Source organism: Bradyrhizobium sp. 134 (assembly GCF_023074155.1).
Classification (GTDB): Bacteria; Pseudomonadota; Alphaproteobacteria; order Rhizobiales; family Xanthobacteraceae; genus Bradyrhizobium.
The window spans coordinates 114,439-168,219 of sequence record NZ_JADPKX010000053.1; the positions used below are offsets into that span (position 1 = coordinate 114,439).

At 64.0% G+C, this 53,781-nt stretch carries 62 protein-coding genes, 3 tRNA genes and 1 pseudogene (2 of these 66 cut by a window edge); 27 read left to right on the top strand and 39 right to left on the bottom strand.

Annotated elements, in window-relative coordinates; translation table 11 throughout:
• Both IVA75_RS21275 and IVA75_RS21280 read right to left on the bottom strand, forming a co-directional pair.
• Positions 1-1,146, bottom strand: partial view of an ABC transporter permease subunit gene (locus IVA75_RS21275; RefSeq protein WP_247286121.1) — the 5' portion only. Its footprint begins 60 nt before the window's first position; only the first 1,146 of its 1,206 coding nucleotides appear in the window; the start codon lies at positions 1,144-1,146; its stop codon lies off the left edge, out of view.
• Positions 1,147-1,171: 25 nt separating this feature from the next.
• Entirely contained in the window at positions 1,172-2,188 is a 1,017-nt protein-coding gene (locus tag IVA75_RS21280) for an amino acid ABC transporter substrate-binding protein (RefSeq protein WP_027569961.1), read from the bottom strand.
• A 395-nt stretch (positions 2,189-2,583) separates the two neighbouring features.
• Between IVA75_RS21280 and metC the strand changes: the two genes are divergently transcribed.
• Together metC and IVA75_RS21290 are read left to right on the top strand one after the other, a co-directional pair.
• On the top strand, positions 2,584-3,768 hold the full coding sequence (gene metC / locus IVA75_RS21285) for a cystathionine beta-lyase (protein ID WP_247286124.1): 1,185 nt from the start codon (positions 2,584-2,586) through the stop codon (positions 3,766-3,768).
• Between the two features lie 155 nt (positions 3,769-3,923).
• On the top strand, positions 3,924-5,615 hold the full coding sequence (locus IVA75_RS21290) for a Na/Pi cotransporter family protein (RefSeq protein WP_027569959.1): 1,692 nt from the start codon (positions 3,924-3,926) through the stop codon (positions 5,613-5,615).
• A gap of 10 nt (positions 5,616-5,625) precedes the next feature.
• On the opposite strand, the gene IVA75_RS21295 is transcribed toward IVA75_RS21290, so the two are convergent.
• From IVA75_RS21295 to IVA75_RS21320, 6 genes are all read right to left on the bottom strand, one after another.
• The gene (locus tag IVA75_RS21295) at positions 5,626-5,964 is read right to left on the bottom strand and encodes a lipid-A-disaccharide synthase N-terminal domain-containing protein (protein ID WP_027517911.1); all 339 of its coding nucleotides are present in this window, start codon (positions 5,962-5,964) and stop codon (positions 5,626-5,628) included.
• Positions 5,961-6,707: a glycosyltransferase family 2 protein gene (locus tag IVA75_RS21300; RefSeq protein ID WP_027569958.1), complete on the bottom strand. Its 747-nt coding sequence runs from the start codon at positions 6,705-6,707 to the stop codon at positions 5,961-5,963. The genes IVA75_RS21295 and IVA75_RS21300 overlap by 4 nt, the downstream gene beginning before the upstream one ends.
• A gap of 63 nt (positions 6,708-6,770) precedes the next feature.
• A complete protein-coding gene (locus IVA75_RS21305) occupies positions 6,771-7,616 on the bottom strand; it encodes a phosphatase PAP2 family protein (protein ID WP_027569957.1) in 846 nt (281 codons plus the stop codon).
• 1 nt (position 7,617) lies between these two features.
• Positions 7,618-9,360, bottom strand: a complete 1,743-nt coding sequence (locus IVA75_RS21310; RefSeq protein ID WP_247286126.1) for a glycosyltransferase family 39 protein — start codon at positions 9,358-9,360, stop codon at positions 7,618-7,620.
• Positions 9,361-9,410: 50 nt separating this feature from the next.
• Positions 9,411-11,537 (bottom strand): penicillin-binding protein 1C, encoded by a 2,127-nt coding sequence (gene pbpC, locus IVA75_RS21315; RefSeq protein ID WP_247286127.1) that lies wholly within the window; start codon positions 11,535-11,537, stop codon positions 9,411-9,413.
• Between the two features lie 11 nt (positions 11,538-11,548).
• Positions 11,549-16,753 (bottom strand): alpha-2-macroglobulin, encoded by a 5,205-nt coding sequence (locus IVA75_RS21320; RefSeq protein WP_247286128.1) that lies wholly within the window; start codon positions 16,751-16,753, stop codon positions 11,549-11,551.
• Positions 16,754-17,155: 402 nt separating this feature from the next.
• On the opposite strand from IVA75_RS21320, the gene IVA75_RS21325 reads away from it, so the two are divergent.
• Positions 17,156-17,232 (top strand) — tRNA-Arg (locus IVA75_RS21325).
• A 464-nt stretch (positions 17,233-17,696) separates the two neighbouring features.
• Here IVA75_RS21325 and IVA75_RS21330 read toward each other — a convergent pair.
• Positions 17,697-18,062: a hypothetical protein gene (locus tag IVA75_RS21330; RefSeq protein WP_007610194.1), complete on the bottom strand. Its 366-nt coding sequence runs from the start codon at positions 18,060-18,062 to the stop codon at positions 17,697-17,699.
• A 15-nt stretch (positions 18,063-18,077) separates the two neighbouring features.
• Complete coding sequence (locus IVA75_RS21335; protein WP_247286129.1) at positions 18,078-19,361, bottom strand: hypothetical protein; 1,284 nt, start codon at positions 19,359-19,361, stop codon at positions 18,078-18,080.
• Between the two features lie 139 nt (positions 19,362-19,500).
• Between IVA75_RS21335 and IVA75_RS21340 the strand changes: the two genes are divergently transcribed.
• Positions 19,501-19,728, top strand: coding sequence for a DUF2171 domain-containing protein (locus IVA75_RS21340; protein WP_027569949.1), 228 nt, complete (start codon positions 19,501-19,503; stop codon positions 19,726-19,728).
• Positions 19,729-19,853: 125 nt separating this feature from the next.
• On the opposite strand, the gene IVA75_RS21345 is transcribed toward IVA75_RS21340, so the two are convergent.
• Together IVA75_RS21345 and IVA75_RS21350 are read right to left on the bottom strand one after the other, a co-directional pair.
• Complete coding sequence (locus tag IVA75_RS21345; protein WP_027569948.1) at positions 19,854-20,072, bottom strand: hypothetical protein; 219 nt, start codon at positions 20,070-20,072, stop codon at positions 19,854-19,856.
• 233 nt (positions 20,073-20,305) lie between these two features.
• Positions 20,306-20,455 carry a hypothetical protein gene (locus IVA75_RS21350; RefSeq protein ID WP_197031201.1) on the bottom strand — a complete coding sequence of 50 codons (150 nt, stop codon included), beginning with the start codon at positions 20,453-20,455 and terminating at the stop codon, positions 20,306-20,308.
• A gap of 246 nt (positions 20,456-20,701) precedes the next feature.
• Here IVA75_RS21350 and IVA75_RS21355 point away from each other — a divergent pair, with 246 nt between their 5' ends.
• Positions 20,702-20,863 carry a hypothetical protein gene (locus tag IVA75_RS21355; protein WP_027569947.1) on the top strand — a complete coding sequence of 54 codons (162 nt, stop codon included), beginning with the start codon at positions 20,702-20,704 and terminating at the stop codon, positions 20,861-20,863.
• Positions 20,864-20,969: 106 nt separating this feature from the next.
• Here IVA75_RS21355 and IVA75_RS21360 read toward each other — a convergent pair whose 3' ends face one another.
• The 3 genes from IVA75_RS21360 to IVA75_RS21370 form a co-directional block, all read right to left on the bottom strand.
• Entirely contained in the window at positions 20,970-21,767 is a 798-nt protein-coding gene (locus tag IVA75_RS21360) for a hypothetical protein (RefSeq protein WP_247286130.1), read from the bottom strand.
• Positions 21,768-21,951: 184 nt separating this feature from the next.
• Positions 21,952-22,200, bottom strand: a complete 249-nt coding sequence (locus tag IVA75_RS21365; protein ID WP_247286131.1) for a hypothetical protein — start codon at positions 22,198-22,200, stop codon at positions 21,952-21,954.
• A gap of 76 nt (positions 22,201-22,276) precedes the next feature.
• The gene (locus tag IVA75_RS21370) at positions 22,277-22,513 is read right to left on the bottom strand and encodes a hypothetical protein (protein ID WP_247286132.1); all 237 of its coding nucleotides are present in this window, start codon (positions 22,511-22,513) and stop codon (positions 22,277-22,279) included.
• 269 nt (positions 22,514-22,782) lie between these two features.
• Here IVA75_RS21370 and IVA75_RS21375 point away from each other — a divergent pair, with 269 nt between their 5' ends.
• Entirely contained in the window at positions 22,783-23,130 is a 348-nt protein-coding gene (locus IVA75_RS21375; protein ID WP_007591299.1) for a DUF6481 family protein, read from the top strand.
• Between the two features lie 137 nt (positions 23,131-23,267).
• Here IVA75_RS21375 and IVA75_RS21380 read toward each other — a convergent pair whose 3' ends face one another.
• Positions 23,268-23,510 (bottom strand): pentapeptide MXKDX repeat protein, encoded by a 243-nt coding sequence (locus IVA75_RS21380; RefSeq protein ID WP_007610178.1) that lies wholly within the window; start codon positions 23,508-23,510, stop codon positions 23,268-23,270.
• A gap of 329 nt (positions 23,511-23,839) precedes the next feature.
• On the opposite strand from IVA75_RS21380, the gene dctP reads away from it, so the two are divergent.
• The 3 genes from dctP to IVA75_RS21395 are packed head-to-tail and all read left to right on the top strand — an operon-like array spanning position 23,840 to position 26,768.
• Complete coding sequence (dctP, locus tag IVA75_RS21385; RefSeq protein ID WP_247286133.1) at positions 23,840-24,862, top strand: TRAP transporter substrate-binding protein DctP; 1,023 nt, start codon at positions 23,840-23,842, stop codon at positions 24,860-24,862.
• Positions 24,859-25,413 carry a TRAP transporter small permease gene (locus IVA75_RS21390; protein WP_027517812.1) on the top strand — a complete coding sequence of 185 codons (555 nt, stop codon included), beginning with the start codon at positions 24,859-24,861 and terminating at the stop codon, positions 25,411-25,413. Before dctP ends, IVA75_RS21390 begins: the two co-directional genes overlap by 4 nt.
• Positions 25,410-26,768, top strand: coding sequence for a TRAP transporter large permease (locus IVA75_RS21395; RefSeq protein ID WP_247286135.1), 1,359 nt, complete (start codon positions 25,410-25,412; stop codon positions 26,766-26,768). The genes IVA75_RS21390 and IVA75_RS21395 overlap by 4 nt, the downstream gene beginning before the upstream one ends.
• Before the next feature lie 47 nt (positions 26,769-26,815).
• Here IVA75_RS21395 and IVA75_RS21400 read toward each other — a convergent pair whose 3' ends face one another.
• From IVA75_RS21400 to IVA75_RS21415, 4 genes are read right to left on the bottom strand one after another with little or no spacing between them, the layout of a single operon-like run.
• The gene (locus IVA75_RS21400) at positions 26,816-27,727 is read right to left on the bottom strand and encodes a hydroxymethylglutaryl-CoA lyase (RefSeq protein WP_247286137.1); all 912 of its coding nucleotides are present in this window, start codon (positions 27,725-27,727) and stop codon (positions 26,816-26,818) included.
• 1 nt (position 27,728) lies between these two features.
• Positions 27,729-29,732, bottom strand: a complete 2,004-nt coding sequence (locus tag IVA75_RS21405; RefSeq protein WP_247286139.1) for an acetyl/propionyl/methylcrotonyl-CoA carboxylase subunit alpha — start codon at positions 29,730-29,732, stop codon at positions 27,729-27,731.
• Between the two features lie 4 nt (positions 29,733-29,736).
• Positions 29,737-31,341 (bottom strand): carboxyl transferase domain-containing protein, encoded by a 1,605-nt coding sequence (locus IVA75_RS21410; RefSeq protein ID WP_247286140.1) that lies wholly within the window; start codon positions 31,339-31,341, stop codon positions 29,737-29,739.
• A 24-nt stretch (positions 31,342-31,365) separates the two neighbouring features.
• Positions 31,366-32,538, bottom strand: a complete 1,173-nt coding sequence (locus tag IVA75_RS21415) for an isovaleryl-CoA dehydrogenase (protein ID WP_027569937.1) — start codon at positions 32,536-32,538, stop codon at positions 31,366-31,368.
• A 112-nt stretch (positions 32,539-32,650) separates the two neighbouring features.
• On the opposite strand from IVA75_RS21415, the gene IVA75_RS21420 reads away from it, so the two are divergent.
• Positions 32,651-33,679, top strand: coding sequence for an AraC family transcriptional regulator (locus IVA75_RS21420; RefSeq protein ID WP_027569936.1), 1,029 nt, complete (start codon positions 32,651-32,653; stop codon positions 33,677-33,679).
• 85 nt (positions 33,680-33,764) lie between these two features.
• Here the strand turns inward: IVA75_RS21420 and IVA75_RS21425 are convergent, their stop codons facing one another.
• The 3 genes from IVA75_RS21425 to IVA75_RS21435 all read right to left on the bottom strand — a co-directional run bounded on the left by IVA75_RS21425 (position 33,765) and on the right by IVA75_RS21435 (position 35,389).
• Positions 33,765-34,064 carry a DUF3551 domain-containing protein gene (locus tag IVA75_RS21425; protein WP_027569935.1) on the bottom strand — a complete coding sequence of 100 codons (300 nt, stop codon included), beginning with the start codon at positions 34,062-34,064 and terminating at the stop codon, positions 33,765-33,767.
• Positions 34,065-34,336: 272 nt separating this feature from the next.
• A complete protein-coding gene (locus tag IVA75_RS21430) occupies positions 34,337-34,822 on the bottom strand; it encodes an Lrp/AsnC family transcriptional regulator (protein WP_247286141.1) in 486 nt (161 codons plus the stop codon).
• A 261-nt stretch (positions 34,823-35,083) separates the two neighbouring features.
• Positions 35,084-35,389 (bottom strand): ETC complex I subunit, encoded by a 306-nt coding sequence (locus IVA75_RS21435; protein ID WP_007591346.1) that lies wholly within the window; start codon positions 35,387-35,389, stop codon positions 35,084-35,086.
• Between the two features lie 259 nt (positions 35,390-35,648).
• Between IVA75_RS21435 and IVA75_RS21440 the strand changes: the two genes are divergently transcribed.
• Positions 35,649-36,818: an OpgC domain-containing protein gene (locus IVA75_RS21440; RefSeq protein WP_027569934.1), complete on the top strand. Its 1,170-nt coding sequence runs from the start codon at positions 35,649-35,651 to the stop codon at positions 36,816-36,818.
• A 41-nt stretch (positions 36,819-36,859) separates the two neighbouring features.
• Here IVA75_RS21440 and IVA75_RS21445 read toward each other — a convergent pair whose 3' ends face one another.
• From IVA75_RS21445 to IVA75_RS21465, 5 genes and pseudogenes are all read right to left on the bottom strand, one after another.
• The gene (locus IVA75_RS21445; protein WP_027569933.1) at positions 36,860-37,054 is read right to left on the bottom strand and encodes a hypothetical protein; all 195 of its coding nucleotides are present in this window, start codon (positions 37,052-37,054) and stop codon (positions 36,860-36,862) included.
• An 832-nt stretch (positions 37,055-37,886) separates the two neighbouring features.
• Positions 37,887-37,963, bottom strand: a tRNA-Pro gene (locus tag IVA75_RS21450).
• A gap of 127 nt (positions 37,964-38,090) precedes the next feature.
• A complete protein-coding gene (locus IVA75_RS21455; RefSeq protein WP_027517796.1) occupies positions 38,091-38,576 on the bottom strand; it encodes a DUF192 domain-containing protein in 486 nt (161 codons plus the stop codon).
• A gap of 111 nt (positions 38,577-38,687) precedes the next feature.
• The gene (locus IVA75_RS21460; RefSeq protein WP_018457757.1) at positions 38,688-39,320 is read right to left on the bottom strand and encodes a cold-shock protein; all 633 of its coding nucleotides are present in this window, start codon (positions 39,318-39,320) and stop codon (positions 38,688-38,690) included.
• Positions 39,321-39,518: 198 nt separating this feature from the next.
• Positions 39,519-40,281, bottom strand: a pseudogene (locus tag IVA75_RS21465) (NAD-dependent protein deacetylase).
• A 294-nt stretch (positions 40,282-40,575) separates the two neighbouring features.
• Here IVA75_RS21465 and IVA75_RS21470 point away from each other — a divergent pair.
• Positions 40,576-40,740, top strand: a complete 165-nt coding sequence (locus IVA75_RS21470) for a hypothetical protein (protein ID WP_007610153.1) — start codon at positions 40,576-40,578, stop codon at positions 40,738-40,740.
• Positions 40,741-40,807: 67 nt separating this feature from the next.
• Here IVA75_RS21470 and IVA75_RS21475 read toward each other — a convergent pair whose 3' ends face one another.
• Positions 40,808-41,107, bottom strand: a complete 300-nt coding sequence (locus IVA75_RS21475; RefSeq protein WP_247286751.1) for a hypothetical protein — start codon at positions 41,105-41,107, stop codon at positions 40,808-40,810.
• A 281-nt stretch (positions 41,108-41,388) separates the two neighbouring features.
• Between IVA75_RS21475 and IVA75_RS21480 the strand changes: the two genes are divergently transcribed.
• Positions 41,389-41,619 carry a hypothetical protein gene (locus IVA75_RS21480; protein WP_247286142.1) on the top strand — a complete coding sequence of 77 codons (231 nt, stop codon included), beginning with the start codon at positions 41,389-41,391 and terminating at the stop codon, positions 41,617-41,619.
• Between the two features lie 77 nt (positions 41,620-41,696).
• The gene (locus IVA75_RS40190) at positions 41,697-41,822 is read left to right on the top strand and encodes a hypothetical protein (protein ID WP_106943514.1); all 126 of its coding nucleotides are present in this window, start codon (positions 41,697-41,699) and stop codon (positions 41,820-41,822) included.
• Here IVA75_RS40190 and IVA75_RS21485 read toward each other — a convergent pair.
• Together IVA75_RS21485 and IVA75_RS21490 are read right to left on the bottom strand one after the other, a co-directional pair.
• The gene (locus IVA75_RS21485; protein WP_247286143.1) at positions 41,819-42,016 is read right to left on the bottom strand and encodes a hypothetical protein; all 198 of its coding nucleotides are present in this window, start codon (positions 42,014-42,016) and stop codon (positions 41,819-41,821) included. The genes IVA75_RS40190 and IVA75_RS21485 overlap by 4 nt on opposite strands.
• A gap of 762 nt (positions 42,017-42,778) precedes the next feature.
• On the bottom strand, positions 42,779-42,931 hold the full coding sequence (locus IVA75_RS21490; RefSeq protein WP_197031199.1) for a hypothetical protein: 153 nt from the start codon (positions 42,929-42,931) through the stop codon (positions 42,779-42,781).
• A gap of 300 nt (positions 42,932-43,231) precedes the next feature.
• Between IVA75_RS21490 and IVA75_RS21495 the strand changes: the two genes are divergently transcribed.
• Entirely contained in the window at positions 43,232-43,459 is a 228-nt protein-coding gene (locus IVA75_RS21495; RefSeq protein ID WP_247286144.1) for a hypothetical protein, read from the top strand.
• A 242-nt stretch (positions 43,460-43,701) separates the two neighbouring features.
• On the opposite strand, the gene IVA75_RS21500 is transcribed toward IVA75_RS21495, so the two are convergent.
• Positions 43,702-43,878 (bottom strand): DUF2934 domain-containing protein, encoded by a 177-nt coding sequence (locus tag IVA75_RS21500; protein ID WP_084462276.1) that lies wholly within the window; start codon positions 43,876-43,878, stop codon positions 43,702-43,704.
• A 160-nt stretch (positions 43,879-44,038) separates the two neighbouring features.
• Entirely contained in the window at positions 44,039-44,335 is a 297-nt protein-coding gene (locus tag IVA75_RS21505) for an HU family DNA-binding protein (RefSeq protein ID WP_007591377.1), read from the bottom strand.
• Positions 44,336-44,746: 411 nt separating this feature from the next.
• On the opposite strand from IVA75_RS21505, the gene IVA75_RS21510 reads away from it, so the two are divergent.
• From IVA75_RS21510 to IVA75_RS21540, 7 genes are all read left to right on the top strand, one after another.
• The gene (locus IVA75_RS21510; protein ID WP_007591378.1) at positions 44,747-44,932 is read left to right on the top strand and encodes a hypothetical protein; all 186 of its coding nucleotides are present in this window, start codon (positions 44,747-44,749) and stop codon (positions 44,930-44,932) included.
• Positions 44,933-45,179: 247 nt separating this feature from the next.
• Complete coding sequence (locus IVA75_RS21515) at positions 45,180-45,482, top strand: hypothetical protein (protein WP_247286145.1); 303 nt, start codon at positions 45,180-45,182, stop codon at positions 45,480-45,482.
• A gap of 126 nt (positions 45,483-45,608) precedes the next feature.
• Complete coding sequence (locus IVA75_RS21520; protein ID WP_027569928.1) at positions 45,609-45,881, top strand: hypothetical protein; 273 nt, start codon at positions 45,609-45,611, stop codon at positions 45,879-45,881.
• A gap of 338 nt (positions 45,882-46,219) precedes the next feature.
• Positions 46,220-46,396: a hypothetical protein gene (locus tag IVA75_RS21525; protein ID WP_007610124.1), complete on the top strand. Its 177-nt coding sequence runs from the start codon at positions 46,220-46,222 to the stop codon at positions 46,394-46,396.
• Between the two features lie 203 nt (positions 46,397-46,599).
• Positions 46,600-47,109, top strand: a complete 510-nt coding sequence (locus IVA75_RS21530; protein ID WP_027569927.1) for a hypothetical protein — start codon at positions 46,600-46,602, stop codon at positions 47,107-47,109.
• A 170-nt stretch (positions 47,110-47,279) separates the two neighbouring features.
• Positions 47,280-48,290, top strand: coding sequence for an acyltransferase (locus IVA75_RS21535; RefSeq protein ID WP_247286146.1), 1,011 nt, complete (start codon positions 47,280-47,282; stop codon positions 48,288-48,290).
• Positions 48,291-48,418: 128 nt separating this feature from the next.
• Positions 48,419-48,622 (top strand): DUF3072 domain-containing protein, encoded by a 204-nt coding sequence (locus IVA75_RS21540; protein WP_051462968.1) that lies wholly within the window; start codon positions 48,419-48,421, stop codon positions 48,620-48,622.
• A gap of 139 nt (positions 48,623-48,761) precedes the next feature.
• On the opposite strand, the gene IVA75_RS21545 is transcribed toward IVA75_RS21540, so the two are convergent.
• The 3 genes from IVA75_RS21545 to IVA75_RS21555 form a co-directional block, all read right to left on the bottom strand.
• Positions 48,762-48,992: a hypothetical protein gene (locus tag IVA75_RS21545; RefSeq protein ID WP_027569924.1), complete on the bottom strand. Its 231-nt coding sequence runs from the start codon at positions 48,990-48,992 to the stop codon at positions 48,762-48,764.
• A gap of 337 nt (positions 48,993-49,329) precedes the next feature.
• Positions 49,330-49,599 carry a hypothetical protein gene (locus IVA75_RS21550; protein WP_247286148.1) on the bottom strand — a complete coding sequence of 90 codons (270 nt, stop codon included), beginning with the start codon at positions 49,597-49,599 and terminating at the stop codon, positions 49,330-49,332.
• A 5-nt stretch (positions 49,600-49,604) separates the two neighbouring features.
• Positions 49,605-49,805, bottom strand: a complete 201-nt coding sequence (locus IVA75_RS21555; RefSeq protein WP_247286150.1) for a hypothetical protein — start codon at positions 49,803-49,805, stop codon at positions 49,605-49,607.
• Between the two features lie 302 nt (positions 49,806-50,107).
• Here IVA75_RS21555 and IVA75_RS21560 point away from each other — a divergent pair, with 302 nt between their 5' ends.
• The 3 genes from IVA75_RS21560 (at position 50,108) to IVA75_RS21570 (ending at position 52,134) form a co-directional block, all read left to right on the top strand.
• Positions 50,108-50,506: a VOC family protein gene (locus IVA75_RS21560; protein WP_027569922.1), complete on the top strand. Its 399-nt coding sequence runs from the start codon at positions 50,108-50,110 to the stop codon at positions 50,504-50,506.
• Between the two features lie 228 nt (positions 50,507-50,734).
• Entirely contained in the window at positions 50,735-51,187 is a 453-nt protein-coding gene (locus IVA75_RS21565; RefSeq protein ID WP_027517781.1) for a VOC family protein, read from the top strand.
• Positions 51,188-51,495: 308 nt separating this feature from the next.
• Positions 51,496-52,134, top strand: a complete 639-nt coding sequence (locus IVA75_RS21570; RefSeq protein WP_247286151.1) for a glutathione S-transferase — start codon at positions 51,496-51,498, stop codon at positions 52,132-52,134.
• Positions 52,135-52,243: 109 nt separating this feature from the next.
• On the opposite strand, the gene IVA75_RS21575 is transcribed toward IVA75_RS21570, so the two are convergent.
• The 3 genes from IVA75_RS21575 to IVA75_RS21585 are packed head-to-tail and all read right to left on the bottom strand — an operon-like array spanning position 52,244 to position 52,974.
• Positions 52,244-52,411, bottom strand: coding sequence for a hypothetical protein (locus IVA75_RS21575; protein WP_155809976.1), 168 nt, complete (start codon positions 52,409-52,411; stop codon positions 52,244-52,246).
• Between the two features lie 5 nt (positions 52,412-52,416).
• Positions 52,417-52,662, bottom strand: a complete 246-nt coding sequence (locus tag IVA75_RS21580; protein WP_247286153.1) for a hypothetical protein — start codon at positions 52,660-52,662, stop codon at positions 52,417-52,419.
• 57 nt (positions 52,663-52,719) lie between these two features.
• Positions 52,720-52,974, bottom strand: coding sequence for a PilZ domain-containing protein (locus tag IVA75_RS21585; protein ID WP_007610106.1), 255 nt, complete (start codon positions 52,972-52,974; stop codon positions 52,720-52,722).
• Between the two features lie 224 nt (positions 52,975-53,198).
• On the opposite strand from IVA75_RS21585, the gene IVA75_RS21590 reads away from it, so the two are divergent.
• Positions 53,199-53,273: transfer RNA gene (locus tag IVA75_RS21590), tRNA-Glu, on the top strand.
• Between the two features lie 103 nt (positions 53,274-53,376).
• Positions 53,377-53,781, top strand: partial view of a hypothetical protein gene (locus IVA75_RS21595; protein ID WP_247286154.1) — the 5' portion only. It continues 243 nt past the right edge of the window; 405 of the gene's 648 nt are visible here — the first part of the coding sequence; its start codon is at positions 53,377-53,379; its stop codon lies off the right edge, out of view.

The following is a 53,781-nucleotide window of genomic DNA, read 5'->3' on the forward strand; positions in this document are numbered from 1 at the left end:
CAGCGAGATCAGGAGATAGACGCCCATCGTCATGGCGATGATCTCGATGGCCTGCCCGGTCTGACTCAGCGACGTGCCGGCGAACACGGAGACGAGGTCGGGATAGCCGATCGCGACGGCCAGCGACGAATTCTTGGTGAGGTTGAGGTACTGGTTGGTCAGCGGCGGAACGATGACGCGCATCGCCTGCGGCACGACGACCAAGCGCAGCGTAGTGCCGCGGCTCAGGCCCAGCGACGATCCCGCCTCCATCTGTCCGCTGTGGACGGAGAGGATGCCCGCGCGCACGATCTCGGCGATGAAGGCGGCCGTATAGGTCGACAAGGCCAACGTGAGCGCCACGAACTCCGGGATGATGCGCGAGCCGCCGGCGAAATTGAAGCCCTTGAGCTGCGGCAGCTCGAAGGTGAAGGGCAGACCCGCTACCAGCATGGTGACGAGCGGCAGTCCGAACAGCAGCCCCAGCACATAGGGCCAGATCCGGATCACCTGACCGCGCTGGAACAGCGCCCGGCGCGCATGGATGCGCAGCGCCACCGAAGCCACGATGCCGAGCGCCAGCACCACAAGAAACGCCTCGAATCCGCTCTCGCCGATCGGGCGGGGAATGACGAGACCGCGATTGCTGACGAAAGCGATGCCGAGCAGCGAAATGCTTTGTCGTGGATTGGGCAAGGCCGCGAGCACCGCCAGGTACCAGAACAGGATCTGAAACAGCACCGGCAGGTTGCGGATGATCTCGACATAGATTTCGCCAATGCGCGCGAGCAGCCAGTTGGGCGACAGCCGGCACAGCGCGACAATGAAGCCGATCACGGTGGCGAACACGATGCCCACCACCGAGACCACGAGCGTGTTGAGGAGCCCGACCAGGAATACGCGCAGGAACGTGTCTGAGCCGGTATACGAGATCAGCGTCTGATTGACGTCGAAACCGGCGTTGTTCGCGAGGAAGCCGAAGCCGGCCGCAATGTGCTGGTTCTCGAGGTTGGCGCGGGCGTTGGAGACGATTTCATAGGCAATCCAGCCCAGGACCGCAGCGAAGGCAAACTGGACGGCGATGCCGTTCCAGCCTGTCTTGCCTCCCAGCACGCGCCTGATCTTCAGCGCGATCTGGGGCGGGGGTTTGCGAGCCTCGATGCTCATCGCCGCGAGCGCGGATCAGGCGGGGTCAGCGGATCGGCGGCGCGTACTGGAGACCGCCCTTGTTCCAGAGATTGTTGAGACCCCGACTGATACCAAGCGGCGAGCCTGCGCCGACGTTGCGGTCGAACACCTCGCCGTAATTGCCGACGGCCTTCACGATGCGCACCACCCAGTCCTTGCTCAGGCCGAGCTGTTCACCGAAATTGCCGTCGGTACCGAGGACGCGCTTCAACTCCGGATTTTCCTGTTTCGTCTTCTCGTCGACGTTCTTCGCGGTCACGCCGAGCTCTTCGGCGGTGATCATGGCAAACAGCGTCCATTTCACGATGTCGAACCATTGGTCGTCGCCGTGGCGCACCATTGGTCCGAGCGGCTCCTTCGAGATGATTTCCGGCAGCACCATGTGATCGCCGGGATTGGCAAGCTTCAGGCGGTTGGCGTACAGGCCCGACTGGTCGGTGGTGAAGACGTCGCAGCGCCCGGCCTCGTAGGCCTTGACCGTTTCGTCGTTGGTGCCGAACGCGATCACCTCGTACTTCATGTTGTTGGCCTTGAAGTAGTCGGCGAGATTCTGCTCGGTGGTGGTGCCGGTCTGGACGCAGACCGAGGCGCTGTTGAGCTCGAGCGCCGAGTTCACCTTGAGCGACTTCTTCACCATGAAACCTTGCCCGTCATAATAAGTCACGCCGGTGAAGTTGGCGCCGAGCGAGGTATCGCGCGAGATGGTCCAGGTGGTGTTGCGCGACAGCACGTCGACTTCGCCGGATTGCAGCGCCGTGAAGCGGTCCTTGGCGGAGAGCGGCACGTATTTGACCTTGGTCGGATCGTTGAAGATCGCCCCGGCGATCGCGCGGCAGACGTCGACGTCAAGCCCGGTCCAGTTGCCCTTGTCGTCCGGCGAGGAGAAGCCGGGCAGACCCTGACTGACACCGCAGGACAGCATGCCCCGGTCCTTGACGGTCTTGAGCGTTTGCGCATGGGCGGCTTGGGCAGTCAGGCCGGCGGCGAGAGCGAGAGTGAGAGCCAGGGTTACGCGTTTCATGGGCTTTGGGCCTTTCAAAGTCGTCTCAAGGTCAGGAACGTTGTCTTTGCGATCGTCTCTGCCAGGGCTAGCCGTATCAAGACCAGCCCTGCAAGAGTCATGCTGGAAAACCTTGCCGATCACCCGCCGATCCCGGGAGGCCTTGCCTTAATCCTCGCCGAAAGGCGCCCGCCGTTATGGCTGTGGCGCTAGGTCCGGTCAGGCGATGGATCGAAGGTCGCGGCAGGCCCCTCAACATGCGGCGACTGAATAGCACCTGCGATAACAGAACGACTGGCGTGCCGGGTCAAGGGGTTGACGGGACTCTTCTGTGTTCTGTTATTAACGACAGCGGCCTTTCGGCCAGCCCGCGGGCGCAGCGCGCCTCGTGGAAACGCGCTTTTGAAAGCAGACGCATGGATTCCTCACACCCCTCCGAGCAGCACGCCGAGACCCGACTGGTCACCTCCGGCCGCGACACCAAGGCGCAGAAGGGGTTCGTCAACCCGCCCGTCTTCCACGGCTCGACCGTGCTCTATCCGACCGCCGAGGACCTGCACGCCCATCGCGGCGAGTTCCAGTACGGCCGGCACGGCACGCCGACGACCCGTGCGTTCCAGGAGACCCTGATGGCGCTGGAGGGGCCGCAATGCGCCGGCGTCGGCATCGTGCCGTCGGGGCTGTCGGCGATCTCGACCACCCTGCTCTCGGTGCTGAAGGCCGGCGACCACATCCTGGTCTGCGACAACGTCTATCGGCCCTCGCGCAATTTCTGCAACGGCATGCTCACCCGCTACGGCGTCGAGACCACCTACTTCGATCCGATGATCGGCGCCGGCATCGACAAGCTGTTCAGGCCCAACACATGCGCCGTTCTGGTCGAGGCGCCCGGCTCGCAGTCGTTCGAGATGCTGGACATCCGCGCCATCGCCGAGGTCGCGCATGGGCGCGGCGCGCTCGTCATCGACGACAACACCTGGGCCACGCCGCTCTATCACCGCTCGCTCGAACAGGGCGTCGACATCAGCATGCAGGCCGCCACCAAATATATCGGCGGCCATTCCGACATCATGTTCGGCACCATCTCGGCTAATGCCAAGGCCTGGCCGCAGATCGCCGAAGGCATCCGCCTGCTCGGCGTTTGCGCCGGTCCCGATGACGTGTTCCTGGCACTGCGCGGCCTGCGCACGCTATCGGTGCGGCTGGCGCAGCATCATCGCTCCGGGCTCGACATGGCGCACTGGCTTGCGAGCCGTCCCGAGGTCGCGCGCGTGCTGCATCCGGCGCTCGAGACCGATCCGGGCCATGCGATCTGGAAGCGCGACTTCACGGGCGCGTCGGGCCTGTTCAGCATCGTCCTGAAGCCGGCGCCGCAGAAGGCGGTCGACACCATGCTCGATACGCTCAAACTGTTCGGCATGGGTTTCTCCTGGGGCGGCTTCGAGAGCCTGGTGATTCCCTTCGATTGCGACGCCTATCGCACTGCGACCAAGTGGGCGCCGGGCGGCCCCACGCTGCGTCTGCATATCGGGCTCGAAAGCGTCGACGACCTCAAGGCCGACCTCGATCGCGGCTTCGCTGCCCTCAAGGCAGCAATGTGAGCCTGCTCACAAGGCATCGCGCCGCGGGACGCGCCAACGCGCGCCGGGGGAACGTGCAGAACCCGCAAACGTTAACGCCGACGCGCCAACAAATGGTTTGAACCTCAAGCATTTGGCGCTAGCCTCACCAATCGACTCCAATCCGGACTCGGAGCATGGGAACGTTGGTACTGCTCGATCTGATGGGCGGCGTGGCGCTGTTGCTGTGGGGCCTGCACATGGTCCACAGCGGGATTCTGCGCGCCTTTGGCCCGGACCTGCGACGGCTGCTCGGCAAGGCGCTTGGCAATCGCTTCAACGCGTTTGCCGCCGGTCTCGGGCTGACAGCGCTGCTCCAGAGCAGCACGGCGACCGCGCTGCTCACGAGCTCGTTCGCAGCCGAGGGCCTGCTCAGCCTGGTCACCGCGCTCGCCATCATGCTCGGCGCCAATGTCGGCACGACGTTGATCGTGCAGGTGCTGTCGTTCAACATCGCCGCCGTCGCGCCGGTCCTGTTCGTGCTCGGACTGGTCGCCTTCCGCGTGGGTCCGCGCTCGCGGATCAAGGACGTCGGCCGCGTCTTGATCGGTCTCGGACTGATGCTGCTGTCGCTGCACATCCTGCTCGACACGCTGGCGCCGGCCGAGAACGCACCGGGCGTCCGCGTCGTGATGTCCTCCATCACGGGCGATCCCGTTCTGTGCATCGTGATCGCGGCGCTCGTCACTTGGGCGGTGCATTCGAGCGTCGCCAGCGTGCTGCTGATCATGTCACTCGCCTATTCGCAGTTCATCTCGCCTTACGCGGCGCTCGCACTGGTGCTTGGCGCCAATCTCGGCAGCGCCATCAATCCCGTGTTCGAAGGCGCCAAGCGTGACGATCCCGCCAGCTATCGCCTGCCGGTGGGCAATCTCGTCAATCGCGTGATCGGGATCGCCCTGGTCCTACCTTTCCTGGGCCCGATCGCCGAGCACATGCACGCCTGGCAGCCCGATCTCGCCAGGATGACGGCGGCATTTCATATCGCTTTCAACGTCGGCACAGCCATTATCTTCATCGGCCTGCTCGACACCATGTCGCGCCTGTTGACGCGGCTCCTGCCCGATCGTGTTCAGGAGGCCGATCCGGCCCGGCCGCGCTATCTCGACGAGACCGCGCTGGAATCGCCGTCGCTGGCGCTGGCCGATGCCGGCCGCGAAACCCTGCGCATGGGCGATCTTGTCGAGATCATGCTGCGCAAGGTGATGGCCGCGATGATGAGCGGGGACCGCGCGCTGGTCGACCAGGTCTCGAAGATGGACAACATCGTCGACGGCCTCGACGAAGCCATCAAGCTCTACGTGACGAAACTCATGCGGGGCAGCCTCGACGAGAGCGAGGGCCGGCGCGCGATGGAGATCATTTCCTTCGCCATCAATCTGGAACATATCGGCGATATCATCGACAAGAGCCTGAGCGAGCTCGCGACCAAGAAGATCAAGCGCCGCTTCCAGTTCTCGCCCGAGGGCGCCGAGGAGCTCGCCGCCTTCCACAAGCGCACGATGGATTCGCTGCGCATCGCCTTCGGCGTCTTCATGTCGGGCGACGCCAACGAGGCACGCAAGCTGCTGGTGGAGAAGACGGCGCTGCGCAACACCGAGCTTGCCGCCGTCGAGCGCCACCTCGACCGCCTGCGCGAGGGCCGCCCCGAGACCATCGAAACCACGTCGCTGCATCTCGACGTGCTGCGGGACCTGCGCCGCATCCACTCGCATATCTGCTCGGTCGCCTATCCCGTGCTCGACGCGGCCGGCGAGCCCCATCGCAGAACCGAGACGGAGACCGCTGCCCTGCCTGCGACAGGCGCGGCGTCAGCGCTGCCGCGCTAGTCGCCTTGGATCAGCGCTCCAGCGTCTTTGACGCCCGGCCGCGGTTCTTCACGATCAGCATGATGTTGCGAATATAGATGACGGTCGCCAGCGCCTGGCCGAGGATGATCACGGGTTCGCGCTTGACGACGCCATAAACCAGCGTCATCAGCCCGCCGCCCATGGAGCAGAACCAGAACGCCATCGGAACCACGCTGTTGCCGGCGCGCTCGCTCGCGATCCACTGCACCAGGAAGCGTGCGGTAAAGAACAGCTGCGCGACGAGGCCGAACGCGAGCCAGAAGTCGAACTTGGCCACGAAGACGTCGTAGAAATAATTGCTCAGCGCCTGACCGTATTGGATGATCATGCCTTCACCTCAGTCACATCCGGCGTCGGCTTCTTGCGGCGGATCAGCCACCACACGCCCACGAGATCCATGATGCCGATCCACAGCCGGTCGAAGAAACCGTAGTTTGACACGCCGGAGCGGCGCGGCCGGTCGATCACGTCGACATAGGCGATCTCGTAGCCCTCGCGGCGCACCAGCGCCGGCAAAAAGCGATGCAGCCCGTCGAAATAGGGCATCATCAGGAACACCTCGCGCCGGAACGCCTTCAGGCCGCAGCCGGTGTCGCGCGTACCGTCCTTCAGGATCGCGTTGCGGACGCCGTTGGCGACGCGCGACTGGAATTTCTTGAAGCCGGTATCCTTGCGGCCGACGCGTTGTCCGGCGGCGAGTCCGACCTTGCTTCCGTTCTCGACGGCCGCGATCAAGTCCGGCAGGAAGGCCGGATTGTTCTGCCCGTCGCCGTCGAGCGTCGCCACGATCGCGCCGCGTGCCGCACGCACGCCGCTGCGCACGGCCGCGGATTGGCCGCCTGATTTGGCATGGCGCAGTTGGCGCAGATTGTCCCGCTGCTTCATGACCGCGCAGAGCCGTTCGCCGGTCGCGTCGGTCGAACCGTCATTGACGTAGATGATCTCATAGGCCCAGCGGCCGTCGAGCGCCGCGCCGATCTCCTCGATCAGCGGCACAATGTTGTCGGCTTCGTTGCGCACGGGAACGACGATGGAAACCGAGGGCTGGAAAACCGAAGGCTGGGACGACAAATCGAAGCTCGTGGTTGGAATTGGCTTGGCTCGGGAACCGGCGGGCCCGGCAAGCAGCCGCTTTTATGGGGCGGATGCCCCGTGGGCAACCCTTTTGAGGCGGCCCGAGACCGCCCCTGCAAGAGGCACAATGGTGCCGTCGGCACGGATGGCAAAGCCGAGCCTGCGGGCCGCGAACCAGTAGCGCACCGCCATGGCGCCGACCATGCCGACCAGGGCGCCGGCCACCACGTCGCTCGGGTGATGCGCGAGCAGCACCAGTCGCGTCAGCAGGATCACGATCGCGTAAGTGAACATGAATACGCGCAGGCGCGGCCATAGCGCCGAGACGGCGAACGCCAGTGCGAACGCCGTCACCGCATGACCCGACGGCAGACTGGCATAGGCCCCCGTCCCCTCGAATGGGATGAAGTTGAACGGATTGGCTTTGCCGCCGACGAACGGACGTCCTCGACCGATGAGATATTTCAGGATCTCGGCGACGAATATCGGCACGGCAACAGACAGAAACATGAACTGCAGCCGCGTGCCGAGGCCGAGCAGCAACGCGCGGCTTCTGCCGCGCAATCCCGCCGCAACCAGCGCCAGCACCACCAGCCCGCCCCCGAGCACGGAGAGCACATACTCGTCCTTGCCGAAATCGGTCAGGATGCGGATCGGCCACAGGCCCGGCGTGCCGCGCGCCGGCATCAGCTGGATCTCGGTCAGGTCGAACACGACCATCAGCGCGATGACCAGGGCTGCACCTGCCGCACTGAGCCATAGCGAATGCCGCGCCAGCTTTCGCGCGGCCTCGGCGCGGCGCGAATGCGAGGGCGTACGCACGAGCTGCGCCAGGGCGCGCCCCGACAGCGTGAGCAATTGCGCGGGATAGCTCGCGCGCGGCGCGATGTCGGTGGGTGCCGACATCCTACTCGGTGCCTTCCGAGCGGAAGATCGAGATCGAGATCGCACGCCCTTGGGAGAAATTGTAGCCGTCGATGCGCGTACCAACCTTGTAGCGCAGCCCGATCGCCTCGGCGCGCTGCACGAAGCCGCGCTCCGAACGCTGCTCGATCAGCGCGAAACGGCAACTCCCCTGCCGCAGGAAATCCGCCGCGCCCGAACCGTCGGTGAGCACCGTCTGCGTGCCCGTCAGGAAGACGAGGCTTGGCTCGTGATAGCCGGCCGCGGCCGCCTTCGGGCCGACGCAGGTGACGTTGCGAAGCGCGCGTGCGATCTCGATGCTGGGAAACACCGGCGTCAGCGACGGCAGCACGATGCCGTAGACCGTCACTGCGAGCATCAGGGCTGCGACCAGCGCGTTGAGCAGCGAGCGCTCGGCGTGATTGTTGTCGTGGAGCCACCAGGCGAACAGGCCGAAGATCAGCGAGGCCGCGATGAACGGCCACGCCACGAAGGCCGGTTGCCGCGTCAGCATCACCGCGCCGACGACCGCGATGATCGAGCCGCCAACGGGGATCGCGAACCACCAGGCCGAGCCGCGCATCAGCCAGGACCAGGACAGCACGCGCCGCTCCAGCGCGCCCGCGGTGAGGATCGCGATCGCAGGGTACAGCGGCAGCACGTAATGCGGCAGCTTGGTCAGCACCACCTCGAACACGATCCAGGACGGGACCAGCCAGGCCAGCAGGAATTGCGCGCCGGGCTCGCGCCGCGCGCGCCAGACCGCGGGCGCGGCCATCGCGGCGAGCGGCGCGCCGGGCCAGAACGTGATCCAGAACAGCACCAGGTACAGTCCGGGCGGCGCGCCGTGGGATTCCTGCGCGCCCAACTTGCTCAACATGTCGCCGCCGACGGAATCGGCGAAGAAGGCATCGCCCGCGCGCCAGAAGATCGCGACGAACCAGGGCAGCACCAGCACCAGCATCCACATCAGGCCCCAAAGCGGGCGCAGCTTCCATAGCCAGGAGGCATCGCGGTCCTGGATCGCGAGCGCGACGATGGTGAGGCCTGCGAACATCAGGATCAGCGGGCCCTTGATCAGGATGCCGACAGCGAGAGCCGTCCAGAAGATCGCGGGCCAGCTCCATGGCGGATGCGTCTCGTCCTCGGCGCGCTGCCACGACAGATAGGCCCGCGCCATCGCGCCCATCGCGGCGACCACGCAGAACAGCAGCATCGCGTCGGTCTTCGCAAGCCGCGCCTCGACGCCGAGCAGCACGGAGGCGCACATCAGAAGCGCTGCAAGCACAGCGGCGCGCCGCGTGACGAAGCCGAGCGCCGTCCAATAGGTCATGAGCACGGCACCGATCGCGCCGATTAGCGACGGCAGCCGATAGACCCAGATGCGCAGTTCGGCCCGCGGCAGACCGAGCGCCGATGCCGTCTCGACCGCGGCCGCCTGCAGCCAGTAGATCCCGACCGGCTTCTTGTAGCGGACGTCCTCCTGAAAGCGGATGTCGACATAATCGCCGCTCTCGACCATCTGCTTGGTGGCCTGCGCAAAGCGCGCCTCGTCGCGGTCAACCGGCGGAATCGTAAAGAAGCCCGGCAGGAATAGCAGCAGCGCGCACAGCAGCAGGAAGCTCACCGCGCGGACGTGGCTGGCCGTGGCGATATCGAACATGGACACGAGCCGGCTGCCCGGATTCACCGGGGATTTCGGCTCGCGCGGAGCTCCAAAACGGGGTGCTGGGTAGGTCTCGGCCATCGGTTCCGCTTACGCTGAAACCGCCATCGCCACAACCGCTTGAGGCAGCGTCATTGAATTCGAATGACAACTGTGTCCGCGGCGCCCGTGGCGTCGATGACGGTCAGCCGCGCAAAGCCGGGACCGGGCGGATCGATCAGCCGCTGGCGCCGTCCGTCTATCTCGCCCTGCGCCGTTCCGTTAACCATGACGGTCATGGGCAGGACGCCGCCGGCGACTTTGACTGGCATGGCTGCGCCCGCCTCGCCACCTGAGCGATCGACGTCGATCCGCGAGCCGTTCAGCGGAAACTGGATGTGCAGGGCCTGTTCGCCCCCGGTCCGCACCAGATCCCCGACCGGGCGGAACCGCCTCAAGGGCAACGGCAGCTTGGCGTTGCTGGCAACCAGGGTCCCCTTCGGTGGCTTCGGCAACGGCAGGAGCGTCTTGCCGGTCCGGGCGAAGGCGTCGAACAGGATCGGTGCGGCGGCAACCCGACCGATCAGGCCTGGAACCGGCGCACCATCGGGCCGGCCGACCCAGACGCCGATGGTCATGCGCCCGTCAAAGCCCATCGACCAGGCGTCGCGGTAGCCGTAGGAGGTGCCGGTCTTGAAGGCGATGCGGTTGTGAGCTGCGTTCTCCGGCGGCGGGGTGCCGAGCAGCACATTGCCGACCTGCCAGGCCGCGACCTGATCGAGCAGCCGCAGCGGCTCGCGGTCGTCCCTGTCAGTTATGATCTCGCGCAGCGGCCTGGTGGTGCCGAGCCGGGCGAAGCCCGCATAGAGCTGGGCGAGGTCCTGCAGCGTCACGCCGACGCCGCCAAGGCCCATGGCAAGTCCCGGCGCCTCGTCTTTGGGCAGAACCAGATTGCCACCGGCCTGGCGCAGCCGCGAGGCCAGCCGGCTCGCGCCGACGCGGTCGAGCAGCACGATCGCGGGCACGTTCAGCGACAGCTGCAGCGCCTTCTTCACCGGCACGGTGCCCTGGAACGTCATGTCGAAATTCTCCGGCGCGTAGGAGCCGAAGCGCACGGGCCGATCGTCGATCAAACTGTCGGGATGAACGAAGCCGTCCTCGAAAGCGAGCCCGTAGATGAAAGGCTTCAGCGTCGAGCCCGGCGAGCGGACCGCGCGGGTCATGTCGACCTGCCCTGCCCGGCGATCATCGAAATAATCCGCCGAGCCTACGCGCGCGAGCACGTCGCCGCTCTCATTGTCGAGGACGATGATGCCGACCGAGATGTTCGGCCCCAACGCAATGGCACGATCGCGCGCCAGCGGCTCCAGCACCTTCTGCAGGTTGGCATCCAGCGTCAGCTTGATGACGGGGGCGCCCTTGACCGTCGCGAGCGCCGCATCGGAGGCGTGCGGCGCCAGGATCGGCATCGGCTTGCGCAGTTTCGGCACGGGAACGGCTTTGGCCTGCTTGGCATCGTCGAGGCTGATCTGTTGCTCCTCGACCATGCGGTCGAGCACGCGGTCACGCGCTTTGCGCGCCGCATCGGGATAGCGATCGAGCCTGCGGGTCTCCGGCGATTGCGGCAGCGCGACCAGCAACGCGGCTTCAGCCAGCGACAACCGCTTCGGCTCCTTGCCGAGATAGGCGATCGAGGCGGCGCGAATGCCCTCGAGGTTGCCGCCGTAAGGCGCGAGCGCGAGATACAGATCGAGAATGTGCTCCTTGCTCAAGCTGCGCTCGATCTCGATCGCACGCACCATCTGCCGCAGCTTTGCATAAAGCGAGCGCTGCCGCCGCGGCTCCATCAGCCGCGCCAGCTGCATCGAGATGGTCGAGCCGCCCGAGACGATGTGGCCGCGGGTCCCAAGCTGAAACGCAGCGCGCCCCAGCGCCAGCGGGTCGATGCCGTCATGTGCGTAAAAGCGCTGGTCTTCATAAGCGAGCAGCAGCTTGAGGTAGGTCGGATCGACATTCGCCTTTGTCTCGACCGGCAACCGCCAGCGCCCGTCCGCCATCGCATAGGCGCGCAGCAGCTTGCCGTTGCGATCGACGATGGTGGTGGAGACCTGGCGGGCTTCGTCGAAAGGCAGCGGGCCGAGGGAGTAAACCCACGCGACGAAGCCGACGATGGTGAGGATGAGCGTGAGCGCGAGGCCGGAGAGGAGGCGATGGCCCCTGCCCCTTGCTCCATCATGGCCGGGCTCATCCCGGCCATCCAGATTTTCTCTCCCGCTCATCTTGCCATCACTCACTTCGCCGCCCGCACCTCGACCGTGCCGGTCCCGGTGCGGCCGTAGCGCGAGGGATTGTACATGTCCTCGACATAGGCTTGCGGCAGCACGTATTTGCCGGGCGAGACCACACGCACGACATAGGCCACCGTGAACACCGCCTTGGAATCCGAGGCCCGGTCGACGGCAGCCGTGAAGCGGTCGTCGCGGAACTCGGTATCCTCGGGCTCTTCGCCATCCTCGATCCAGCCCAGCGTGCCGCTGTCACCCGACGACACCAGTTTTGGATTGTCGATCTCGAGGCCCGCCGGCAGATAGTCGGACACCATGATGTGGCCGTACTCGGGCTTGGCCTCGGTGATCTTGAGCACCACGGCGAAGCGGTCGTTCTGCTTGACCTTGCTGATATCGGCGGGCTTGCCGTCGAGCGTGAAGAAACTGCGCTCGATCTTGAAGCCGTTCGATGCCGCGGGCTCCGGCGTCACCGGCGAGCCCGACACCGAGACCACCGCCTGCACCGGCGCATCACCGGTGTTGGTGATCTTCAGCGGCTTGCCTTCCAGGGTCGCAGCCTTGTAGCTGCGGTACAGCGCGGTCTTGACCGGCTGGCCGTCCACCTCCATCGACAGGTTCTCCTTGGCGAGCGCGCGCGCCGCCAGCACCAGCCACGCATTCTCCTGCGTGGAGGTGTAGGGCGTCAGCCCGCGCGCGATCTCGACCCGCGACACCGCCTGCGTCAGCGTCGCCTTCGGGGCATTGCCTTCACTGGCAAGCGACACCAGCGCTGCGGCATCGCGGAGCTGCGAGCCATAGTCGGTGCGGCCGAACTCCAGCACCGGCTTTGGGGCGAGACTGTCGAGGGCTGCGCCATAGACCCGCTCCGCACGGTTGCGGTCGCCGACCAGCGCGAGCGCCGCGGCGAGCTGCGATTTCGCGATGGGAGTTGCGAGGTTGCTCAGCTTGGTGTCGGCGAGATAGCGGAGGTCGCCGATTGGCGCCGCGCCGTTTCGCGCAAGCACATAGAGGCCGTAGGCGAGATCGCGGCCGCCGTCCTTCTCCGGCTCGTTGCCGTTGACGACGGAGTTGCGGATACGATCCAGCGCAGTCTTGAACAGCACATCCGGCACCACAAAACCCTTTTCGCGGGCGCGGGTCAGGAAGTCCGTCACATACGCATCGAGCCAGGCATCGTCACCACCGGCCGACCACAGCCCAAACGAGCCGTTCGAGCCCTGGCGAGCCAGCAGCCGCTCGATGGCGTCGCGGATGCGCTGGTCGACCTCGGTGTCCATGGCCAGATGCGCGCCGACAGCGAGCTCGTTGACATAGAGCAACGGCATCGCCCGGCTGGTGATCTGCTCCGAGCAGCCATAGGGATAGCGGTCGAGCGCTTTGAGGATCGTCGCTGCATCGAGCGCAGTCGACAGGCTGGCTGAGACCGAGACGCTGCCGGTTCCCGGCACGAGATCGGCGAACATATCCGAGGTCAACGTCAGGCTCTCGCCCTTCGCGAGCGTCCGGATCGAGCGCCGCGCCAGGACTTGCGTCGCCGCCTTGACGTCGAGCGCATAATGGCGCGCCAGCGCCAGGCCATTCGGCCCCTTGATGTCGACGTCGAGCGTCGCCTGCCCCGCCGCCGTCGCGTCGATAGCGAGCGAGAAGGAGTTGCGCTGCTTGGCGGCGAGCTTGACCGTGGTTGCGGGATTGCCGGTCATCTTCACCGGCCCGCCCGTCTTCACGTTGATGACGTAATCGCCGGCCTGCCCTTCGACATTGTCGATCTCGAGATTGACCGTGCCGTGGTCGCCGTTGAGCAGGAAGCGCGGCAGGGTCGTGGTCAGCACCACGGGATCGCGGATCACGACGTCGATGTTGGCGCGACCGAGCTTGGTCGCGGTCCACGCCACCGCCATCACGCGCGCGGTGCCGGCGAACTCCGGAATATCGAAGCTCACTTCTGCCGTGCCGTCGGCGGCAACGGTGACGATGCCCGAATAGAGCGCGAGCGGCTTTTGCGCGGGCGGCGAGCCCTGGAGCTCGGCGGCACCAGCGTCGCCGCCGGACTTGATCTGCCCGCGCGTGCCCGACATGCCGTCGATGAGTTGCCCATAGAGATCGCGGATCTCCGCGCTCAGGCGGCGCTGACCGAGATAATAGTCGTCCGGCGCGGGCGGCTTGTAATTGGTGAGATTGAGGATGCCGACGTCGACCGCGGCGATGACGATCTTGGCGTCCTCGCCCGGATTGAGCCCGTCGAGCTTGACCGGGATCTTCAACATCGCATTCGGCCGGATCAGAGCCGGCGGCGTCAGCTTCACCTGGAGCGTGCGGGTCTGCTTGTCGATGCCGAACCATTTGAGGCCGATGGCACGGCCCGGCATGCGTTGCGCGGCCGCATCGAGCGGACGGCGCAGCGTCGCCACCACATAGGCGCCGGTGCCCCAGTCCTTGCCGACCGGGAGCTTCACCTGGGCGGTGCCTTCCTTGACGTCGATGGTCTGCGTCGTCAGCAGGCGATCGCCGAGCACGTTGACCGTCAGCTTGCCGGCGCTGCGGACGTTGACCGACACGGTCATCGTGTCGCCCGAGGCGTATTGCGGCTTGTCGATCGAGGTCTCCAGGAGGTCCGGTGTGTCGGCGCTGCCGTCGGAATACCAGCCGACGTCGAACTGCACCGAGGTCACCGGGCCGTCGGCGTCGTTCGACTTCACATCCAACCGGTAGCGGCCGGGCCGTGGGGTCAGCGAAATCCGCGACGGCTTGTCCGCGGCAACGGTCACGTCGCCGTCGGAGACGCGCGAGGTCGATTTGACCGGCTCGTACTCCCAGTAATTGCTCTGGCGATACCACTGGTAGCGCGACTCCATCTTCAGGAGCTCGTAGCGCAGGCCGTCGCGGCGAAGCCTCTCACCCTCGGGCGAGACGAACACGACATCGAACTCGGCCTTGTCGCCCTCGGCGACGTTCTTGTCGCCGAACAGCGGCTTGATGCCGATCATGGCAGCAGCAGGCGCGACCGGCAGCACGATCTTGCGTTCGACGGCGCGGCCGCCGGTCTCGACCATGCGGACGAAGATCTGCGCCTCCTGCGGTCGCGTCGAGGCCGGCTGCTTGTCGAGCGTGACCGGGAAGGTGGCAACGCCGTTGGCGTCAGCTTCCGGCAGGTTCTCCAGCGGCGTGCGCTCGTTCGAGGTGGTCTCCTCGTCGGCAACGCCGAACTGGTAGCCGGCAAAGCCCGGCCGCTCCGACGCGGGCGCGACCAGCATGTCGCCTTCGAGCGCCAGCCCGGAGGCCGGCGCGCCATAGAGGAAATGACCGTCCGCCTTAAGCTCCACTGGAGCGTTAGCTTTGATCAGCTTGTCCTTGGCAGACAAGTCGAATTCGATCCGATCAGGGACGTAGTCCTCGACCATGAAGGTAGTTTCGCCGACCGAAGAGCCCTTCGGATCGGTGAAGGCGCGCACCCGCCAGGTCCCGGTCGGGACGGCCGAGTTGAGCGGCACGGACAGGGTGCGCCCGCCGGCGCCCTGGTCGGCCAGCACGGCGCGGCGGTATTCGACGCCGTCGGGGCGCTCGATCACCAGGGTCATCGGCCCGCCGGTGACGGCGTTGCCCTGCCCGTCGCGCAACAGCGCGGTCAGATAGACGGTCTCGCTGGAGCGGTAGACGCCGCGCTCGGCATAGACGAAGGCGTCGGCGCCCGCAGGCACGGCCCTGCCCGAAACGCCACGGTCCGACAGGTCGAAGGCGGAGGACTTGAGGCTGAGGAAGGCATAGTCGGCCTTCTCACCGGTCACGGTGAGCATCGCCGGCGACAGACCGCCCTCGCCGCGCGCAAGCCCCGCCTCGAACAGCAAATGGCCGCTCTCATCGGTCTTGCGGGTGGCCAGGATCTCGTTGTTGCGCGCGACCAGCCGCACCTCGGCCTTGCCGACCGGATCGGTCGAGGCCAGCGAATTCACGAAGACATGGATGCCGTCATTGCCGGAATAGGCCGTGACGCCGAGATCGGACACGATGAACCATTGGGTGGCGAGCTGGTAGTCGTCGTCCGAGCCCGGCCCCTTGGCCGCGGCCGTCATCACATAAACGCCGGGCTGCAGTTCGCCGAGTGCCTGATCGACCGGGAATGCGGTGGTGACGTCCTGGTTCAGCGTCATCGCGGTCGCGAGCTCGCCGGTCCAGACTTTCACGCCGCGCTCGCCGCCGAGATCGCTGAGCTGGTATTTCGACAGAGTCTTCTGGAAATCGCTGTCGACCACCGTGTTGATCAAATTGCGGTCGCCGATCCGGAACACGTTGATGTTGACGGCTGGCGTGTTGACGCTGACCACGGGAATGCCGCGCTGGCCGGTCCTCGGCAGCACATAGGCGCGGCTGGTGAAGCGCACGAACGGCTTGCGGTCGCGCACATAGACGTTGAACTCGGCCGATTTCGGCAGGCCCTCCTTCACGGTGGACGGCAGGCCGGCGCGCAGATTGATGTTGTAGCGCTCGCCATGCTTCAGCCCGTCGACGCAGAGCTGCTTGCCCTCGGCCGACAGGGCCGGCTTGTCCTGGCCCGCCAGCGCGAGGTACGGCGCGAAATCGGTGCGTTTCGCCAGCTCCTCCGAGAACTGGAAGCAGGCGCGCGGACTGGCGGAGTCCGAGTCCACGGTGTAGTCGAGCAGCCGAAAACCGTGCTCGTCACGCATCTTCTCATATTGGCCGCGGACATCGGCGACCTCGCGCATGTCGAGCGACAGCCGCAGCGCATCGAGCGCCGGCCGCCACAGCTTGCGTTCGGACAGCGACTTGCCGAGCACCGCGAGCGCGTCGGCCTCCTCGCCCGCATTAGCGGCACGCTGGTAGGCGATGTAGGCTGCAGTCGAGGCGCGCTCCAGCAGGAACGTCTGCTCGCTCGAACTCTTCGGCGATATCTGGAAGATGACTTTCGCTAGCCGCAGCCAGTTGCCGGCATCCTCCGGCGTGGTCGCCGCGATCTGGCCGAGCACCGACAGGCCGGTGCGATAGTCGTTGCGCCGGAAGGCAGCATCGGCGTCGGTGCGCAAGCTCGCGCCAGTCTTGGCGACCGGCCCCGCCTCGCCCTTGATCTGCGCCTCCAGCTTGATCGCGGAATCGGCGAGGTCGTCCCGCTTGAAGGCTTTGTCGGCGGCCTGCGCTACGCTAAGGCCGAACGCCAGCGTGGCGCAGAGTGTGACGGCGCGAACAAGACCGATCATGGATGGACTCCCGGAAATCGCGGACGAACGCCGCTTGTCGCATGAAATGCGCGGAAAGGTGACGGACTCAAGGCGATGGAACCAAAGGTGCAGATCGTCGCATTCGCCATGACAAGGCAGGCCCAGAGGAGACTGATCAAGCTACCGCCGCGCACGCCGTCCTGATGGCGCAGCAATACCCGACCAGTCGTCCGGCGGCCGTGTCCCGGAAGCTGGCCAGCGTTCCCGGCGATGTGATCCATCGTCCAGTCCGCTGCCGCTCAACCCGGCACCCTGACACCCCACCGTTCCGCTTTGTCGCGGCTTCGCGGAAAACGGTTCGGTTCAGGCTTGGCGGAAGACGATATTTTTCATAATGGCATGGTAGATGAACAGCCGGCCCCAACCAAGGGGGCTCAAGACGGTCCCGTAGCTCAACTGGATAGAGCATCAGATTTCTACTCTGAGGGTTGCAGGTTCGATTCCTGCCGGGATCGCCATTTTCAGGTTCAAGCGCTCATGGTGAGCCCGGTCTACGACGCGCGCCCGCAGGGTCCGCTGTCCTTCACGAACGCGTGGGTCGCCTCGCTCCGGGCTTTGATCCGGGCAAACGAGCCCTATCTATCCGCCGAGCGACGTGCGCCCGATAAGGACTTCGATGCCACTATCCGACTTGACGAGAATGGCTATCGCATCTGCGGTGGCGGTTGTGGCAATATCGTTTCTGGCAGTTGACGCGGGAGTCGTGAACTCCGGTGTGGTCACAAAGCCCATCGCGACGGCCCGGGCCACTATCGCGGACGCGGCAGCGAGTCAGCATCAACTCGCGTTCGCCGTTCAGGCGTGGGCGCGTCGAGACCACCAGAAGCCGGCCGTGGAAGAATGCCTGGCGATCGATTGAAACAGCGCAGTTTGTAGCCGCTCTCGTCTCGCGGATGTATGCGCAATGTAACAATCATGTTTGTTATAGGCCGTTATTCCCCCGGATGAAGATCGTCCAAATCCAGCCGAACAGTGCGCTCAAGGCGGCGACCGATGCGGCGATTGCCGCGGTCCGAGTCCACCAGATCTGCCGCTCGTGCCGTTCGATATCCGCCTCGGATTTTTGATTATCTTTCCAGTTCAGCCATTCCTGGGCGAACCCGATCGTCATGACGGGCGCGGTTCCGATCGCGATCGCTCCTGCGGATGCCGCGTCGGTCTGGGCGAGGCGCGCTCGGACGTTGGCTGCACCCGTCTTTTCAAGCACCGCAAGCCATTGCTGGGACTGTTCGTCTGAAACATGCCATGTGCATTCCCTGTAAGGAAACGCTTTCGGTCTCTCTGTCATGGCCTTGCACCGTACTCACCCTTCAGCATCCCCCTGATGTCGCGCCCACCACCCGGCAATCGCCGCCGCGAGATCCTTCCACGACTCGGTCGGCAGATCCGGCACGGCGACCCGGACGCTGTACCGATCCGTAGTCGCGTCGTGAAACCACTCGGTCGCCGCGAAATCGAAGCCAAAACTGCCGGCGTGGCGAATGGGGAAGCCTTTGCCGCTCAGGTCGCGGCTCATGTCGTCGGCCGCCTGCCGCGCGGTCGCCTCGTCGAGGGCGCGCCTGCCGCGAAGCGTGACATAGAGGCCGTGGGTGAAATGCAGCTCGGCGGAGAGCGAAGCGAGCTCGGAGGCGAAATATCGCGCCGTGTGGCGACCGTTGCGCAGGATTGCCGCGACGCGCCTTTTCGTCAGGGCCCAATAGGCCGCCGAGCCCACGAATGGCGGGAAGTGCGCCGGCAACGCCGCGCCACCGAGAAGCCGGACGGCATTGCGGGTTTCCGCCGCCAGGCTTTCGGACAGCAGCTGGCCTGCCTTGAGGTCCTTCCGGCTCCAATGCACGAAGACGGCAGAGCCGAGCCGGCCATATTCCACGCCGAGCGAATCCAGCTTGTTGTGACTTCGCACCAACACGACGGGGATGTCCCATCGCGCGGCCCATCTTAGGACGCGCCGGATGCGCCCTGACCTGCCGGCGAAACATGTCGTGTCGAAGATCAACAGGTCGAGCCCCGAACCGTCGCAGCGCAGAGCCGCCTCGAACGCCCCGGCAGGGGCGCATGAATCCAGCAGCAGAAGCCGTGGCGCGGCCGCCGCATCAAACGCTTCGCCCAGCGGCAGCCTGGCGGTCACAAGCTGCAAATGGGGGACGAGGCTCTCGATCAGCTCCACTGTCTCGCCGTAGGTGCCCGGCAGCACTACGACGTCTGCCTTGCCGATAGTTCGTGCGGACGCGAGCAGCAGTGCGGAGATCGCGGCCATGCCGGAGGCGGTATAGATCGCCTCGCTCCTGCAGCCCCGCTCGAGTTCATAAAACGAGGGACCGCACACCTTGAGGTCCGCGCGCTGATAATCGTAGCTGAACACGAACGGACCGCTGGAGGGAGACGCCGCGTGCGACCAAGCCGTCTCCGTCGCCTTCCAGTCCTGCAGCGCATGCTCCGCGCGCAGCGCGGCGGCGAGCTGAAATTTGGAGTCTACAACCTCCTCGACCGATTGCGGCCGAGCCAAATGCAGCGGGCTCCTCAGGCAATCGTTCAGCAGCCCGATTTCCCTGTGCTTTCGTTCGAGATAGGCCTCGGAGGTCTCCATGCGGATCTTGATGATGGTGGTCTTGGCAATTGCGACTGCCTTTCAACGTTCGGCGAACGCATTGGCTCCAACAGCCGGGCCCGCTCATCCTTGCAACAAAGACCGGCCCTCGCCGTTGACACTTCATAGGGAGAACATCATGAGCGAGATCAGAGAGCACATGAAGATCATCGGAAAGGACGGCGCACCTGTCGGCACCGTCGACCGCGTCGAGGGCAACCGCATCAAGCTGACGCGGAAGGACAGCCCGGAAGGTCACAAGGACCATCATCATTACATCGACACGAAATATGTGGGTGCTGTCGAAGGCGATGTCGTCAAGCTCTCGGTGAATGCCGACGCGGTGCCAAAGCCGGAAGCTGCCTGACACACTGCAGCCCTTTGCAGGCTTTTTGTTTGTTCACGATCCTGCTCCGCTTCGTTCCGCGAAACGAATCGCGATCGGAAAATCGTCATCGAACGAGTCTTAACGTCGCGTTTCGGCGACTTGCGTCAGGCGTCGAGCGTCACGAGCACGGGCCGGAAGCGGTAGGCATCGATCGCGGCGTTGGACAGCAGCAATCGTCGCCTTTCGCCAGCCAGCATCATGCGGTCGATCCTGTGCAGGATGAATCGGGCGGCGTCCCTGCGCTCGCCAGTCAGCAGGCCGGATTGGTCGAGATACTTCCAGGCAATCTCGAAGGATTGTGCGCGCAACTCGGGATCGGTCATAGCGGCTCAACGTCGCCGGGGAACCGACGTTCCACCTGCACGCGCCTCCCGCTCGGTCGCCCTTGATCTCGCGCGAAAAGAATTGAAGGGGCGCGGAACGAACCTGCGATCGACGCGTTCGAAATCCAGTGGTGCCGATTTGCCAGCCCCGATCGGCTCTCGAGAACCCCGTGCTTGTCCCCCCGAGCACGGGGTTTTTCTGTGAATACGGGTATTGTCGTAAGAGCGTGAGCTCAGTCCGTACGCTCTTCGCGCCGGTCGCGGGCGAGCTGATGCCAGGCCAGGGCCAGCTCGATGAGACGTTGCCGGTCGGGACCTTCGGCCGCCACGGCGCGCTTCATCGCCGCCTCGGCTTCATGCTGTGGATCGTACTTGGTACACATGAAGCCAATTCTAGCCGGACGATCTGGACAAGCGCGTGGCAATTTCGTCCGTATGATTGCGGGGTTAATGCCTCCCCACACGGATTTGCGACGCGATCCAACTCACGCATCTGTCGAACGACCGGCAACCATTGTGGGCTTGACGCGCACCGATCTGTGAAGTGCGTCACAGCCGGCGCCCGGCGTCTCCGCTAAACAGTCTTCAGCGCTCCCAGAGAGCGAGAAGGCTTGGAAGATATTCCCGTCATGACACAAGAAGCCGCAGCCGAAATTGCCGTCCCGACGCGGCGCGAACGATCCGACCCGCTCGGCATCGCATATCTGGCGACCATCGCCATCGTGATGCTGGCCTGGATCGCAGGCCTGGTCTGGGCCGCGATCGCGTTCTTCGGCTGGCTGGTGTCCTGAGGCGCGGGCCGATCCTCTTTAGTTCTTGGCCAGCTGACGGCCAGCGCCAAACGAAAAGAGGCGGGATCTTGGCCCGCCTCTTCGCTTCAGCTCTCGCCTGGAGTGCTCAGTAACACGCGCGGGGATCGGCCTGCACATACTGGCCGCTCGGATAACGGTAGTAGCAGTTGCCCTGGGCCAGATAGTAGCCGGGGCGCGAAGCAGCCGTCGCGCCGGCGATCGCGCCGGTGGCACCGCCGATCACGGCGCCTGCGGCCGCACCCGAGGCGTTGCCCGAGATCAGGCCGCCCAGCACACCGCCGACAATGGCGCCGCCAAGGGCGCTCGCGCCGGGGTCGGCTGGCGGCGGAGGCGGCGGCGGTTCGTAGGCGACGGGCGGGGCGTAGGCGACCGGCACGTCGTCGTAATAATCCTCCGAAATGTAGGCCGGGGGCCCCTCCATCCGCTGCGGATAATAATACCGCGCGCCGCCCACATCCCACCACCAGCCGGAGCGGCCGTTGTGGACTTCGTGGCGCCAGCGTCCGCCATCCCAGGCGAGATGGCCGCGATAGGCATGTCCGCCCCAATCGCGCGCCGGCGCGGGACCCCTGGCGTAATTGCGTCCGGGCGGCGGACCGCCGGCATTGCGCGGCGCAGGACCTGCACCTGGACCTGCACCTGGAGCTGCATGACCAGGACCGCCAGAGTGGGGCTGGCCGCCGGGCTGTGGCGCGGGCCGGACAGCCTGCTGCGGCGGCGGACCCTTGCGCATGTTCTGAGGCGGCGCGCCGCCGCCTGGCCCGGCCGATGGCTGGGCGGCGTCTCTCGGCGGTCTGGCGTCCTGAGCCTGCGCCGGGACGGCGAGCAATGCCATGGCCGAAACCAAGGGAATGATGATCTTGATGCGACTGGACGCACTCATGCGTGCTTGCCCCCTACTCTCTCGATTGCCGTCAATGGCCGTGATGCCTCGCGCGATAGACGATTCGGCTCGCGCTGAGCTGATGCCGGCTGACATGACTGACCTGCTTTGGTCGCCCAAGTCCCGTTACAAATGATTAAGATCACGACATTTCTTCGTCCGCCCGGGCCGCTCTGGAGTGCCTCTAGCGGGCCGGCTCGATCACATTGCAGTTGCTTCGCCCGGACATCAGGCAGTCCTGCATCTTGCTCGCGGAGGTGAGATCGCGGGCGAGCCACCAGCCGACGCCGAGGATCACGATCGCGATGATCAAGCCGGCGATGGCGCCGCGGCGGTTGTCACCGGCCTGAGGTTTTGGAGGGGATTTGAGCTTAGCGCCGGGTTCGGGCTTAGCTTCGGACTTAGGCTCGGAATTGGCTTCGGACTTGGACATGGCTGACCGATCACGGGGCGAGCGGGCTTTATCACCTCTGCGGCGTGGCGTCACATCCTGCCCAAGCTTCTCCCGGTTAGCCTCGGGTCGGCCGGATCGCTTCCTTGCGCGAGGTTTCGACCGCCGGGATCGCCTGCTGGACCCGCGGTGCGCAGGTCGTAAGTACAAACGCGGTCTGGGTGCATTCCCAATCTGCACCCAGGACGGCACTTTCGATCGGCTGCGGGCCAGCGAGGAGCAGCGCGGCACCGGCCAGGGCTGCCACCGCGACGGCGATTGCGAGCGCCTTCAGGCTCAGTCTTGAGATCGTCATACCCGTGCTCCGCGTCTCATACCCGGGCGGACGCTAGGCACCGCCCTGGTGCCCCCCTTATGAGGGACATCACAATTCGGCAGTTTTTCGGGGCTACGAGAGATCGTCGGGGGCGGCGATTTTCGTCTACCTGATCGGCTGCGATTATAGGTGGCATCACGGCGCGCGCCGATGTACACGCATCTGCGTCGCGCGGCGCCCGCTATGCCCAGCCGACGTACCAACAGGCAGTGATGTAGGATCGAAAGCGAGGATGACAAGGTTCGCCGATGAGTGGATTTAGGGAACCAGGCTTCTCCGACCGACAAAAGGCGGCACAGGAAGCACGCAAAAACCTTTTGAACAAATTCAAGTCGCAGCCGGGGCCGGATGATCCCGCGGTTGTGGCGAAGCGTGCGGAGCGCGAGGCCCTTGCGGCCAAGCGCGCCGAGGCAAAGGCTGCGCGCGAGACGGAAAAGGCCGAGCAGAAGCGCCTTCAAGAAGAGGCTGCCGCGCTCGAGGCCGCGCGGATCGCCCGCGAAGCCGAAGAAGCCGTCGCGAAGGCGGCCGAAGCCGAGGCCGATCAAAAGGCCAAGCGAGACGCCCGCTACGCCGCCCGTAAGGCGAAGCGCAAGTAACGTTCGCAAGTCTAACGCTCGCAAGTCACGTTCAATTGAATTTGGACTGAAACAATACTCCGGGGGCGGTCTACGTGACCGCCCCCGGATTTTTGCGCGCGTCTGCCTGTCGCAAGCGCCTCCTCGACGATGGAAGATCAGTGCTTCTTCATCATCCCGTCGTCTTTCTTCATCCCGTCCTTCGACATCGTGTCCTTCTTCATGCCGTCGTCCTTGGACATGGTGTCCTTCTTCATGCCGTCCTTGGACATCGTGTCCTTTTTCATCATGCCGTCATCCTTGCCCATCTTGTCCTGAGCAAAGGCAGCCGGCGACAGCGCGAGGCCGAGCGAGAGAATGGCCGCTGAAACGCCGAGCGCGATGCGGGTACGAATGGTCATGACTGGTCTTCCCTTCGAGATGAGGTTTGTCAGCGACGGACGCCGCTATCTGATCTCGACGGATTGCCACGGGGCGTTGTTACTCGGCCGCTGATAAATTTCCGCGGCAATTGCCGCTGATGCAGTAAATCAGAAGTGTGCAACGCAGCATGGCCGGCACTTGCCGCGGCATTCGGTCTCGAACTATCAGATGAGAGAACATTGTCCGAAAGACCGGCTAGGATGGGCTTCAGCACGGTCTCAAAGACCAACCCAAAATCACGGCAAACAAGGCCATCCAAAGAACCGTCCAAAAAATCGTCCAAGAAACCGTCCAAGGGAATCACGCCATGCTTACGCGCCGCCACCTGATTGCGACCGCCGTCGCCGCACCCGCCATTCTCCGTTTCGGCACCGGCACCGCGCATGCCGCGACCACGCTGAAGATCTCGCATCAATTCCCCGGCGGCACCGTCGATAAGGGCGATTTCCGCGACCGGCTCTGCCGCATGTTCGCCGCCGAAGTCGCCAAGCGCAGCAACGGCGACATCGCCGCCGAAATCTATCCGAACTCCTCCCTGATCAAGACCAACGCGCAGTTCTCCGCGATGCGCAAGGGCGCGCTCGACATCAGCCTCTACCCGATGCCCTACGCCGGCGGCGAATTGCCGGAAACCAATATCGGCCTGATGCCGGGCCTCGTCACCACCTACGACCAGGGCATGCGCTGGAAGAAGGAGCCGGTCGGCAAGGCCTTGACCGACTTCCTCGCCGACAAGGGCATCATCCTGCTCAGCTGGGTGTGGCAGGCCGGCGGCGTCGCCAGCCGCTCCAAGCCGATCGTGGCCCCTGAAGATGCCAAGGGTCTCAAGGTGCGCGGCGGCTCGCGCGAAATGGACATGGTGCTGCAGACCGCCGGCGCATCCGTGCTGTCGGTGCCCTCGAACGAAATCTACGCAGCGATGCAGACGGGTGCCTGCGATGCCGGCATCACCTCCTCGACCAGCCTGATCTCGTTCCGCCTCGAAGAGGTCGCGAAATCGCTGACCTCGGGCGCAGGTGCGTCCTACTGGTTCATGCTCGAGCCGCTGATGATGTCGAAGGCGATCTTCGACAAGCTGCCGAAGAACCAGCAGGACGTCCTGCTCGCAGTCGGCACCGAGCTCGAAGCCTTCGGCCGCAAGGGCGCGCAGGACGACGACGTCGAGGTCGCCAAGGTCTACGAAAAGGCCGGCGCCAAGGTCTCGGTGCTCGATGCCGCGACCGTCGGCAAGTGGCGTGACATCGCCCGCGACACCGCCTGGAAGGACTACGGCGCCAAGACCGCGACCTCGGCCAACCTGCTCAAGCTCGCGACCGACGTCGCCGCATGAGCCACGGTCCGCTTCCGGATCGTGACGACCAGGCAAACGCTGCCGCAAGGACCGGCCTTGCGGCGGCGATCGATCGCGGTCTCGCCATCCTCAACAACATCATCGTTGTGTTCGCCGCAATTGCACTGATCGCCGCCTGCGCCATTTTGAGCTACAGCGTGCTCAGCCGCGCCTTGTTCAAGGCTGCCAATTACTGGCAGGACGAGGCAGCGGTGTTCCTGCTGGTCGGCGCGACTTTCATGACGGCCGCCTACGTGCAGCAGAACCGCGGTCACATCGGCATCGAGGCCTTCGTCGGCCTGCTCTCGCCGCTGGCGAACCGGATCAGGCTCTGGCTGGTCGATGCCGTGACGCTTCTGTTCTGCGCTTTCTTCGCCTGGAAGTCCTGGACGCTGGCGCATGAAGCCTATGTCGACGGCCAGGTCTCGAACTCGATGTGGTCGCCGCCGCTGGCTATCCCCTATTCGCTGATGGCGTTCGGCATGAGCCTGCTCTGCGTCCAGATTCTCGTGCAGCTTGCGCTGCCTTTCGCTGGAGCCAGGCGTTCATGAGCGTTTTCGGTATCGGCCTCGCCTATGGAATCGCGACGTTGGTCGTAATGTTTTCGGGCATGCCGATCGCGTTCGCGCTCGGCGCGGTCGCAGTCGTGTTCATGGGCATCTACATGCCCGCCGCCTCTCTCGATACGGTGACGCAGAACGTCTACGAGGAAATGGCCTCGATCACGCTGCTGTCGATCCCGCTCTTCATCCTGAAGGGGGCCGCGATCGGCAAGTCGCGCGCGGGCCAGGATCTCTACTCGGCCCTGCACGCCTGGCTGCACCGCGTTCCCGGCGGCCTCGGGGTCGCCAATGTGTTCGCCTGCGCGCTGTTTGCGGCGATGGCGGGCTCCTCGCCCGCGACCTGCTCGGCAATCGGCTCGGCCGGCATCCCCGAGATGCGCAAACGCGGCTATTCCGGTGGTTTTGCCGCAGGGATCATCGCCGCCGGCGGCACGCTCGGCATTCTGCTCCCGCCGTCGATCACCATGATCCTGTTTGCGGTCGCCGCCGAAAAATCGCTGGGACGGCTGTTCCTCGCCGGCATCGGGCCCGGCCTGCTGCTGGTCTCGCTGTTCGGCGTCTACGCCGTGATCCGCTTCCGCCAGGAATATGCCGCGGCCGAAGCGATCTACAAGAACGGCGGCCCAGAAGCTGCGATCCTTGCCCGTGACGAATACACGCTCGCGGAACGCTTCAGCGTGCTGCCGCGCGTGATCCCCTTCGTGCTGCTGCTCACCGGCGTCATGATCGCACTCTATGGCGGCTATGCGACGCCGTCGGAGACCGCTGGTCTCGGCGGCCTCTTGGCGCTGGCATTGATCGCGGCGATCTACAGCGTGTGGCGGCCGAGCGACCTCGCCCCAATCCTGAAATCAACGATCCGGGAATCGACCATGCTGATGATGATCATCGGCATGTCGCTGCTCTACTCCTACGTGATGAGCTATCTCCACATCTCGCAATCGGCCGCCGAAACCGTCGTAGCGATGCATCTGCCGCGCTGGGGACTCTTGTTCGCGATCCTCGTCATGGTCGTCGTACTCGGCTTCTTCCTGCCGCCGGTCTCGATCATTCTCATGACCGCGCCGATCATCCTGCCGCCGCTCCGCGCCGCCAATTTCGACATCATCTGGTTCGGCGTCGTCATGACCATCGTGATGGAGATGGGGCTGATCCATCCACCCGTCGGCCTCAACATCTTCGTCATCCGCAACGTCGCGCCCGACATCCCCTTGCGCGAAGTGATCTGGGGCACGTTGCCGTTCGTGCTGCTGATGATGGTCGCGGTGCTGCTGCTGTGCTTCGTGCCGGAGATATCGACCGGGCTGCCGGACCTGGTGATGGGGCCGGACGGGAGCAGGTAGCTGCTGCGTCCACCGTCATTGCTTCGCTGCGCTCGCAATGACGGGAATTAGGAAGTCGCGTGCTTCCTCCTAGCGTTCAGCGCGGACGCCACGCGGCTCACGGGCGGTTTGCCCAGCACGCCGCTCATCTCGTTCGTCGCCGCCAGCAACCGATACATGTCGACGCCCGTCCTGACCCCCATGCCCTCGAGCATATAGACGACGTCCTCGGTCGCGACATTGCCGGTCGCGCCAGGCGCGTAGGGACAGCCGCCGAGGCCGCCGGCGGCGGCGTCGATGACGCGGACGCCCTGCTCCAGCCCGGCATAGAGATTGGCGAGTGCCTGGCCGTAGGTGTCGTGGAAATGCATCGCGAGGTTGGCGGGAGGGATGTTGGCGCTGACCGCGCGCAGCATCTCCTTCGCCTTTTCGGGCGTGCCGACCCCGATGGTGTCGCCGAGCGAGATTTCGTAGCAGCCGAGCTCCCACAGCGTGGTGGCGAGATCGGCGACGGCTTTCGGCTTGATCTCGCCGTCGAACGGACAACCGAGCACGCATGAGATATAGCCGCGGACCTTGATGCCATCGGCCTTGGCGCGTGCCAGCACCGGCTTGAACCGTTCGATGGACTCCGCGACCGTGCAATTGATGTTGGCCCGCGAAAAGCCCTCGGAGGCCGCCGCGAACACCGAGACGATCTTGGCGCCGGCCGCGCGCGCGGCGTCATAGCCCTTCTCGTTCGGCACCAGGACGTGGAATTCGGCGCCGGTCAGGTGGCTGACGCCGCGCAGCACGGCGTCCGAGCTCGTCATCTGCGGGATCGCCTTGGGCGAGACGAAGGCGCCGACCTCGACTGTATTGAGGCCGGCCGCGACCAGCGTCTCGATGAAGGCGATGCGGGCCTCGACCCTGACCGCCGTCTTCTCGTTCTGCAGGCCGTCGCGCGGCCCCATTTCGATGATGCGGACGGGATCGCTCATCTCATTCTCCGGAAGGCTCGACCACGGCGAGCTCGACGCCCTCCTGGACGATGTCGCCGACCTTGCATTTGATGGACTTCAGCACGCCGGCATAGGGCGCGCGCAGCGTCTGCTCCATCTTCATCACTTCCAGCGTCAGGATCGGCGCGCCCTTCTCGAGCTTGGCACCCTCCTCCGCCAGCACGGCGACGACGGTACCCGGCAAGGGCGCCGCGATCTTGTCCGCGCCGGCCTGCTCCTCCATCTCGCCGCCGAACGGATCGACCCAATGCAGGTCGAATCGCCCGTTGCGCGTGCGCAAATACAGCTCATGACCATCGATCACGGCCGCGACCGACGTTTTGACGCCGTCAAGCGTTAGATCGAAGCCGCCGTCCTTCACCACGATCGTGAACGCCAGCTCGCGCTCGCCGATCACCAGTGTGGACGGGCCGCTGCCGTAGTTCAGCCTAACCTTCTGCTCCGGCCCGTGGCCGACGCGGAACGCAAAGCTGCGCTGGCGGCGGCCGACCGGCATCCAGCCAGAGGTTTGCCAGGGCGAATTCGCTTCCGCCTGCGCGGCCTGCCGCTCGTCCTTGATCACAGCGGCCACCGCGGCGCAGAGCTCGAGCTCGCTTGGCGCCGGCGGTGCCTGCGTCAGCACCGCCAGCTCGCGCTCGATGAAGACGGTGTCGATCGCATTCGCCCTCACCTTCGGATGCGTGATCAGGGCGGAGAGGAACGGGATATTTGTGACGATGCCGCGAACGTCTGAGTCCTCAAGCCCGCGGTTCAGCCGCTCGATCGCGACATCACGCGTCGGCGCCCAGGCGATCATCTTCGCTAGCATCGCATCATAGTACGGCGAGACGGCATCGCCCTCGCGATAGCCCGCGTCGATGCGCAGGCCGCCGGTTTCCGCCGGCAACCGCCAGGTCGAGATCTTGCCGACCGAGGGCATGAAGTTCTTGGTCGGGTTCTCCGCGTAGACCCGAGCCTCGACGGCATGTCCGTTGAGCTTGATCTGATCTTGTTCGAGTGGCAGCGCTTCGCCGAAGGCGACGCGCAACTGCCACTCGACCAGGTCGATGCCGGTGATCAGCTCGGTCACGGGATGCTCGACCTGAAGGCGCGTGTTCATCTCGATGAAGAACACGTCCTTGCCGTCGGAGACGAACTCGATGGTGCCGGCACCGACATAGTTGACGGCCCCGGCCGCTTTTCGCGCGGCGGCGCAGACCGTCTCACGTTGGGCGGGATTGAGCGTCGGCGACGGCGCCTCCTCGATCACCTTCTGGTGGCGGCGCTGCAGTGTGCATTCGCGCTCGAACAGCGACAGCAGATTGCCGTGGCTGTCGCCGATCACCTGCACCTCGATGTGGCGGGGATTGTCGACATATTTTTCGATCAGCATGCGGTCGTCGCCGAACGCGGCCTTGGCCTCGCGCTTCGCACTGACGATCGCAGGCGCGAGTTCATCCGCCGAGCGAACGATGCGCATGCCACGGCCGCCGCCGCCGGCGGAGGCCTTCACCAGAATAGGGAAACCGACCTTCTCGCCGGCCTTCGCCAGCGTCGCATCGTCCTGGGACTCGCCGTGATAGCCGGGCACCAGCGGTACGCCGGCCTTCTCCATCAGCGCCTTGGAGCCGGACTTCGAGCCCATCGCGGTCATCATCGCCGCGGTCGGGCCGACGAAGACCAGGCCGGCGTCGAAACACGCCTGCGCGAATTCGGCATTCTCCGACAGGAAGCCATAACCAGGATGTATCGCCTCCGCGCCGGTCTTGCGCGCGGCCTCGATCAGCCGCTCGACGTTGAGATAGCTGTCGCGGGCACGTGCGGGACCGAGCAGCACGGCCTCGTCGGCGAGCGCGACATGCATCGCATCGCGGTCGGCCTCGGAATAGACGGCCACAGTGCGCAGGCCCATGGCGCGCGCGGTGCGGATCACGCGGCAGGCGATCTCGCCGCGGTTGGCGATCAGGAGAGTGCGAAAACGCCGGTAGAGCTTTGAGCGGTCCATCGCATCACATCCTGAACAGGCCGAATTTCGTCGGCTCGATCGGCGCATTCGACGCCGCCGAGAGGCCGAGGCCGAGTACCAGCCTTGTGTCGGCCGGATCGATCACGCCGTCGTCCCAGAGACGCGCGGTCGCGTAATACGGGTGCCCCTGGCTCTCATATTGCGCGCGGATAGGCTCGCGGAATTTATCTTCGTCTTCTTTCGACCAGCTATCGCCCTTGGCCTCGATATTGTCGCGCCGGACCTGGCTCAGCACCATCGAGGCCTGCTCGCCGCCCATCACCGAGATGCGCGCATTCGGCCACATCCAGAGGAAGCGCGGCGAGTAGGCGCGGCCGCACATGCCGTAATTGCCGGCGCCGTAGGAGCCGCCGATCACGACGGTGAATTTCGGCACCGACGCCGTCGCGACCGCCGTCACGAGTTTCGCACCATCCCGCGCGATGCCGCCGGCTTCGTATTTCTTGCCGACCATGAAGCCCGTGATGTTCTGCAGGAACACCAGCGGAATGCCGCGCTGGCAGCACAGCTCGATGAAATGCGCCCCCTTCAGCGAGCTCTCGCTGAACAGGATGCCGTTGTTGGCGATGATACCGACCGGAAAACCCCAGACGTGGGCGAAGCCGCACACCAGCGTCGTGCCGTAGAGCTTCTTGAACTCGTCGAACTCGGAACCATCAACGACGCGCGCAATGATGTCGCGCACGTCGAACGGCTTGCGCCCGTCGACGGGCACCACGCCGTAAATCTCCTCCGCCGCGAACAAGGGATCACGCGGCGGATGCATGTTGAGGTTCGGTCGTACCGATGGCTTCAGCGTGCCGACGATGCGGCGGGCAATGCCGATCGCGTGCGCGTCGTTCTGGGCATAATGATCGGTCACGCCCGATTGCCGCGAATGCACGTCGGCGCCACCAAGCTCCTCCGCGGTCACCACTTCGCCCGTCGCCGCCTTCACCAGCGGCGGCCCGCCGAGGAAGATCGTGCCCTGGTTGCGCACGATGATGCTCTCGTCCGACATCGCGGGGACATAGGCGCCACCGGCGGTGCAGGAGCCCATCACGATCGCGATCTGCGGGATGCCTTGCGAGGACATCTGGGCCTGGTTGTAGAAGATGCGGCCAAAGTGACGCTCGTCCGGAAAGATCTCGTCCTGCAGCGGCAGGAAGGCACCGCCGGAATCGACCATGTAGACGCAGGGAAGATTGTTCTGCCGCGCCACGTCCTGCGCGCGCAGATGCTTCTTCACGGTCATGGGATAATAGGTGCCGCCCTTGATGGTGGCGTCATTGGCGACGATCACGCATTCGCGGCCCGCGATGCGCCCGACCCCGGTGACGACGCTCGCCGAATGCACGTCGCCGCCGTAAAGGCCATAGGCCGCGAGCGGCGACAGCTCCATGAACGCGGTGCCGGGATCGACCAAGAGGTCGACGCGCTCGCGCGCCAGCATCTTGCCGCGTGAGGTGTGGCGGTTGCGCGAGACCTCGCCGCCGCCGCCGGCGACCTGGCTCAGCTTTTCGCGTAGATCCGCGACGAGGGTGCGCATAGCCTCGGAATTGCGCGCAAAGTCCGATGAAGACGTATCGATGCTGGAATGGAGCGGCATGTTGATTCCAATTGCATGAAGGTTTTAAGCCGTCTCAGCCATCAATTCACGACCGATCAGCATGCGCCGGACCTCCGAGGTGCCGGCGCCGATCTCGTAGAGCTTTGCATCGCGCCACAGACGCCCGACCGGAAATTCGGAGGTGTAGCCGACCCCGCCCAGCGCCTGAATCGCCTCACCCGCCATCCACGTCGCCTTCTCGGCGGAATAGAGGATCGCAGCGGCGGCGTCCTTGCGCAAGCTGCGCGCGTGATCGGCGCGGTCGCAGGCACGCCCCACCGCATAGACATAGGCGCGCGTGGCCTGCCAGGTCGCATACATGTCGGCAAGCTTGCCCTGCATGAGCTGGAAGTCGCCGATCGGCTGCCCAAACTGCTTGCGCTCGTGCATGTAGGGCACCACCGCGTCCATGCAGGCCGCCATGATCCCGAGTGGCCCGCCCGAGAGGACCGTGCGCTCATAGTCGAGCCCGGACATCAGCACCCTGACGCCCTCGCCGACCTTGCCGAGCACGTTCTCCTCTGGCACCTCGCATTCGTCGAAAAACAGCGGATAGGTGTTGGAGCCGCGCATGCCGAGCTTGTCCAGATGCTGGCCGTGGGTGAAGCCCTTGGCCCCCTTCTCGACCAGGAAGGCGGTCATGCCGCGCGGGCCCGCTTCCGGATCGGTCTTGGCGTAGACCACCAGCACGTCGGCATCGCCGCCATTGGTGATCCACATCTTCGAGCCGTTGAGTACGTAGCGGTCGCCGCGCTTGTCGGCGCGCAGCTTCATCGAGACGACGTCTGAGCCGGCGCCGGGCTCGGACATCGCGAGCGCGCCGACAAACTCGCCGGAGATCAGCTTTGGCAGATAGCGCTCGCGCTGCGCATCATTGCCGTTGCGGCGGATCTGGTTCACGCAGAGATTGGAGTGCGCGCCGTAGGAGAGCCCGACCGCGGCCGAGCCGCGCGAAATCTCCTCCATCGCGACGATATGGGCGAGATAGCCCATGTTGGAGCCGCCATATTGCTCCGGCGCGGTCATGCCGAGCAGGCCGAGGTCGCCGAAGCGCTTCCAGAGGTCCGCCGGGAACAGATTGGCTTTCTCGATATCGGCGGCACGCGGGGCGATCTCCGCCTCCACGAAGGCGCGCAGCGTGTCGCGCAGCATGCTGATGTCTTCGCCCAGATCGAAATCGATGCTCGGGATATTCAAGGCGATTCCTCCGTATTTTGGGGACCAAACCTAGCGGCATCGGGGCCCTTCTGCGGTCGAAAAGGTTGCATTTTCCGCCAAACTTGGCGAGGATTTTTCCAGGGGATGTCCGATGCCTTTTCAAGTCGCAACCGCGATCCCGCGCCGTGCCGTGACCCCTGCCGCCTTCGTCCGCGGCGTCGTTGCCGCTTACGAACGCTACGGCCGCGATCCGACCGAGGCGCTGAGCCGGGGTCAGGTAACGCCAGACCTTGTCAATTCTCCGGATGGGCGGGTCACGGCCGGCCAGTTCGAGGCGCTGGCGGGTCATGCCATGCGCGAACTCGATGACGAGGCGCTCGGCTGGTTCTCGCGGCGGCTGCCCTTCGGCACCTACGGCATGCTGTGCCGCGCCTCGATCACCGCCCCGACGCTGGAAGTCGCGCTCAAGCGCTGGTGCCGGCACCACCGCCTGCTGACCGAGGACGTGCTGCTCGATCTCGCCGTCGGCGAGGAGACCGCCGTCGTGTCCATCCGCGAGCTGCGCGACCTCGGGCCTTTGCGCGAATTCTGCCTGGTCACCCTGCTCCGCTATGTTCTCGGCTTTTCCTGCTGGGCCGTGGATTCCAGGATCGCGCTCCGCGCCGCGGAATTTCCGCACCCCGAGCCCGGCCACGTCTCGGTCTATCCGACCATCTTTTGCCGAAACATCCGCTTCGATGCGGACCGAGCTTCCATCACCTTCGACAAGCATTATCTGTCGCTGCCGCTCACCCGTAGCGCGGCGGACCTCGACAACATGCTCAAGGGCGCGCTGCGGCTGACCGTACTACCCTATCGGCGCGACCGGCTCCTGGTCGAGCGCGTTCGCCGCGTGCTCCGCAATGCGCGCGGACGCAGCCTCGGAGCCGAGGATGTCGCGAGCGAGCTGGCGCTCTCCACCCGCACCATGCATCGGCGCCTGCGCGATGAAGCGACCTCGCTGCGCGATCTCAAGGAAGAGGCAAAATTCGAGCTCGCCAAGCAGGAGCTGATGCGCGGTCGTAACCCGATCAAGCGGATCGCGGAGATCGCGGGCTTCCGCAACGAGAAGAGCTTTTCCCGCGCCTTCCGCACCTGGGCCGGCGCCTCCCCGCGCGAGTTTCGCGGCAGGTATCGCTGACGGTATCGCTGACGCGCGGGCTGTCATGCTGTTGTGGCCTCCGAGATCCAACTCGGAGGCCACAACATTTCGAAACCGGTCTCGATCAGTTCGAGTTGGTCTGCCCACCCGGGCGAAGCTTGGTGCGCGACTGCGTCTGCTTCGGCTGGAAGGCCAGCGCGTCAGTCGAAGTCTTCGCGCCGCCGCTCTGCGAGCACGAGCCGCCGATGCCGCCGGCCGCGGCCCGGCAGGCCTCCATCGTCGGATAGCCGCAGCCGTGTGCGGCCTGGGCGCCATTGGTGATGCAGTAGTCTTCTGCCTGGGCAGCCGGCGCGGTCATCATGAGAAACGCAGATGCAAACAGCGTCGCAGCGGATGCGACGAACGTCTTCGAGGTCGGGGTCATGTTGTCTTTTCCTGCTTCAGGGTCCCACAAAAGAGGCCTCGGCATGCGACGCAGGCTGAGGTTCACAGCTCGCATGTAGGCCGGCGCCAGGAACCGGCAATCACGGCTCGACGCATTGCAGAACTTCCCAAATCACATGTCACAGTTAGGTGAGTTACTTATGTTTTATCCGTCTTATCCGAACCTGTATCCCGGCAAGGGGATCACTCTCGCGCCTTCGGAGTTTTGGATGTCGTTGTGCCCGCCACGCTTTGGCACCCGTCCCCGCCGAACTATCCTGCCGCCGCGATCTCCTGCAACGGCAGCGGCACGTCCTTCGCCACACCCAGCACCGGGAAGCTCCGGACGTTCTTCACGTTCGGCATCGCGGCGAAATGCAGGAGCTGCTGGCGCATGCTCTCGACGCTCGGCGCCACGCATTTGAGAAGATAGTCGGTGTCGCCCGAAATCCGCCAGCACTGCTGGATGCGCGGGATCGCGGCGATCGAGCTCTCGAACGCCGCCAGCACCGGCTGGGCCTGGCTGCCGAGCTGGATCGAGACGAACGACACCACCTCATAGCCGAGCAGCCGCTCGTCGATGACGGCGCGCACCGCCCGGATCACGCCGCGGCTGAACAGCGATCTCAGCCGCCTCACGCAGTTGGGCCCGGACACCCCGACGCGCAGCGCCAGCTCGTTGTTGCGAACCCGCCCGTCCTGCTGCAATTCGGAGAGTATTTTCAGATCGACGCCGTCGAGCTGGTCACGCCCGGCCATAGCCCACCTCGTCATGGTCGTCTTATGCGCGGCAGCGAAGCACGGGGGGGAATGGCTGCCAAGGGCAGGACCATGGGAAGAACCGCCGTGATTGACCGAGCTTGTCCCGGCCGTCCGCGGCTTTTCACGCGGAGGCTAAAACGTAGATGCCCGCGACCCGGCTCCACCAAGGCTTCGCTGGGCATTCGGTGTTGGGCCGGCGAAGCTTCAGCGAAGACGGCAAGCCCGGGCACGACGAGAGTCTCGACGCGTGGCCCGCCTTCAATGCGTCCAGGGCTCGCCGCGGCGGAACGAGAAATTGTCCGCATAGGCGACCGGACGGCGCACCGATTCCTTCGGCTCGATCACCTGGTAGGCGATGCCCTTGCGCTCGCAATAGGCGACCGCCTCTTCCTTGCTGTGGAAGTGCAGCGTGATCTGCTGCTTCATGTCGCCGGACGAGGTCCAGCCCATCAGCGGCTCGACCGCGCGCGGCTGCTCGGGCTCGTAGTCGAGCTGCCATTCCTTGGTCTTCGACCGGCCGGATTGCATCGCGTTCTTGGCGGGCTTGAAAATGCGTGCGGTCATGGATGGTCCGGGCCTCTTGTTCGTCTTTTCGTCCGATTTCGATGCGTCACGGTAGCAGTTGGTGGAAACCGCGGGCATAGTATAGAGACACCTTTTGGGAACTGATCGGTGATTCCGGCCCCCGGGATGGCTCGCCGATGGGTATAATCATTATGCTGCATCGTGACAATTGCGTACCCGCCTTCCGCGCCGGGGTCTCGCCCGGCGGCCCTGCTTCGTTGACATCTCCCTGTCCGTCCCCTCCGAAAGCTCCCGTCGCATGTCCTTCCTGAACATCAATGCCACGCTCCCCGAGAAGGGCCGTGACCTCAGGCTCGACCTGTTTCGCGGCATTGCGAACTGGGCGATCTTCCTCGACCATATCCCCGACAACGTGGTGAACTGGATCACCACCCGCAATTACGGCTTTTCCGACGCCGCCGATCTGTTCGTCTTTATCTCCGGCTACACCGCATCCTTCGTGTATGCGCGGATGATGCTCGAGCGCGGCTTCCTGGTCGGCGCCACCAGGCTAACCAAGCGGGTCTGGCAGCTCTACGTCGCTCACATCATCCTGTTCGTGATCTACATCGCCTCGATCAGTTATCTGGCGCTGCGCTTCGGCGATTCAGAGATGATCAACGAGTTCAACGTCGCCGGCCTGGTCGACAACGCCACCGAGACGCTGCGCCAGGGCCTGTTCCTGCGCTTCAAGCCACTCAATCTCGACGTGCTGCCACTCTACATCGTGCTGATGGGACTGTTTCCGCCGGTGCTCTGGTTCATGCTGCGCAAGCCAGACCTCACCATGGCGCTCTCAATCGTGCTGTGGCTCGCCGCCCGGCATTTCGGCCTGAACCTGACCGCCTATCCGGCCGGCCAGTGGTACTTCAACCCGTATGCCTGGCAGGTGCTGTTCGTATTCGGCGCCTGGTGCGCCATGGGTGGCGCGCGGCGCTCGATGACGCTGATCAACGCGCCGGTCACGCTGTGGCTCTGTCTCGGTTACATGCTGTTCGCGCTGGTCATGACCATGGCTGGTCGTTTCCCGACCCTCGGCGGCATGTTCCCGGAATGGCTGTTCTCGGCATTCAACCCGAACGACAAGACCAACCTCGCGCCCTACCGCTTCATCCACTTCGTCGTGATCGTGATCCTGGTGATCCGCTTCGTGCCGAAGGACTGGCCGGGCCTGGAATGGAAAGGGTTCGACCCCATCATCGTGTGCGGCCAGCAGTCGCTCGCCGTGTTCTGCGTCGGCGTGTTCCTGTCCTTCGTCGGTCATTTCGAGCTGTCGATGAGCTCGGGCTCGCTGTTTGCGCAGATCTTCGTCAGCGTCGCCGGCATCGCGATCATGACGACGGTGGCGTATTACATCTCCTGGTCGAAGAAGCAGGACAAGCCGCTGAAGCCGCCGCCGCCCAAGCCTGCGGCCGCAAAGGCCGCTTGAAGGGCAGCAGCGATACCGCGCCGGACGACAGCGACGCCGCTTCAGGCCGCCGCTTCGCTATCGTACTCGGTGAATTTCTTGTAGATCCAGTCGCGGCCGTCGTGGCGGCGCCAGACCTTGCCGTAAACGAGCTGCCCGTTGATCGAGCGGCGCGGCACGAGCACGGTCCAGAGGTGCCAGATCTCGGTCCAGCTCGCCTGCGGACCGGTGGTTCGGACGTTGCGATCGAAAGACATGATGCAGAACTCACAGGATACGAGCACTGCGACGAACTGTGATGTCGTGTGAGCACGAATTCAGGCAACCCATCGCGAGCCGGACCGATCTGATAACAGTCACGAAGGCGGCCGCAACAACCGCTCGCCCTTAACCTAACCGGTCAACCTTACTTCCTGTGAGCGCGTGGCAAGACCGGTTGAAAGCGCTCGCCGATTTTCCTAGACTGTGTGCGATTTGAGAATGAGCGCGTCGTTTTGAGGACGCGCGGTGATTTCCAGGCTGACGCGAATTTTTGAACAATTGATGGGCGGGGGCCACCACGATGAATTTGCAATGTGCATGTCTGCGCTTGGCGCTGCATTCGACGCCGCCTGCTCTGCCCGCCAAGACGCCAGAGCAAGAGCCGCGGAAGGTCGCCAACGACAATCAGCTGCCCTGGCCGTTCCTGCCGTTTCCGTTCGGCTGGTACGCGACGAACTGATGGTTGGAAAAGCGTAACGCCGCGCAAGCGGAATATCATCGCTTGGCGGCGTCCGTTAGGCATTGGGCGCTGAAATCCCCCAACACCTATATGTCTAGGGCGACGCCTAAAGGTTCGACAAAGTTTTACGATTTCCGCGCCGTCCGACCCGCCCAATGCCTTGAAAAATCGCGCGGAAGTCGCGTTGCGCAGGGAATGAGCGTTGAGGGTTTAGGAAGGCCTTGGCAGCTCCGGGCATCTGCATCGAACGCACCTTGTCGGCTTGGCCTGGATCGCCGCGCTCGGCTGGAAACCGCGCTCGCCTGGATCGCCTGGCGCCTCGCCGAATGGCTGTTGTTCTCTGGTGCCGTTCCGACCCACCTCCGGACTGGTCGGGGCAGCTGGATTCGAACCAACGACCTGCAGTACCCAAAACTGCCGCGCTACCAGGCTGCGCTATACCCCGAATGTCCGGCGAGCCCCGTCGATACACGCTTCCCAAAGCGCCAGCAAGCCTTCCAAAGGCGCCAGCAAGCTTCCCAAAAGACCGTCAGGACGGGGGCCAATGGCCCTGCCAATAGCCCCTTGCCCGCCTACTTGCTGCCGAACAGCGGGTGGCCGACGCGGTCGCCGGCGCGGATACCATATTTTTGCGCCGTCCCCGCCACCACCTCCAGAACGGCCCGCGCGGGCCCCCTGGATGAGATGATCTTTGTCGACATCGGCTCGGTATTTTCTGCGATGCGCAGGATGCGGCCGTCGGCGCGAATGAAGATCATGTCGAGCGAGACGTAGGTGTTCTTCATCCACATCGACACCTCCTGCTCGGGATTGAAGTCGAACAGCATGCCTTTGCCGTCCGCCAGTTCCTTGCGGTACATCAGGCCGGTCTGCTTCTCCTCCTCGGTGGTCGCGATCTCGACCGAGAACACCTGCACGCCGTTCCTGGTCACGATCTCGAGCGGCTGGAAGCTGGCGGCGCGGACGGGTGCGCTCGCGACGGCACAGCCGGCGATGACGAGGATGGCGGCAAGCCAGCCCTTCGCAACGGCGAAGACGGCCTTTCGATCGAAATTCATGGATGGCTCTCGAGGCGTGGGACTGGACCAGTCCTTACGTGGCGGTCGCCGGAAAAGCCAGAGGCGCGCCGGCCAGCCAGCGCGCCTCTGCTCACGATCGCGGGAATGGAATTAGTGGGACGAAACCGGTGATCCCGTCTCGGGATGGATCTCGGCCGCCATCATGCCCTTGGAGCCGGGTCCGAAGCGGACCAGGACATACTGGCCGGGCCGCAACTCGGTCATGCCGAAGCGGCGCAGCGTCTCCATGTGCACGAAGATGTCGGGCGTGCCCTCGCCGCAGGTCAGGAAGCCGAAACCGCGGAGCCGGTTGAACCACTTGACCTGGGCCCGCTCCAGGCCGCTGGTCGCGGTCACCGTGACATGGGTACGCGGCGGCAGCATCTGCGCTGGATGGATCGCAGTCGACTCGTCCATCGAGACGACGCGAAACGCCTGGTAGCCCTTGGCGCGCTGAATGCACTCGACGACGATGCGGGCGCCCTCATAGGCGGTCTGGAAGCCGTCGCGCCTAAGCACGGTAACGTGCAGGAGGACGTCGGGCCAGCCATTGTCGGGAACGATGAAGCCGTAGCCCTTTGAGGCGTCGAACCATTTGATGACGCCGTGAACCTCGACGAGGTTGGCGCTGCTCTCACCAAGTCCGGTGAACGGACTGAGTGCGCTGTCGCGACCGCCACCGCCGTGTTCGCCCACCGCGGGAACTCCGACCTTCTTGGACTCAAATCCGTCCGACGACCCCATAACCCCGGACCCCACACATGCCATGCAACCCGCCTGAATGGCGGCGCCGAATCACGCGTCTTTAGAGAATCTTCTCAACTCGACGCGACGCGAATCTTTCGACTCAAAAGATAACACTCCCGGTTGCGACGCATAGATAAAAAAGAGATTCGGCGGAACCTATGAACAGCTTGCACAGCCGCGAATCAAATTGCTGCCTCAATTACCGACAAAGGGCCCGAGCGTTTCGCCGATGTCGTGGCGGATCACGAGGTCGGCGATGTCGTCCTGCTCGGTGGGCTCGCGATTGACGATCACCAGACGTGCGCCTGATCTCTTCGCCATCATCGGAAAGCCCGCGGCCGGCCATACCACCAGCGAGGAACCGATCGCGATGAAGAGGTCGCAGGCTTGCGACAGCGCGGTCGCGCGCTGCATTTCGTCCTCGGGCATCATCTGGCCGAAGGAGATCGTGGCGGTCTTCACCGGCTCGTCGCACACGGTACAGTTGGGCGCGGCGCCCTCCTTGTCGAAGCGGCGCTTGACCCAATCAAGCGGATAGGCCTGACCGCATCCGATGCAGCGCGCATACGTGGTGTTGCCGTGAAGTTCGATCACGTGGTCGCTCGCGACGCCTGAGGCCTGGTGTAGATTGTCGATGTTCTGGGTGATGATCGCGGGAACCTTGCCGGCACGGTAGAGCGAGGCGATCGCGCGATGGCCGCGGCCGGGCCTGGCCGCCGCAATAGACCTCCTCCATCGCGAAGCGCCGGCGCCAGGATTCGTCGCGCGCCTCCTGGCTGGCGACGAACTCGTCGAATGGGATCGGGCGGTTGCGCGTCCAAATTCCGCCCGGCGAGCGGAAGTCGGGGATGCCGCACTCGGTCGAGATGCCGGCGCCGGTGAACGGCACGATCCGTTTGGCTTCGGCGATCATGTCGCCGAGACGCTCGACGCCGCTGCGAAGATCCGATGCAATCAACGCGCCCTCCCGTTTTGCTTTGCCGATTGGCTTGGCCGATCGGTTTTGCCGATTTGTTTTTGCGCTAGCTGCAACATGCGCAAGCGACAAGATTGTTGACGCGGTTATCCACCGCGGCGCACGACGTGGTCGGCAATTTTTTCCGCCCCTCGCTTATCACAATCCTGCAATGCCTCCTCCCCATTGACGCCCCAATCAGAAGCGCCAATGCATGTGTTGACGCGACTCAACGTGATTGCGGCGGCAGTGCTTGAGTTCAGTAGGACACATACTCACGTGCAGAGGGGATTTGAAATGACCGAGGACGAACAACGTAAAATCCGCGAACGCGAAGAGATCGCCGCCCGTGTCGCCGCCTTCCGTGCCACCCAGGAAAAATTCAAGCGCGAGCGTGACGAGTATTTCGTGTCGACGCTCGACAACGCGCGCAAGGTGGAGCGGCCCTCGCTCTGGCCGTAACGACACCACATCACCGAGCATGAAAAAAGCCCGGAGCGTTGCTCCGGGCTTTTCATTTGGTCAGCCGTTACCAGTGACGGTAATAATGGTGGCGGCGGTAGTACGGTCCATCGCCGTAGTAGGCGTACGGACCGGGGCCGTAAGCATAAGCGGGGCGGCCATAGTAGCCGTACCCGGGGCCGTAGCCGTAGCCGTAGCCGTAAGGATGGGACGCGGCGACGGCGCCCGCGGTGATGGCGCCGGCAGCGAGGCCGAATGCGAGGCCCGGACCGATGCCGCGGCCGCGCGCCTCGGCAGGCGCAGGCGCCGCGACCGCGGTCACGCCGACGGCCGCAACGGTAGCCAGAACTGCCAGTGTCTTCCTCATCATGAATCTCCTCCTTCGTATCTCGCATAGACAACGCCGGCGCGGTGCGATGGTTGCGCGCAAGGCTGTGGAACCGAGCTCGGATTAAATCCGCCACGCATGGAACAGGCGCGCGTTCCGCGAATTGCTTGTTCAAGTGCGGACGCCTCCGCCATCCGGTTGAGGCAACAGCACGAAGACCCCGTCAGCATCACCAATGCTGGCGGGGTTTTCAGTTTCACGGACAGCAAATTGGCAACGCAGCACAATTACTGCCAGCGGGGAGCGTCCAGGAGGATAAAGTGCCGATATCCAGATTGCTGGCCCGTATCCGCAGGCTGGTTCCGAGATCGGGCGATCAGCATTACGACGAGATCGTCCGCAGTTTCGGTGTCGGCTCGCTGCGCCCGCCGCCGACGCCGATGAGCGACGGCGAGTTGGCGCGGGCCATTGCCGAGTTCCTTAAGGAACAGCCGTCGAGCGAGTCCGTAGGCGCCCTCGGCCGGCGGATCGACCCCACCACCCCGCTTTGAGGCGCCAGTCCGTCTTGTCCGGGAACATGCGCTTCACGCGCACGTTGCCGTAGCCTTCAAGGAGAAAAGAGGCCGACATGCCCGTTTGGCTCGAAGTCCTGCTCAACCTGTCCGGTTATGCCGGATTCGTGGCGCTCGCCTCACATGGCACCGCGTGCCCAGGGAATTGCGCCGACCATCAGATCTCCGGCGACGACCGTTAATTCGTGTGAGGTGGCTGGCCCGCCGTGCGCATCAGCCTGTCGGCCTTGACCGCGACACGCGTGTCCTCGAGCTGTGGCCGCAGCGAGACGCTGATCACCACGAACGCCAGACAAAAGAGCGTGCCGACGATGGCGACGCGCCGGTAGGTGTGGCGGTCGCCCTGATAAAAGCTCGGTTGTGAAAAAGGTGTCATGAATTCGTTCTTGGCAAAATTGCTCGTTGGCCAAAGTCGCTTGTTGGCAAAGTCGTTTCCAGACGTCGCCAGACACACCTATCCCAAGCAGCGGCAAGCGCAACGCGATTGGGCTTTTAACCTAACCGAATAGGGTTATCGGCTTCGCGGCAATCTTCCGTTAGGAATTGGCCAAGCGTCTCCAGAACTCGGCGAACCGCCTCAAGCTCTCGCGAAAGCCGCGGCTGCGGAGCTTGTGGCGATCCGCCGTCCGGCTTTGTTCCAGCTTCACCTGCCTTTCGTTCTCGAAGAACGAATCGGAATCGCAGAAATCGGCGCGAAGCAGGTCTTAACACTTCGTTTGTACGCAAACGGTGGCATCATCGCCAACGATCGCGCGCTCACATCGCGTCTTCGGATTTCGATCGCGGTGGCACCTGCGGCACCGACGGCCTGCCTTTGCGCAAGCGCGGGTGCCGGTCATACCAAAACACTTTTGCGATCTCGGCAAACATCTCGAGAAACCAGCACGCATCCATGTCGCGTCTCCCTCGCCTCATCTCGTAGCGAGGAGACGCCAACGGGACTGTGCCAAGCATCACGCCGGCTTGGTCAGGAAGGGGCATGTCCCGCATCGACACAGAAGCCACGGCTTGTTCTGCATCCGACTCTATTTCGTTCGCAAGGAACGAATCGGAGTCGAGGAATCAGCGCAAAACGATTCCTAACGATCGGTGAAGGCAGGCGCGATTGCCTGTTATCGTCGACGTAGTGCGACGCTCATCACGCCGCGCGCTTCACCGTCTCCTTCCCCGACAGATCCTTCTCCGAAAAGCATTCGAGGATCTGGATGCGGAGTTCTTCCGCGGCCGGACCTTCGAGCTTCCTGAGCTGATTCCAGAGCCTGATCACTTCGCGTTGTTTCTCGACAGTCATGGGCACCTCCAACCAAATGGTCGCCGCCAAAAGAGATGCCTCACTAGAACAAACTAAGAACAAAAAGTCCAGCCTTTCCCTGAAATTCGCGGGGCCCATCGTATCGAGCCTTCTTGAGCCTTCCGCTCGTCGGCGCGGTTGCTTTTTGGGTTTTCAACCTTAAGTTCGAAAACGCGGCCGGCGGCGGGGCGCTGAAATCCCATCGCAGCCAGCCAGGAAGGCCCCGTGCGAAAGCGCGGGGTTTTTCTTTTGGGGAACGCGCCATGGCCCTCCCCGTTAGTCATTCCGGAGCGAGGGACCGTGACCAGAAAATACTACGCCGTCGAGGTGGTGCGTCAGATCGAGGAGACCGTGGAAATCATGGTCGAGGCGCCGGATCAGACCGCCGCACATGATGCAGCGCTCGCGCATCTGAAGGCGCGCGGCTCCGAGTATCAGTGGCTCAATCCCAAATGCGATCTCGTCGTCTGGCGCGAGCGCCAGGTCGATACGCCGGCGATCGTCGACGTGTCCGTGTCGGCGGAGTAGCCGCCGGAACGAATTTTTTCGTCTCGCGTTGTCAAACCGAATTCAGTGGTGCTGGCGGCATCGGCATGTCGCGACGCGGCCGACCAGCTTGAAGAGCCCCGGTCCCTAAGCCCGGGGTTTTTCTTTGAGGCCGCCATCCAAGCGATGGGCCGAACAGCAAAGCAGCCACCCGGGCGTTACGCCGGGTGGCTGCTTTGAGAACTGTCGACGCTCGCCTCTGTCCGCCTCTTAGACCGGCAAAGTCAGACCGGCAGATTGTCGGTCATCCCGGGCGGGACTTCGCTTTGCTTGGTCCGCTCGGCGAGAAGCTCTTTTTCGGCCTCGTACCAGAAGGTGTCCATCGTGCCCGCGGGCTCGCCGGCCTCCTTCCAGAGGTGATAGGCGCGGTTTCGAATCTCTACTTCACTGAGACCAGTCATGTGATTTCTCCCTTTCGGAAGCAAAGCCTGACGACGCCCGAGAGTTCCCTAACAGAGTTCCTTATTGGTTCAGCACAAGCAAGCGGTCATTGCAGCACTCCGCGGCAGCACTCCGCGAAAAAGAGGGTCCACAACGAAAACGCGAGCCCTTGGCGAGCCTTTAGACGGAGTCCTTGGCCACCTTCAGCGGCGAGGCCTTCACCGACTTGCTCGCCGGCTTCGCGGCGAACTGCATCGGCTCCTTGGTGAAGGGATTGACGCCCATGCGGGCTTCGGTCGCCGGCTTGTTCACAACCGACATCTTGACGAAGCCGGGAATGACGAACTCGCCGGACTCGTTGAGCTCCTTGTAGCCGACGGTTGCCATGTACTCGATGACCGACTTCACGTCGTTCTTCGACAGCTGCGTACCCTCGGCAATTGCATCGATCAACTGAGTCTTGGTCATCTTCGCCATGTCTGAATTTCCTTCTGTGCGCGCGAGCAGGCTTTGCTCAGGACGCGGTCCAACCGCGCAACGCGCTTCTGATTCATGCCAACTTTCATGAAGTGACGGGGCTTAGAACCCATCGACGCCCAAAACGCAAGCAGGGGGTTCTGGGGGAGCCCGGACGCCCCGGCAAAGATGCCGCAGCTTGCGCCGTTTCCGCGTTGAACCATTTTCTTCCTGAGGCGTCTAACTCTTTGAAGTCCCCAAGCTTCACCCCCATCAGAGAGCCCCGCTTCCCCCAGGCGGGGCTTTCGCCTTTTCCGGGGGACCCGGCCGCGCAATGCCGATCAGGCTGGCCCCCAGGTCTGCGCCTGGGGCCGCGCGGGTGACCGTCACAAGGCAGGTTCTCTTTTCCGGTCATCTCCTGCATAATGCGGCATGGCAAAAACAAAAGTGACCTTCAAAACCGTCCGCATTGCAGACAACGACTGGAAAATCCTGGCGGATTACCCGGACAGCGAACAGCGCGAAATCAAGGGCTTCACCAGCAAGGCAGATGCCGACGACTGGATCAACGGCGACCGCAAGATCGCGTGGCTCCGCTCCCAGGGATACGCCAAGTAAAGCGCGCATAAAGTCAGGCGCGCATCGTGTGACGCCCTTAGGGGTATAGGCGCGCTTCGTCCCTCCCCGTTCCAGATGTTCTTTCCGTGCCGGCGCATTGCCGAGCAGGCGGCAATGCCCGCTTGTCTATCGCCTCGCGGGGGGGGCGCCTGCTCGAGAAACCTGTGGCCGGGCATGCGCCGTTGAGACTTCGGTAACCTAACGCCTCCAAGCTCCTCTCAGTATCGTTGCGTTGGAGTAACTCAAAGTGCTGGATTTTAACGAGCTGCGTGAACTCGCGGCCGATGTTCGCGTGTTCGTCGAAATTGCCGAAGACAAGGCCGAAGCGCTTCGCGCCGTCATCACCGCCTATGACGTGGTGCTCGCGATCTTCCCGTCCGGAGAGGGCATGGGCCTCCACGTCATCAAGGGCGGCGAGATACTGGACCAGATTGCAAAATCACGAACCAATGCGAGCTACAGCCACACGGCCATCGCGGTTCCCGACCTGGAGCATGCGGAAGTGCTCAAGCACCTGACGGGCCCGGCCGACCAGCGCATTGCGGCTTAGAGCGTTTTCAAAGGAAGTCGATAGCGGTTCGCGCGCAGACGAGAATTTTTGCACTCCGGAACGCCCAGTTTTAGGAACACGGCTTCTGCACTCCCGTTGGCCCACTCAACCAACCAGGAGTTTGAGATGAAGAAGTTCATCATTGCGACCGCCGCCCTCGGCCTCATGTGCGGCTCTGCCTTTGCCCAGACCCAGACCGGCCCCGCCGCGCAGTCGGACAACATGCAGAAGCCCGGCATGAACAACACGGACAAGGGCACGATGACGAGGGGCACGACGGGCATGAGCCATGACGGCACGAGCAAGGGCGGAATGGTGAGGCCCGACGCCTCCGGCCAGGGCGGCTCCGGCCCCGGCAGCGACCAGGGCGGCACCAAGACCCGCAGCAACATGAAGTAAGCCGGTTTCCTATATCGCTTGCCTCTTGGCCGCGTCGCTTTCCAAAAGGCGGCGCGGCCATTTCATAACGGGTCCCGATGGAAACCTGTCGCCCGAAGCCGCGTTGTCCAACGCACTGCCGGGTGACAACCGGACGCAATGGGGATGTTGGACGCGGCGCATTTTTCCGGTTTCTGCCCGCGACATCAACGCATCGGTACGCGCTGACAACTAACCTGTTCCCGGCAAGTGCACTCTTACAAAGTGCACCCTCAATACTGCACTCCTCACATAGGTGCGCGCACCGGAACGGTCAGGTCTCGCGCGAGTTGACCTATTACCAGGACAAGGAGATCGTCATGAGCGTTGAAGGTAAAGTGAAGGAAGGCGCCGGGTTCATCAAGGAAGAGATGAACGAACACGGCAAGTCCCCTGAGAGCCAGAAGAAAGCCCAGGAAGGTCGCGACTTGCGCAACGAAGGCCGGATCGAAGACGGCAAGCCGCCGAAGACGACGAAGCCCGGCACCGGTCACTAGACCGCGTTTCGAAAACCCCGTTTGCTAAACCGCCCCTGGTCATGTCAGGGGCGGTTTTTCACGTTCATGACCAGGCGATATGTGACCATGCGATCTTTCGGTGGTGCAATCCTCCAACGATAGCGGACGTCTCGAACCATGCAGCGCGATGCTGGTAGAACGCTCCGGCTGTTGTATGGTCGGACGTTTCTTACGAGGGGCTGATGAAGATTGCCATTGTTGTCGCCGGCGTGATCGTTGTTGCCGCGGCCGTTCTCGTGGCGGTCCAGCCGAGCTTTCTGAAGCCTGCGTCACTGGCACTCGTGCAGAAGTCCGACATCCTCGGCTTTTCGCCCGGCATGACATTCGACGAGACCAACAAGCTCATCACGCAACGTCGCTACCGCTGCCGTCAGCTTCGCGATTCCTACGTCCTCGAATGCGCAGTCGACGGCGCCAAGGTCACGATCTTTGCCGACGACGTCGACCCCAAGAATCCGGACCCCAAACATCCCATCTGGCGCGTCAACGCGGAGTTGAGCAATCCGGGCCCCCAAGACGCTGCCGTCAAATCGATATCCGACCAGTTCAACGCCCAGCCAACCGGGGATGCCCGGGAGGGATGGATATGGACCGTCGGGCGTGGGCTGAAGCTGAGCTACGACGGCGCCGCCTTGAAGCTGGTGGACGAGGCAGAGGAAATCAGGCGGGGCAAGCAGGAAGCAAAGCGCTAGGGAGTGCTCCTGTGGTCGTGCCTTGGAGGAAGGGCACAGCAATCAATCCGCCTCAGATGCATGCCTCACCCTAACGCATCCGACACCCATTCTATCGCATCCGCGCAACTGTTCCTTAATGGGTTTCTCGCCTAAATTGCACTATTCTGGAATGAACGTGGCGAGGCTTGGTGCGAATCTTCGCGGGTGTACAGGCGATGCGCGGCGTCGCTGCGCTGTCGGTGGTCTGCGGACACGCGATCAGTGCGCGACCCGACATGGTCGGGCCGGAGCTTGCCGAGGGTGCGCTGACGATACTTGCGAGCGGTGTCGACATCTTTTTCGTGATCTCCGGCTTCATCATCGCGACCACCGCGACGGCACAACATAACCCGCTGGATTTCGCTTTCAGACGGGCCCTCAGAATTTTCCCGCTCTATTGGCTGGTGTTGCTGGCGGCGTTTGTCAGCTCCTCCTGGATCGCGCTGGCGCCGGGCGACCGCCCCGCTCTCGATCTCGGAACCATCTTCGCATGGACCTATCCGAACTGGTACCTTGGCCCAGCCTGGTCGCTGGCTTTCGAACTGCACTTCTACGTCGCCGTCGCCATCGTCCTGGCGATCAAGCCGGACCGGCTGTTCGAGATCTTGTTCGCTGGATTCGCCCTGGTCATTCTTGCTCTCGTCTTCGGCCTGGAGGCCGGGATCTACTTTCATCCGCTGGTGCTGGAATTCGGTGCCGGCGTTGTCATCGCCTATCTCCAGAGAAGCGGACGATTGCGCTTTTCGCGCCACTTCCCCGCCGTTTCCGCGGGCCTGTTCGTGGCCGGGTGGTACTGGATTTTCGTGCGCGGCGCGGCCGACCCGCAATTCGCGCGCGTCCTGACCTATGGCCTCGGCGCGGGATTGCTGATCCATGCTGTGGTCGCTGTCGAGATCGAGGGGCGATCCTTCTCACCGGTCCTGCAATGGCTCGGCAATATCTCGTACGCGTTGTATATCGTCCATTATCTGGTGGTGAAATGGATCGCGAGCTTCGACGGACTGTGGCTTCTGTCGACCGTCGGGACAATCATCGCGGGCATCCTGCTCTCCATCGGTCTCGCCGCCGCCTTGCACGTCGCCGTTGAGGCACCGATCCTCGATTGGGGGCGCAAGCTAAGTCTGATGCGCAGACGCCGATCGCTGCCGGCCGTTCCGTGATCATCTCCCGACCCTGAATCCGGGCAAGTGCGGCCCTGGCTGCGTCATGGGCCACGAACAAATAAGGAACAAAAAGCATCAGTCGGCATTGAGCCTGAAAAGGAGAGATCGCCGTGACCGACAACAAGATGGCTGGCAACACCGCAGGCAACACCCAAAAGGACCCGAAGGATTGGGTCTCCGGGGACGATCCGATGACCGGCGCCCAGGAATCCTACCTCAAGACCCTCGCCGAGCAGGCCCACAAGCCCCTCCCCAAGGAGGATCTGACCAAGGCAGAGGCGTCAGAGCTGATCGACACGATGCGGCAGAAGGCCGGGCTCGAGAAGTAGACGGCGCTGCATTTCGAAACCCGAAAGATGGGCGCCGGCTGACAGGGAGGCCGCCCGTCGCCGCCTCTCACGAAGCGCCAATTCACCCCCATCATCGCCGGCGAGCGTGGTCCTCTGCGGCAGGTTCGCGGCCAGACAGCTAATCGCTTTCGACGACCCTCACAGCCAGCTCAGCGACCGCACGCCGGCCGGCCGCGACGAGGCCGTCGATCTCGCGTGTCTCGTGCTTGGCGCAGTGGATGATCCGTTCGGCGACATACCGGCGCGCGGTGTAGGCTTCCATCACCTCAGGCATCATCTCGCTGACGCGCTCCAGCGCCCTGTCCATGTGCGACAGCGTTCGTTCGTTGAACTCCTCCAGAAGCAACATCACCTGTCCTCAATCTCATAATGAATACGGCTAGTCGTGTTGGCGGGCGGACGCCGATCGAGGCATGCACGCTCCGTCCCGCGAGACGGGAGAGCCTGACTCCACCGATGATCTGAAGTGCCGCCAATACTGGAGAATTGCAGGCGTTCGGCCAACGCGGCATTCACAAACGTTAAGCGTGATGCGTTTCGTTGGCTCCTGCGGCGTCAGTGCACTGTCCCGTAAGGTAGCCGTCGGTGCTCGCGAACAGCACCGCGATCACGCAGTTAACTGCGTGTCACCGTAATGCGTAATTCCCGACGCATAGGCCAAGATCTGACCCCACGGTCATTCCAGATCACTTCGGCAGACCGCGAATTGCCAGCTTGACGACTGTAAGGACAACGAAGGCGGGCGCGCCGTAAACGATTGCATTCACGGCCCAAGTGATGGCGACGCCCAGGAAAACGGAACTGCCAACCGCTCCCCAGAAAAGGTAGGCTGCGGATATACCCGGCATCTCCCATGCCATCACAGCGATGGAGTAGTCGGTGAGCTGCTCCATGACGAGCAGCACCGTCGAGACGAGCGCCCCGATTGCCAGTGCGACGATGAGAACGGATTTCATTGTGTTCAAGGGCCCAACAGCCCCATCAAGATCGGAATCATAAAATAAGCTGCCAAGCCGAGGAGGCCTCCTACGGCAAGCTTCACCCAACGCCGTTGGATTTTCGGGTCGAGCCATGTCGCCAGTTTGACCCAGAGCGCATACGCCCATCCAGCAACAATCGAGCGGATCAGTGCAAACAGAAGCTCACCTAGGATATTGGCCATGGCCGTTAGTCGCGTCATTGCCGCGAGGAGTTCATCTGCGAGCGGCTACACAAGCCTGTCCACCCGTGAGTGAGGTGGCCAATTCTGCGGTTTGCGTCACCGTTCTGACGGCCCGGTTCGCGCTGTGGGGCGCTTCGCGTGAAGGGGCTCGTGGTCTAGCGCTTGAGCACTGCCATCGCAATTCATGCCCTTAGTTCGCACGCTCGGCGCGGCGTCGTGACTGCTGACATCAGGGTGGCAGCAGCGGTGTGCGACGAGCCCCGCGATGCCGCTCAAATCTGCGGTCAACCAAAGGACATGCCATGAAGTTCGCCTCCACTCGCCTGATCGCCACCGACATCAAAAGCATGGTTTCGTTCTACGAAATGATCACCGGAGTTTCCGCCGAATGGCTCGCGCCGGTGTTCGCCAAGATCGTGACGCCGGGCGCCAACCTGGCAATCGGCGCAGCCGAGACGGTCGCGCTCTGGAAAGAAAACAGTGCCGAGCCCGGCGCCAATCGGACCGCCGTGATCGAGTTTCAGGTTGAGGACATCGATGCGGATTATGAGCGCCTGAAAGACAAGGTCACGCTGGTGCACGAGCTGAAAACGATGCCATGGGGCAACAGGACGTTCCAGTTTCGTGACCCCGAAGGCACCGCAGTATCGCTCTTCACGCCGCCGGCCGAGCAGGCCGGAAAGCGCCTCGCGACGCAATAGGCCGCGGCAGCAGACCGCCCCGCACACACTGCCAATGGCGCGTGTGCGCCACTGGATTTGCGGTGAAAGTGCATTGAAATTTCGCCGGCTGATTTACTTCATCAGCCGGCTTCGCCCTCATGCACATGTGCACCCGCCCCCTGCCCCTCCTCGGATTTTCCTGCTATCTCCTACTCCCTTCGGCTCGGCCGAACCAAAAACCCTCCATCCACCCAGGGAGCAACAACCATGCGATACCTCCACACCATGCTGCGCGTGCGCAATCTCGATGTCGCGCTGAAGTTTTACCAGGATGCGCTGGGGCTGAAGGAGGTGCGGCGGATCGAGAACGACAAGGGGCGTTTCACGCTGGTGTTCCTGTGCTCGTCGGACGATCTCGAGGCGCTGAAGAAGCAGCCGCAGACGCGCGGCGCGCCGCTGGTCGAGCTCACCTGGAATTGGGACGAGGAAAAATACGGCGAGGACCGCTTCTTCGGCCATCTCGCCTATGAGGTCGACGATATCTACGCCACCTGCGAGAAGCTGATGAAGGCCGGCGTCACGATCAACCGGCCGCCGCGCGACGGCAACATGGCCTTCGTCCGCTCGCCGGATCTGCACTCGATCGAGATCTTGCAGAAGGGCGACCCGAAGCCGCCGCAGGAGCCGTGGTCGTCGATGCCCAACATCGGCCATTGGTAGAGCCTTTCCGCGGGAACCAGCCCCTGCCCTAAGCGTTCTCTCTTCGACAATGCAATTGGAGGAGGACACGATGGGACGCGGACTTTTGTTGTGGATGCTGGGTGTGCCGATCCCGGTGATCATCTTGCTGTGGCTGTTCTTCGGCCGCTGATCGCCTGACCAGCTTGACCTTGCAATGAAAGCTCCGCCTCGGGCGGAGCTTTTTGCATGCGGACCTTTGGCATGAGAGGATCGGCGCAATCAAGCGTCGCTCGCCGCAGTGAATTCCGCTATTACCCGCGCCGAAAGAAACGCCTGGGGAGGATGACGTGCCGGACCAAAAACTGACGATCTGGGGCCGCGCCAATTCGGTCAACGTGCAGAAGGTGCTGTGGTGCCTCACCGAGCTCGGCCTGGCTTACGAGCGCATCGACGCCGGCATGGCTTTCGGCAAGACCCGCGAGGCCGACTATCTCGCGATGAACCCCAATGCGCGGATCCCGACGCTGGTCGAGGGCGACTTCACGCTGTGGGAGTCCAATTCGATCATGCGCTATCTCTGCCTCGCGCACGGGCGCGGCACGCCGATCTATCCCGAGGCGCCGAAGCTGCGCGCCAGCGTCGACCGCTGGCTCGACTGGACGCTGTCGATGGTGCAGCCGGTCGACCGCCCGGTGTTCTGGGGCCTCGTGCGCACGCCGCTTGCCGAGCGCGACATGATCCAGCTGCAGAAGGATGCGGATGCCGCCGCCGAGGTCTGGGCCATCGCCGACCGTCTGCTCTCCACGCGTCCGTTCATGGACGGCGATGCATTCACCCTCGCCGACATCGCGATCGGCGCCTATGCGCGGCGCTGGCTCGGCGTCGAGGGCATCACCCGGCCCGCGCAGCCGCATCTGACGCGCTGGCTCGACGATCTCGGCAAACGGCCCGGTTTTGCGCAATTTGTGGCACCGCCGATGTCGTGAGCGGTGACGCCGCTTAAACCTCGTTGAGAGCACGATGAATCGGCACTTCGCCGCGTGCCGCCGGAAGGTGGCGGCTACTGTGCATGGGGTTGTTTTCGCGTTTTTTTGTTTAGGGCCAACCGCGCTCGAAAAGCAGCACGCAGAAAATCAGCACGAGCGTCACGGCCGCGGTGGCGAGCCGCGCGGTCCAGCTCAGGCCGCGGCCGATCCACCACAGCAGCGCGCAATACATCACGAACGGGACGATGATTTCGGGCCGCATGATATCCGGTGGCATCGAGGTCAGCGCCTGATCGTGGTCTCGACGCTGATCGAGCCGCCGATCTTGACGCAGGTGCCGGTGCTCTCGACCAGATGGAAGCCGCGGCCATAGGCGGCGCAGGAGCCCGCTTTCGCGCTCCCGCCGGCACCCTTGAGCGGCAAGGCCTTGCCGGTCTGCGGGCGCTCCGGAGGCGGCAGACGCAAGGCTTCCGCCGCGGCCGCGGACATGGTCAGCAACGAGATCAGGATGAGGAGCGGCGCACGCATGCGTGCCGTTCTAACCCGAACCGGCGCCTTGCGCCATCGAGGTCACTTTGCCCGGGGTCAGATGAACTTGATGCCGGCCGATTTGCCGCGGCGCCAAACCACCTGGCAGCTCCGCCCGGTCCGCGCATCGCGCGCGAACGCCATCCGGATCACGCCCGGGAGCTGGCTCGCATCCTCGTCCAGCGTGATCTTGGCGCCCGTGGCGGAGATGTCCTGGACCAGGCATTGCCGCGCCGCGAATCCGCCCTCGAGCGTGATCCAGGCATGCTGCGACAGCGACTTGCGGGCTGCGCGCTTCTTGGGCGGTGGCATCGGCTCAAATTCTCCCCCTCCAGCGCTAGCTCAGGGAACCTAAGAAACCGTTGAATTCGCCCCGAATGATCCGGCGGAGGATGCTATCCACCGGTGCCAAAAGACCGTTCCCGAACGGCTTGCCCAGGGCGCCAAAGGCCATTATAGGTTCGCCCGCTGCAGCCGCCGGGCATGACTCGGGCGGCCAGCGGTCGTGCCGCGAAAAGCGGCGGGGCCCTGGGTTTGCTCCCTTCGTCTATCGGTTAGGACGCCACCCTTTCACGGTGGAGAGAGCGGTTCGATTCCGCTAGGGAGCGCCATCATCCGGGCGTTTTGGATGACGCGGCGATATCTGCGGCCCCCGCATGAACCTCCCTGCCCCTCGGCTCCGACCAATGTCCAGATGGAACCGGATGCAGGCCCATGGCGCAGCATAAATCTCCCTCGGACGACCAGGCCGGAATTGCCTCGCCGGCGCCGCCGCCATGGATCCACCGCACGGCAGCCTACGCGCCGGAGCGCCGCGCTAGAATGCTCGAGCACATGGCGCGCGCCAGGTCGCTGCCTCGGGCCACGGCTGCACCGGAGCCGTCGCAGGCGGCCGGCACGACCATCGTCAGTGACGCTTTGGGCTACGCCGTCCTGTTCGGCATGGTCGCGCTCCTGTTTCAGTCGCGCGTCCCGCTCTACCTCGGCGCCTTCCTCTTCTTCACCGATGGCGAGCGCATCGAACTCGCTCTTGGAAAGATCGGCATCCGTCTCGAGCCCGGCACGATCGGGCCCGACATCATCAAGGGCTTCGTATCGCTGTTCGGATGGTTCGCGCTG

Bases quoted from the DNA above. Each gene is read 5' to 3' on its own strand.
- IVA75_RS21280 (WP_027569961.1), bottom strand. From the start codon at position 2,188: ATGAAACGCGTAACCCTGGCTCTCACTCTCGCTCTCGCCGCCGGCCTG.
- metC (WP_247286124.1), top strand. From the start codon at position 2,584: ATGGATTCCTCACACCCCTCCGAGCAGCACGCCGAGACCCGACTGGTC.
- IVA75_RS21290 (WP_027569959.1), top strand. From the start codon at position 3,924: ATGGGAACGTTGGTACTGCTCGATCTGATGGGCGGCGTGGCGCTGTTG.
- IVA75_RS21295 (WP_027517911.1), bottom strand. From the start codon at position 5,964: ATGATCATCCAATACGGTCAGGCGCTGAGCAATTATTTCTACGACGTC.
- IVA75_RS21305 (WP_027569957.1), bottom strand. From the start codon at position 7,616: ATGTCGGCACCCACCGACATCGCGCCGCGCGCGAGCTATCCCGCGCAA.
- IVA75_RS21310 (WP_247286126.1), bottom strand. From the start codon at position 9,360: ATGGCCGAGACCTACCCAGCACCCCGTTTTGGAGCTCCGCGCGAGCCG.
- pbpC (WP_247286127.1), bottom strand. From the start codon at position 11,537: ATGAGCGGGAGAGAAAATCTGGATGGCCGGGATGAGCCCGGCCATGAT.
- IVA75_RS21320 (WP_247286128.1), bottom strand. From the start codon at position 16,753: ATGATCGGTCTTGTTCGCGCCGTCACACTCTGCGCCACGCTGGCGTTC.
- IVA75_RS21330 (WP_007610194.1), bottom strand. From the start codon at position 18,062: ATGACAGAGAGACCGAAAGCGTTTCCTTACAGGGAATGCACATGGCAT.
- IVA75_RS21335 (WP_247286129.1), bottom strand. From the start codon at position 19,361: ATGGAGACCTCCGAGGCCTATCTCGAACGAAAGCACAGGGAAATCGGG.
- IVA75_RS21340 (WP_027569949.1), top strand. From the start codon at position 19,501: ATGAGCGAGATCAGAGAGCACATGAAGATCATCGGAAAGGACGGCGCA.
- IVA75_RS21345 (WP_027569948.1), bottom strand. From the start codon at position 20,072: ATGACCGATCCCGAGTTGCGCGCACAATCCTTCGAGATTGCCTGGAAG.
- IVA75_RS21350 (WP_197031201.1), bottom strand. From the start codon at position 20,455: ATGTGTACCAAGTACGATCCACAGCATGAAGCCGAGGCGGCGATGAAG.
- IVA75_RS21355 (WP_027569947.1), top strand. From the start codon at position 20,702: ATGACACAAGAAGCCGCAGCCGAAATTGCCGTCCCGACGCGGCGCGAA.
- IVA75_RS21360 (WP_247286130.1), bottom strand. From the start codon at position 21,767: ATGAGTGCGTCCAGTCGCATCAAGATCATCATTCCCTTGGTTTCGGCC.
- IVA75_RS21365 (WP_247286131.1), bottom strand. From the start codon at position 22,200: ATGTCCAAGTCCGAAGCCAATTCCGAGCCTAAGTCCGAAGCTAAGCCC.
- IVA75_RS21370 (WP_247286132.1), bottom strand. From the start codon at position 22,513: ATGACGATCTCAAGACTGAGCCTGAAGGCGCTCGCAATCGCCGTCGCG.
- IVA75_RS21375 (WP_007591299.1), top strand. From the start codon at position 22,783: ATGAGTGGATTTAGGGAACCAGGCTTCTCCGACCGACAAAAGGCGGCA.
- IVA75_RS21380 (WP_007610178.1), bottom strand. From the start codon at position 23,510: ATGACCATTCGTACCCGCATCGCGCTCGGCGTTTCAGCGGCCATTCTC.
- dctP (WP_247286133.1), top strand. From the start codon at position 23,840: ATGCTTACGCGCCGCCACCTGATTGCGACCGCCGTCGCCGCACCCGCC.
- IVA75_RS21390 (WP_027517812.1), top strand. From the start codon at position 24,859: ATGAGCCACGGTCCGCTTCCGGATCGTGACGACCAGGCAAACGCTGCC.
- IVA75_RS21395 (WP_247286135.1), top strand. From the start codon at position 25,410: ATGAGCGTTTTCGGTATCGGCCTCGCCTATGGAATCGCGACGTTGGTC.
- IVA75_RS21400 (WP_247286137.1), bottom strand. From the start codon at position 27,727: ATGAGCGATCCCGTCCGCATCATCGAAATGGGGCCGCGCGACGGCCTG.
- IVA75_RS21405 (WP_247286139.1), bottom strand. From the start codon at position 29,732: ATGGACCGCTCAAAGCTCTACCGGCGTTTTCGCACTCTCCTGATCGCC.
- IVA75_RS21410 (WP_247286140.1), bottom strand. From the start codon at position 31,341: ATGCCGCTCCATTCCAGCATCGATACGTCTTCATCGGACTTTGCGCGC.
- IVA75_RS21420 (WP_027569936.1), top strand. From the start codon at position 32,651: ATGCCTTTTCAAGTCGCAACCGCGATCCCGCGCCGTGCCGTGACCCCT.
- IVA75_RS21425 (WP_027569935.1), bottom strand. From the start codon at position 34,064: ATGACCCCGACCTCGAAGACGTTCGTCGCATCCGCTGCGACGCTGTTT.
- IVA75_RS21430 (WP_247286141.1), bottom strand. From the start codon at position 34,822: ATGGCCGGGCGTGACCAGCTCGACGGCGTCGATCTGAAAATACTCTCC.
- IVA75_RS21435 (WP_007591346.1), bottom strand. From the start codon at position 35,389: ATGACCGCACGCATTTTCAAGCCCGCCAAGAACGCGATGCAATCCGGC.
- IVA75_RS21440 (WP_027569934.1), top strand. From the start codon at position 35,649: ATGTCCTTCCTGAACATCAATGCCACGCTCCCCGAGAAGGGCCGTGAC.
- IVA75_RS21445 (WP_027569933.1), bottom strand. From the start codon at position 37,054: ATGTCTTTCGATCGCAACGTCCGAACCACCGGTCCGCAGGCGAGCTGG.
- IVA75_RS21455 (WP_027517796.1), bottom strand. From the start codon at position 38,576: ATGAATTTCGATCGAAAGGCCGTCTTCGCCGTTGCGAAGGGCTGGCTT.
- IVA75_RS21460 (WP_018457757.1), bottom strand. From the start codon at position 39,320: ATGGGGTCGTCGGACGGATTTGAGTCCAAGAAGGTCGGAGTTCCCGCG.
- IVA75_RS21470 (WP_007610153.1), top strand. From the start codon at position 40,576: ATGACCGAGGACGAACAACGTAAAATCCGCGAACGCGAAGAGATCGCC.
- IVA75_RS21475 (WP_247286751.1), bottom strand. From the start codon at position 41,107: ATGAGGAAGACACTGGCAGTTCTGGCTACCGTTGCGGCCGTCGGCGTG.
- IVA75_RS40190 (WP_106943514.1), top strand. From the start codon at position 41,697: ATGCCCGTTTGGCTCGAAGTCCTGCTCAACCTGTCCGGTTATGCCGGA.
- IVA75_RS21485 (WP_247286143.1), bottom strand. From the start codon at position 42,016: ATGACACCTTTTTCACAACCGAGCTTTTATCAGGGCGACCGCCACACC.
- IVA75_RS21490 (WP_197031199.1), bottom strand. From the start codon at position 42,931: ATGACTGTCGAGAAACAACGCGAAGTGATCAGGCTCTGGAATCAGCTC.
- IVA75_RS21500 (WP_084462276.1), bottom strand. From the start codon at position 43,878: ATGACTGGTCTCAGTGAAGTAGAGATTCGAAACCGCGCCTATCACCTC.
- IVA75_RS21505 (WP_007591377.1), bottom strand. From the start codon at position 44,335: ATGGCGAAGATGACCAAGACTCAGTTGATCGATGCAATTGCCGAGGGT.
- IVA75_RS21510 (WP_007591378.1), top strand. From the start codon at position 44,747: ATGGCAAAAACAAAAGTGACCTTCAAAACCGTCCGCATTGCAGACAAC.
- IVA75_RS21520 (WP_027569928.1), top strand. From the start codon at position 45,609: ATGAAGAAGTTCATCATTGCGACCGCCGCCCTCGGCCTCATGTGCGGC.
- IVA75_RS21525 (WP_007610124.1), top strand. From the start codon at position 46,220: ATGAGCGTTGAAGGTAAAGTGAAGGAAGGCGCCGGGTTCATCAAGGAA.
- IVA75_RS21530 (WP_027569927.1), top strand. From the start codon at position 46,600: ATGAAGATTGCCATTGTTGTCGCCGGCGTGATCGTTGTTGCCGCGGCC.
- IVA75_RS21540 (WP_051462968.1), top strand. From the start codon at position 48,419: ATGGCTGGCAACACCGCAGGCAACACCCAAAAGGACCCGAAGGATTGG.
- IVA75_RS21545 (WP_027569924.1), bottom strand. From the start codon at position 48,992: ATGTTGCTTCTGGAGGAGTTCAACGAACGAACGCTGTCGCACATGGAC.
- IVA75_RS21550 (WP_247286148.1), bottom strand. From the start codon at position 49,599: ATGAAATCCGTTCTCATCGTCGCACTGGCAATCGGGGCGCTCGTCTCG.
- IVA75_RS21555 (WP_247286150.1), bottom strand. From the start codon at position 49,805: ATGGCCAATATCCTAGGTGAGCTTCTGTTTGCACTGATCCGCTCGATT.
- IVA75_RS21560 (WP_027569922.1), top strand. From the start codon at position 50,108: ATGAAGTTCGCCTCCACTCGCCTGATCGCCACCGACATCAAAAGCATG.
- IVA75_RS21565 (WP_027517781.1), top strand. From the start codon at position 50,735: ATGCGATACCTCCACACCATGCTGCGCGTGCGCAATCTCGATGTCGCG.
- IVA75_RS21575 (WP_155809976.1), bottom strand. From the start codon at position 52,411: ATGCCACCGGATATCATGCGGCCCGAAATCATCGTCCCGTTCGTGATG.
- IVA75_RS21580 (WP_247286153.1), bottom strand. From the start codon at position 52,662: ATGCGTGCGCCGCTCCTCATCCTGATCTCGTTGCTGACCATGTCCGCG.
- IVA75_RS21585 (WP_007610106.1), bottom strand. From the start codon at position 52,974: ATGCCACCGCCCAAGAAGCGCGCAGCCCGCAAGTCGCTGTCGCAGCAT.